Here is a 56417-nt window from a genome sequence, read left to right on the forward strand (position 1 = left end):
CCGGCCCGCAGACGGCGCTGAACCCGTAGCCCGGCTAAGCGCAGCGCGAGCCGGGAAAAAAGCGGAGATGACATTGCGCGCTGCCTCCCGGAGGCGGCGCTTGACGCGCCTGACCCGGGCTACCGGCCCGCAGACGGCGCTGAACCCGTAGCCCGGCTAAGCGCAGCGCGAGCCGGGAGAAAAGCGGAGATGACATTGCGCGCTGCCTCCCGGAGGCGGCGCTTGACGCGCCTTGTCCGGGCTACCGGCCCGCAGACGGCGCTGAACCCGTAGCCCGGCTAAGCGCAGCGCGAGCCGGGGAAAAAAGCGGAGATGACATTGCGCGCTGCTTCCCGGAGGCGGCGCTTGACGCGCCTTGTCCGGGCTACCGTCCCGCAGACGACGGTAAACCCGTAGCCCGGCTAAGCGCAGCGCGAGCCGGGGAAAAAAGCGGAGGTGGCATTGCGGGCTGCTTCCCGGAGGCGGCGCTTGACGCGCCTTGTCCGGGCTACAAAACCTTGACCGCGCCAGCCTGCTCCATGACCACCAAACGCAAATCCTGCGCAAAGCGCTGGTACTGCGCCTCATTAATCGGCTGCGGATAGCTCAACACGATCAGTTCATGATCGGCGATGCCCTGATGATATGTCGGATGGCGATGCGCCCAGGGGTTCGCGCAAAAGCCCATGGTTTCATAAAAGCGCAGGCGCTTATGGGCAACTTCGCTGGTCAGCGGATCGATTTCCAGAACGGTCAGCGGCGCGCGCTGAAGTATTTCAGCTAACAGCCGCTTGCCGTAGCCGCGCGATCGCAAGGTATCGTCGATGGCCAGATGTTCAACGTAGCGATAGTCAGCAAACCGCCAGCAGCCGCTCAGGCCAATAAACTGGCCATCATCGAACCAGGCTTCCAGTTCATAATGCGGATTATCAAGCGCCTGCTGCTTAGCCTCGGCTTCACGCTGCTCGTGCCACGGAAAGGCCCTGCCGTACAGTGCGTCAAGCGGGGGAAAATGCGCGGAATCGGTAGAGGTCACTCTTTCTGAATTCAACATGAACCCTCCTGGCTACAAAAACTATCCGCCCTCACGCGGAGGGCGGATAAACGAGGAGAATAGCCTACTCGGCCGCCTCGGCTTTTTTCGCCAGCTTATCGAGCAGCTTCTGATGAATGCCGCCAAATCCACCGTTGCTCATCACCAGAATGTGGTCGCCAGGATGGGCGGTTTTAACAATCATATCCACCAGCGCATCGACATCGGCGCTCCAGTGCGCAGGCTGTACGCAAGCGTCAGCCACTTCAGCAACCTGCCACGGGATATGCTGCGGCTGCAGCAGGAAGACCTCGTCCGCGCGACCGAGAGACGGCGCCAGGTCGTCTTTGCAAATGCCCATTTTCATGGTGTTAGAACGGGGTTCAAGCACGGCAAGAATACGCGCGGTACCGCCAACTTTGCCGCGTAGCGCCTGCAGGGTCGCCAGAATCGCCGTCGGGTGGTGGGCGAAATCATCGTATACGGTCACGCCGTTGGCTTCGCCGCGCAGCTCCAGACGGCGGCGGGCGTTGATAAAGCTGCCCAGCGCGTTGGCCGCATCGGCAGGCAGCACGCCGACATGCCGGGCGGCGGCGATGGCCATCAGGCCGTTATGCATATTATGCTCGCCGACCAGCGCCCACTTCACTTCGCCGACTTTCTCGCCGTCCAGCCACACTTCCCAGGAGGAAGCATCGGTGGTGAGCTTTTTCGCCTGCCAGTGCCCCTGTTCGCCAACCAGCTCCTGCTCGCTCCAGCAGCCCATCGCCATCGTCTGCTTCAGATTGATGTCGTTCTCCGGCAGGATAATCTTGCCTTTGCCCGGCACAATACGCACCAGATGATGAAATTGCTTCTGGATAGCTTTTAGATCGTCAAAGATGTCCGCGTGGTCGAATTCAAGGTTATTGAGAATCAACGTGCGCGGGCAGTAATGAACAAATTTGGAACGTTTATCGAAGAAAGCGCAGTCGTATTCATCGGCTTCAATCACGAAGAACGGGCTGTCGCCGAGGCGCGCGGAAACATCGAAGTTGCCCGGAACGCCGCCGATAACAAAGCCCGGCTTGTAGCCGCAGGCTTCGAGGATCCAGGTCGCCATGCCGGCAGTGGTGGTTTTCCCGTGCGTTCCGGCAACCGCCAGCACCCAGCGATCGCGCAGCACGAAATCGTGCAGCCACTGGGGACCGGACATGTAAGGGATATTATTTTCCAGCACCGCTTCCACGCACGGGTTTCCGCGCGTCATTGCGTTACCGATGATCACCAGGTCCGGCTGCGGATCCAGCTGGCTGGCATCATATCCTTGAATTAACTCAATTCCCTGGTTTTCCAGCAGGGTACTCATTGGCGGATAGACGTTCGCATCCGACCCCGTTACCTCATGACCGAGGGAACGCGCCAGCATCGCCAGCCCCCCCATAAACGTGCCACAGATTCCTAAAATATGAATGCGCATTCGTCATTTCCTTCTCTTATCTGAAGCACAGTTTACCGGGATGTTGGGGGGGAAAGAAATGCATTTCAGGCGAATCCGTATTTTGCTGGCGCGATTCACCAGTGCGAACTTTTTTTATTCTTTGTTAAGATTGTTATGTTCGTTTTACTTCACATAAACATGCAGGGAACGGGTTATGAAAACGTTAGGTGAATTTATTGTCGAAAAGCAGCACGAGTTCTCTCACGCAACCGGCGAGCTTACTGCTTTGTTGTCGGCGATAAAGTTAGGCGCCAAGATCATCCACCGCGATATCAACAAGGCCGGCCTGGTCGATATCCTGGGTGCCAGCGGTGCTGAAAACGTTCAGGGCGAGGTTCAGCAAAAACTCGACCTGTTTGCCAATGAAAAGTTGAAAGCCGCACTGCGAGCACGCGATATTGTTGCCGGGATCGCCTCTGAAGAAGAAGATGAGATCGTCGTCTTTGAAGGATGCGAACACGCCAAATACGTGGTGCTGATGGACCCGCTGGATGGATCTTCTAACATCGACGTTAACGTCTCTGTTGGTACGATCTTCTCTATTTACCGCCGCGTCACGCCGGTGGGCACCCCCGTTACCGAAGAAGATTTCCTGCAACCGGGCAACCGACAGGTCGCCGCGGGCTATGTGGTGTATGGCTCCTCGACGATGCTGGTTTACACCACCGGCTGCGGCGTGCACGCCTTTACCTATGACCCTTCCCTTGGCGTCTTCTGCCTGTGCCAGGAGCGCATGCGCTTCCCGGAAAAAGGCAACACCTACTCGATTAACGAAGGTAACTACATTAAGTTCCCGATGGGCGTGAAGAAGTACATTAAGCACTGCCAGGAAGAAGATAAAGAGACCCAGCGCCCGTATACCTCACGCTACATCGGCTCCCTGGTGGCGGATTTCCACCGCAACCTGCTTAAAGGCGGCATCTATCTCTATCCGAGCACCGCCAGCCACCCGGACGGTAAACTGCGCCTGCTGTACGAATGCAACCCGATGGCGTTCCTTGCAGAACAGGCGGGCGGTAAGGCCAGCGATGGTAAAGAGCGTATTCTGGATATCATCCCGGAAAGCCTGCATCAGCGCCGTTCTTTCTTCGTCGGCAACAACCATATGGTTGAAGACGTCGAAAACTTTATTAAAGAGTTCCCGGACGCGTAACCCGCCTCTTCCCCTCCCGCCTTACGGGAGGGGAAATCCTTCCGTCAGTGCCCCACCCTTGTCACCGGCGAACTCTGCCGATTCTCCCACAGCACCGTCAGGCCGCGCTGCAGCGCGATAAAGATGAACAGCAGGATACCGATAGCGATCTTGGTCCACCATGAACTCAGCGTACCGTCGAAGTTGATGTAGGTTTGAATCAGCCCCTGAATGGCGACGCCAAACAGCGTGCCGAGAACCGTCCCCACCCCACCGCTTAACAGCGTACCGCCGATAACCACCGATGCAATCGCGTCCAGTTCAACGCCAACGCCCGCCAGCGCATAGCCCGCCTGGGTATAGATGGAGAAAACGATCCCCGCCAGCGTCGCCAGCCCGGTAGAGAGCATATAAATACGGATCGTCGTGCTCCGCGTGGAAATCCCCATCAGGTTCGCCGACGTCGCGTTGCCGCCGATGGCATAAACCTGATTGCCAAAGCGGGTGCGGTGGGCCATAAAAATTCCGCCGATCACCACCAGCAGCATCAACAGCCCCATCGCGCTCAGACGCCCGCCGCCGGGGATGGTCCATGCCAGTCCTGATAGCGCGTCATACACCGGATGATTAATGGGAATCGACTCTTCCGAGACCAGGTAGCTGACGCCGCGCAGAAAAAACATCCCGGCGAGGGTGATGATAAACGCCGGGATCTTCAGCGCATCAATAAGCAGGCCCATAAACGCGCCAAAGGCGCAGCCCATCACCAGCACCAGCGGAAACGCCACCAGCGGCGAAATCCCCCAGAAACCGATCGCTTTAGCGAGAAATACGCCGGTAAAGGCGATCACCGACCCCACCGACAGATCGATCCCGCCGGAGAGGATCACGAAGGTCATGCCAACGGCGATGATCCCAAGAAAGGCATTGTCGGTCAGGATATTGCAGATCACCCGCGTCGAGGCAAAGCCGGGAAACTGGGTCAGGCAGTAAAGGTATCCCAGTACGAAGACCGCGAGGGTAATCATTAACGGTAAATTACGTTTTATCATGGCCGCGCATCCCCTTCAGTATGCTGATAAAGCGCGGCGACTGGACGATCAGTACGCACAGCACCACCACCGCTTTGACTACCTGATTAAGCTCCGGCGGGAATCCTGACAGCAGGATCCCGGTATTCATCCCCTGGATAATCAGCGCCCCGACGACCGAGAGCAGCAGGTTAAAGCGCCCACCCATCAGCGAGCCGCCGCCGATAACCACCGCCAGGATGGCGTCCAGCTCCAGCCATAGCCCGGCATTATTGGCATCCGCACCGCGAATATCCGCCGCAACGATAATGCCGGCAATCGCCGCGCAAACGCCGCTCAGCACGTAGGCCAACATCACGACGATGCGGGTATTTACCCCGGCGTTTTTTGCCGCGCGAATGTTAATCCCCACCGCTTCGATAAACATCCCCAGCGCGGTTTTGCGGGTAAACAGCCAGAACAGCACCAGCGTCACGATGGCGATTATCACCGGCGTCGGGAACAGCAGTAGCGATCCGCTGCCGAGCCACGCCAGATGCGGAGAGTCAAAGGTCACGATCTGCCCGGAGGTGATCAGCTGCGCCACGCCGCGTCCGGCGACCATCAGGATCAGCGTGGCGACGAACGGCTGGATCTTCAGCACCGCCACCAGAATGCCGTTCCACAGCCCGGCCAGTGCGCCGGCCCCCAGCGATGCGAGCAGCACAACCGTCAGGCTGTGCCCCGCCACGGTCATTGACGCCGCCGTTGCGCCGGCAATCGCCATCACCGCCCCGACGGAGAGGTCAATCCCGCCGGTGGCGATAACCAGCGTCATGCCAATCGCCAGCAGCGCCACCGGTGCGGCGCGGTTCAAAATATCTATCGGGCTGCCGAACAGTCGCCCATCCTGGAGCACGATCTGGTAGAAATGCGGGGCGACCAGGCTGTCAACGACCAGTACCAGCAGCAGCGCAATAATTTGCGGCATCCCTTTTGGCCAGTTAAAGCGCCGTTTCGGCTGGCCGGTTTTCGGAACAGATTGAGGCATCATCGGTTACTCCTTATGCCGCAATAGCGTTCATGATCGCCGGCACGGAGAGCTCGCTCAGAGCCAGCTCCGCCACCTGCTGGCGATCGCGCATGATAATCACCCGATCGGCGTAACCCACCAGCTCTTCCAGCTCTGAAGAAATGACCAGCAGCGCCAGACCATCGGCGCACAGGGTTTCAATCAGGCGGATGATTTCAGCGTGGGCGCCAACGTCAATACCGCGAGTCGGTTCATCAAGGATCAAGAACTGCGGCTTCGTCAGCAGCCATCGGGAGAGCAGCACCTTCTGCTGATTACCGCCGGAGAGAAATTCGATCGGCTGTTCAGCGCTGGGGGTACGAATACCCAGTTGACGAATGAAACGTTCAGCAATCTCATTTTGTTCGCGCCGACCAATCGGCCGCAGCCAGCCGCGCTGCGCCTGTAGCGCCAGAACGATATTTTCCCGCACCGAGGCGGCGGCGATAATGCCGTCGGTTTTACGATCTTCCGGACAGAAGCCGATCCCGAGGCAGGATGCCTGATGCGGCGAGCGCAGGGTTTGCGGCTTGCCTTTGATCCACGCTTTGCCGCTGTCGGCGGGTTTAATGCCGAAGATCACCTCCGCCGTTTCCGTACGTCCCGAGCCTAACAGCCCCGCCAGGCCGACGATTTCACCGGGACGGACCTGCAGACTAAACGGTGCGATGGTGCCTTTTTTGCCAAAATCTTCGAAGGCGGCCACCGGCTTATCGCTCAGCAGGGTGCGGCCCGCGCGCTGCAGGGCGTTATGCTCCAGCTCACGGCCCAGCATCATCTTCACCAGTTCAATTTGCGGCAGCTCGCGGGTTTCCCGGCAGCCGACAAAACCGCCGTTACGCAGCACGGTGATGCGATCGCTGACGGCATACACCTGGTCGAGGAAGTGGGTGACGAAAACCAGGCTGACCCCGCTATCGCGCAGCTGGCGCATCAGGGTAAAGAGCATCTCCACCTCCTGGGTATCCAGGCTGGCGGTCGGTTCATCAAGAATTAACACTTTTGCTGACAGGTCGATCGCCCGGCAGATCGCGACAATCTGCTGCATCGCCACCGAAAAGCGGTTCAGCGGTTCACGGACATCAAGAGAAAAACCGTAGGACGCCATCAGCGCGGTGGCGCGCTTTTCCATCTCTTTACGCCGCAGCAGGCCAAAGCGTCTGGGCTCGCGGCCGATAAACAGATTGTCCGCCACCGACATATTAGGCAGCAGGTTCACTTCCTGATAGACGGTGCCGATCCCCAGCTGCTGGGCGTGAGCGGTATTTTTCGGCGCGATCTCCCGCCCTTCCAGCCAGATGGCCCCGCGATCGGCATGATAGACGCCGGTCAGCGCTTTGATCAGGGTGGATTTACCCGCGCCGTTTTCGCCTAACAGAGCCATGATTTCGCCCCGGCGCAGGCTAAAATTAACGTTATCCAGCGCCTTCACGCCGGGGAAAAATTTGCTAAGCCCTTCAGTACGAAGGATTTCCTGATGTAATTCGCCGTTCATGCTCTCCCCCCTCACCTTTGCCCTCTCCCCGATGGGAGGAGAGGGAAATCAGCCGCGCTTTAGCGACCGGGGACATCCCGGAGGCGGCGGTGAACCTGTGATTCGGCTACTCAGTAGCCCATATTTTTCTTCTTCTCTAACTCTTCTTTCGCCGTATCCGGCAGGTAGAGGGTCGATTTGGTGATGGTGACTTTTTCAGGCAGGGTGCCGTCTTTTTTGTATTTCTCCAGCGCATCGAACGCCGGACCGGCCATATTCGGCGTCAGTTCGACGCTGGCATTGGCCTCGCCGGCCATCATCGCTTTATAGATATCCGGCACGCCGTCGATAGAGCCGGTGAGGATATCTTTGCCCGGCTTCAGCCCGGCCTCTTTAATCGCCTGAATGGCGCCAATCACCATGTCGTCGTTATGGGCGTAAACCATGCAGATGTTCTTGCCGTTGTTTTCCGCTTTGATAAAGCTCTCCATGACTTCTTTGCCCTTGCTGCGGGTAAAGTCGCCGGACTGGGAGCGGATAATTTTGATATTAGAGGCTTTAGAAATGGCCTCAGCGAAGCCTTTCTTGCGGTCAATCGCCACGCTGGCCCCCACGGTGCCCTGCAGTTCAACAACGTTACACGGCTTACCGTCGACGGTTTTGACCAGCCACTCGCCGATCAGCTGGCCTTCCAGCACGTTGTTCGCGGTAACGGTGGTCATGTAGAGATCTTTGTCTTTAACATCAATTGAGCGGTCGAGCAGGAATACCGGGATTTTGGCCTCTTTCGCTTCTTTTAGTACCGGCTCCCAGCCGGTCGCTACGACCGGCGCGATGAAGATGGCATCGACGCCCTGAGCGATAAAGGAGCGTACGGCTTTAATCTGGTTTTCCTGTTTTTGTTGCGCGTCGGCAATCTTCAGAGTGATGCCGCGCTTCGCGGCCTCCTCTTTCGCGACGTTAGTTTCGGCCGCGCGCCAGCCGGATTCAGAACCGACCTGCGAAAAACCTACGGTAAGAGGGGCAGCCATGACCATAGACGACATAGCTGCGGAAACTGCTGTGACAAGAAGTAAGCGCTTCCACATAAGAGGATCCTCGTAGGGTTATTGTTGGTTAAAGCCTCACCTGCGGACAAACTATAGACAATCGGAGATGTAACTGAATGCGTTACATCACACTTCAAAAAAGTTAATTAGATGTTAATCAGCGGCCATCTCACCAGCGGAGAGCCGGTGAGGCTTCGCGAGCCGCGCGAGCTTCGCCGTTTATGACGAAATTTTGCACACTTTGAGATATCAAGCATATGCAATGAAAACGGTTACATAATTTTATTCAGTATGCGGCTATGTTTATGGATTTTCAGGCTGTCTTACGCTGAAAAATTCAGACTCCACCCACCCGTTCTGGGGAAAAAGAAGCGAAGACATTCGATGTGAGTTGGCTATAATACCGGGCACTTGTTTGCCATACATTTTAAAGGAAACAGACATGAGCTTACTCAACGTACCTGCGGGCAAAGATCTGCCGGAAGACATCTACGTCGTGATCGAGATCCCGGCGAACGCAGATCCTATCAAATACGAAGTCGACAAAGAGAGCGGTGCACTGTTCGTTGACCGTTTCATGTCCACGGCGATGTTCTATCCGTGCAACTACGGCTACATCAACCACACCCTGTCCCTGGACGGCGACCCGGTTGACGTTCTGGTCCCGACGCCGTACCCGCTGGAGCCAGGTTCAGTCATCCGCTGCCGTCCGGTTGGCGTGCTGAAAATGACCGACGAATCCGGTGAAGATGCGAAACTGGTTGCGGTACCGCACACCAAGCTGAGCAAAGAGTACGATCACATTAAAGATGTGAACGACCTGCCGGAACTGCTGAAAGCGCAGATCACCCACTTCTTCGAGCACTATAAAGACCTCGAAGCGGGCAAATGGGTTAAGGTTGACGGCTGGGACAACGCTGAAGCGGCGAAAGCTGAAATCGTGGCTTCCTTCGAGCGCGCTAAGAAGTAATTCAGCCGCACTCAGGTTCGCAAAAACACCGCCTCCGGGCGGTGTTTTTTTGGCCGTTGATCCATGCCCGAGCGGCGGCTGACGCCTTAGCCGGCGACAGCACCTAACGCCACAAAAAACAACGCCACCCGAAGGTGGCGTTATCGTTATTAATACTGGTCTTTATCCAACCAGTTGCCGCTTTCTATCAGCGTGAAGCCCTCAACGGGGCGCTGATAGACATACATCCAGGCGCTACCGTAGGGCGTCTGGATCAGGTGACGAGCGTACTCGCCGCCTTTGGTACGCAGCGCATCCAATTCAGCCAGCGTCGATGCGTCAATACGATAGACCTCACCATGTACCGTGCCATCGCCGGGCACCGCGCCTGGATAGTGGCCCAGGCTGTACAGTTGATAATCATTGACACTATGATCGCCCAACCACTGAGCGTTGGTCATCCAGTGGCTGTTGCCTTGTTTGCGTCGTAAACTGCCGTAAACAAATATTCGCATTGCTAAAACTCAAACTGATAGAGCAAATCGAGAGCCTGGTCTACGCCAGACACAGCTTCCATATATAGCTTAGGCATCAGGCGATAGCGTAACGTCAACGTCGCCAGGGAGTCAAAGATCCCTACCCCATATTTTACCTGCAGACCCGGCAGTACATAGCCGCTGACCACCACCTGGGAGGAGTCGCCCACTCCCTCGGTATCCAGCGCCAGATTGCTTACGCCAAACGTCTCGCCGATTTTACCCACAACCTGACCACTTTGTGCAACCCCCATACCAATAAGCATTGAAGTCATGGCTGCGCTATCGCTCTGTCCGCTGCCTAAACCCTGCCCGCGTAGCAGGTAAGAGAGCGCTTCCTGCTGCGACATCGCCGGATCGGAGAAAATCTCCGCTTTCGGCTGATCGGCCGAGCCGGTCACGCGAACGCCGGCGATAACGTCGTCCTCGGTGGCGTCCGGATTACGAATGGCTTCGATATTCAGCAGCGGCTGATCCGGCGGACCAGAGAACAGCAGCTCGCCTTTACGCACGATCAGATCCTGGCCGTAGGCATGGAAACGCCCTTCCGGGATGTTGATCTGCCCGTTGAGCCCCAGCCCCTGTTTGTCCTGCGCCACTTTCAAATCGCCGGTCAGACGCGCTTTCAGACCAAAGGCGTCGAGACGAACGTTGTTGCCCACGTGAATCGTCAGATTGCTGTTGATAGGGATACCGGCGCTCTGCTGCTTAATCGGCTGCAGATTTTTATCCAGCATCACTTCGTCAGATGAGACCCCAACGGCGCTTTCCGGCACTTCGTTGACGACGATACGCGCCCAGGGCACATCAACGCTGCCATCCAGGTTAAACAGGCTTGGCGTGGCGGTAAAGACCACGTCCGGCGACACATCCAGGCGCACCATAGGCGGCACGGTTATCCGCACCCGGCTGCCCTTCGCCGCAATCTGCGCGCGCCAGTTGTCAATCTGCGTCCAGTCGGCGTTGCCGCTGAGCGCAATCTGTCCCTGGCGAGTGTTCACCGTCCCCTGCAGGGTCGAACGGGTACCGGTAAAATTCATCGCCAGCTGGCTCGGCTGCATATCAAACGGCATAAAGTTACCGTCAATATCCACGCCGTTCAGCTGCATCTGACCGAAAAGCTGCGGGCTCTGGACGTTACCGCCCAGTGTCAGACGCGCGTTCAGTCTCCCTTCCGCCTTTTCACCGCGCGAGAAGATAGGGTTGATCATCGCCAGCGAGAAGTTGCTGATATTGACGTTACCGCCCAGATTGCGTCGGCCCTGGGGATCGGTGACCTGCACCTGCCCGTCCAGCTGGCCATTGTTGGTCAGGCGAATCAGCCAGCCCAGCTGGGCGCGGTTATTGTGCAGATCGGCCGTGAGGTTCAGGGTATCGAAAGCCACCGGCAGCGGCGCGTCGTTGACCGTCTGCGTCACCTTCACGTTACGCCCGCTCAGGGTGACCTTACCCTGCGGCAGCCCCTCTTTGGTGGTGTCCCAGCTCACATCGGCATTACCGCTAAACACGCCGCTGGCCTGGGTCGCTTCCGGCATAAAGGGCTTGAGCATCGCGAGATCGAAACGGTTGAGGTTCACCACCGCGCGCCCGCTCGCGCCGGCGTCGATGGTCTGCGGTACGCACAGCTCGGCGTTCGGGTTAGTCCAGCAGTGCGGCCCGATGCTGATTTTCTGCTCAAGGTTGCGGTAATCCAGCGCGATATCACGCGTCAGCGCCACCGGCCCCACCGGGGTCTGGAAACGGGTATTGCTCAGCGTGCCTTTCCAGCGCTCCGCTTTGCGGTCAAAGCTCCCCGCCAGCGAGAGCTGCCCGGAGACCGGATCGCCCTGCACCCGCAGCTGCAGGTCGTGCTGCTTCTCATTGCCCTTCGCATTGAGCTGCACCAGGCTGATATTCACGCCCGGCTGGCTAATACGGTCTACGCGTACGTCAAGGTTACCGCCAATCTGGTCGGTGGATTTCACATCGCCCTTCACGTTCACCTGAGCCACCGACAGCTCCTGCCAGCGCAGCGCCCGGGCGGTGATATCCGCCAGCAGCTGCGGCGCGTCGACGGTGCCGCGAACCTTCACCAGCCCTTTCGCCGTCCCGCCCAGGCCCGGCAGGGCGTTATCGAGATGCGGCGCGTCAATGGTGGCGTCAAGGTTAAGGTCTTTGACCCCCAGCTCGCCTTTCACGTCGGCGCTGTTAGGGCCTAAAGCCAGATGCAGGCCGGGGATTTTCCACTGCATATAGCTGTTGCCCTGCAGCGATCCGCTTACATCGACTTTGTTTTGCTTCACGTTACCGGTAATTTTCAGCTCCGGCACCGACATCTGCCAGCTGCCGCCGTACAGGCTGCCCTGGGTCTTAATCAGACCGTTGAGCTTCGACGGCCAGTCCGGGACCTCTTTAGCGGTGTTGATACCGTCAAGCGTCAGTTCGCCGCGCCAGCTGATCGCCTGCTGCCAGTCGAGCAGCGCCTTCAGTTCGGTTTTCCCTTCGAGGGCGGCGACGGTGAGCTTATCGAGATTCACCTGCTGCTCGTTGCCCTTCGCGTTCAGGTTAATCTTCGCTGGCGGCAGCGACTGCCCTTTCACCGCGGTGCTAAAGGCCAGGGTGTAGTCGGTCATCTTGCCGTTAAATTTCAGCAGAAGATCGTCAGCCTGATACGCTTTCTCGCCGGTAAACGGCCAGTAGAGCTGCTTGCTTTTCACCTCCATATCCAGCGGCAGGCCGGCCTCAGCCAGCTGCGTTTCGGCGCGCAGCGTCATCGCGACTGGACCATTCAGATCGATGCCGACCGTGAGCTTTTTACGCACTTCGCCGCCCACTTTTAGCTGCACTTTCTCGCCCTTCAGGGGGTCAATATTCAGCGTACCGTTGAGGGTGATATCGACCGGCCAGTTATCCTGCAACTGCGCGTTACCGGAAGCCGTGACTTTCCCCTGGTCGGAGTCCACGTCCAGCGCGTCCAGCTTCATCTGCCCATCGATGCTGCTGACTTTAAGCAGCAGATTGTAGATGGTTATATCGGTATCGCCGGTGAGACGCAGCTGCTCGCCGCGGAACGCCTGAATATTAAGATTCAACGGCAGATGGACGTCAGTCATTTCCGGCAGCACCGGTTTCGAGAACAGCTCTTTCATCGTCTCGCCGAGCGGCTTTTCTTCCGGCCGCGGGTTGTCAATTTTCGGCTCGACAACCTGCTCCTGAGCCACCTTCGCCACCTTCGGCAGCGCGATGAGCAACCCCTGCAGCGAGGTCGGCGTCAGGGTGAGGTTTTTCTCCTGCCAGTTAAGCCCCGTGGAAAAGTCGCGCACCGAGACGGCGGTATCGTCAATTTTTACGTTGACGTTATGCAGCGCCACCCGGCTCAGGGTGACGGGATAAGGCGTGGAGAGATTCAGCGGCCCGCTCTCTTCTTCTTCAACCGGCGCCGCTGGCGGCATCTTGCTGGTATCGATCGCCACATAGATATCGCGCAGAGAGATATCGTTGACGCACAGGCTGCTGTCCCACAGGCAGCGTAGCTTAACGCCCAGATGGAACTGGCCGGCGGTGACCGCCACGCCCGGCTGCTCAAAGCGCACGTTCTCCAGCGTCAGATCGCGCCAGCCGCCGGTGGCTTTACCGATTTCCAGCCCCGGGACCCAGCGATCGGCGGCTTTGATAACCAGATGCAGGCCGGTCGTCGTCCCCACCAGGAATCCTACCGTCCCCAGCAGCAGCAGCAGAAAAATCAGTACGCCGAGGCTTATCTTCTTCCATAAACTCATAATTCAGGCCCCAGACCGATGTAAAACTGTAAACCGTGCTCTTCTTTGTCGCCGATCGGTCTGGCGATATCCAGCTTGATTGGCCCGACCGGAGACTGCCAGCGCACGCCGAGGCCGGCGCCGGTTTTAAAGTTGCTTTCGCGGATATCGCTTACCGCTTCGCCGCTATCGACGAACACCGCGCCCCACCACTTGCCGCTCACGTTGTACTGATACTCCAGCGAGCCGGTAGCCAGCTTCGAGGCCCCCATCAGTTTGCCGTCGTCATCTTTTGGCGAGATAGATTTGTATTTATAACCGCGAATGCTGCGGTCGCCGCCGGCGAAGAAACGCAGATCCGGCGGGACTTTGCTGAAGTTATCGGCCTCAATCCAGCCGAGGTTGCCGCGCACCACGAAGCGGTGGCGGTCATAAAGGGTGCGGATCCAGACGTCCTGCGCCTGCATCACAATAAAGTTAATATCCGAGCCCCACATGGTGTTGGAGTAGTCCACCGAATAGCGCTGCGAATCGCCCCAGGTCGGCATCAGGCCGCCGCGCGAACGGGTACGGTTCACCGACACGCCGGGATAGATCAGCATGGTGGTGTTGGTGACGTTGGCCTGGGTAAAGTGGTCAAGACTCCAGCGCAGGTTCAGCGCGCGCTGCCAGCCGCTCGACATCTCCCAGTAGCGCGAAACGGCCAGGGTGGTGGAGTCAGATTTGGTATCGTTGAGATCCGTACGTTTAAAGCCGCCCTGCATCAGGTAGTACTGCTCCAGGGGGCTTTTTAACAGCGGTACTTTGTAGCTGAAATCAAGCTGCTGTTCAGGGGCGGAAAGGCTGAGGCTGGAAGTGAGGCTGTGGCCGTAGGAGTTCATCCACGGCTTTCTCCAGGTGCCTTTGACGCGCGGCCCGACGTCGGTTGAGTAGCCAACCCCGGTTTCCACGGTGTTCTCTTTACGCGGAGAGACCACGCCCTGCAAAGGCAGCACTTTCGTCTGACGGGACTTGTCAAACTGCGGCGCCACCACGACGGAGCTAAACCAGCCGGTTGCCGCCAGGCGGCGGTTAAGTTCGGCTAAATCCTGCGAGGTGTAGTAGTCGCCCTGCTTAAACGGCACCAGGTTTTGCAGATATTCGTCGCGAATTTGCGAGCCTTCAAAAGTGACCGGGCCAAAGCGGTAGCGCTCGCCGCTGTTGTAGTCGATATCCCAGAAGGCCTGATGCCGGTCGAGGGAAACGCCAAGCTGGCTTTTATTAAACTCGCTGTCAAAGTAGCCCTTACGCAGCGCAACCCGGGTCAGAGAGCTTTTAAAACTGTCATAATCACCGTGATTGAGGACCGTGCCGATCGCCGGGCGCGTGTTTAGCAAATCCAGATAGTCGCGATCGGTTCGGGCGCCGCCGCGTAAAATCACGTCAGTGCCGCCAATGCGCACCGGTTCGCCGGGCGTGACTTTGGCGATCAGCACCTGACGCCCCCTCGCCGGCGGCGGACGTAAATCAAAATCAATCGTGGGCTCGTAGTAGCCCAGCGCTTTCAGTCCTTCGCGGATAGCATCATCAACGCGCGCGCGAAAGCGCCGGTCCGGCGTGACTTCATCGCTCTGGATCGTAGAGAGTTGGGCGCGGACGTTTTTTTCCAGTTCCCCGGATAGTCCCTCAACCTGCAAACGCACGCTCGCTGCGCTGGCGACCCCGCTGACCAGCAAAACGCTGGCGATACATAACTGGCGGATTTGTAGCACTTTTTCTCCTGAATATCCTTGTTTCCCCCCGAAGGAAACGAAAGTGCCGCTCCACGGCTTAACAAAACCCTAACAACTAAGGGTTGAAAAATAGACGTTATCCCAAATAATTCTTATGTTTAAATCTAGACGTATTAAGCGCGTTTATTGTGTTCAAAGACACGCTTGGTTACAACCTTAACCACATTTTCTGTTTTGAGAGGCCCACCGTGAGTCTATTTGATAAAACGCATCTTGTCGCCCAAGCGGACGCGCTGCCGGGACGCAACACGCCGATGCCGGTGGCTACGCTCCACGCCGTCAATGGTCACTCGATGACCAACGTTCCCGCAGGAATGGAAGTCGCCCTGTTCGCCATGGGCTGCTTCTGGGGCGTTGAACGCCTGTTCTGGCAGCTGCCCGGCGTTTATAGCACCGCCGCTGGCTATACCGGCGGCTATACGCCCAACCCGACCTACCGCGAAGTCTGCAGCGGCGAGACTGGCCATGCTGAAGCCGTGCGCGTGGTCTACGATCCGCAGGTTATCAGCTATGAGCAGCTGCTCCAGGTATTCTGGGAAAATCACGACCCGGCGCAGGGCATGCAGCAGGGTAACGACCGCGGAACGCAGTATCGCTCCGCGATTTATCCGCTAACGCCTGAGCAGAGCGAGGCGGCGAAGGCCAGCCTGGCGCGTTTCCAGGCGGCAATGAATGAAGCCAACGACCCGCGCACTATCACCACCGAGATCGCGACGGCGAAGCCGTTCTACTATGCGGAAGACGATCATCAGCAGTATCTGCATAAAAATCCCTACGGATACTGCGGCATTGGCGGAATTGGGGTTTGTTTGCCGCCGCAGGCCTGATGCGGCTGCACCGTAGGGCAGGCCGCCGGATTGAATAATTTACGCTCTGGCGGCTTTACAGTACCTTACGCTATACTACGCCGTGCTATCGCCGGTCCAGAGCCTTCGGACCGGCTTTTTGTGAATTCCACTTAGCGTTATCCACTTCCCTTCCGAGGATCTGATCTCAACGGTCAGATAAGATATGTTAAACAGTATTTTAGTAATACTTTGTCTGATAGCCGTCAGTGCGTTCTTTTCGATATCGGAAATCTCGCTGGCCGCATCACGTAAAATCAAACTCAAGCTGCTGGCCGATGACGGCAACATCAACGCTCAACGCGTGCTGAAGATGCAGGAAAACCCCGGGATGTTCTTTACCGTGGTGCAAATCGGCCTCAACGCGGTAGCGATTCTCGGCGGTATCGTCGGCGATGCGGCATTTTCGCCGGCGTTTAATAGCCTCTTTAGCCGCTATATGTCCCCGGAGCTCTCCGAGCAGCTGAGCTTTATTATCTCCTTTACCCTGGTCACCAGCCTGTTCATTCTGTTTGCTGACCTGACTCCGAAACGCATCGGTATGATCGCGCCTGAAGCCGTCGCTTTACGCATCATCAACCCGATGCGCTTCTGCCTGTTTCTCTTCCGCCCGCTGGTGTGGTTGTTTAACGGCATGGCCAACAATATCTTCCGCCTGTTCAAAATTCCGATGGTGCGTAAAGACGACATTACCTCCGATGATATTTACGCCGTGGTGGAAGCCGGCGCGCTGGCAGGGGTGCTGCGTAAGCAGGAGCATGAGCTGATTGAGAACGTGTTCGAACTGGAATCGCGCACCGTGCCTTCATCGATGACCTCGCGTGAAAACGTCATCTGGTTCGATCTTCACGAAGATGAACAGAGCCTGAAGAATAAGGTCGCGGAGCATCCGCACTCCAAGTTCCTGGTCTGTAATGAAGATATCGACCACATCATCGGCTACGTTGATTCCAAAGACCTGCTGAACCGCGTGCTGGCAAACCAGAGTCTGGTGCTGACCGGCGGCGTGCAGATTCGCAATACGCTGATTGTCCCGGATACCCTGACGCTGTCTGAAGCGCTGGAAAGCTTTAAAACCGCCGGTGAAGACTTCGCCGTGATCATGAACGAATATGCGCTGGTGGTCGGGATTATCACCCTGAACGACGTGATGACCACCCTGATGGGCGACCTCGTCGGCCAGGGGCTGGAAGAGCAGATCGTCGCGCGCGATGAAAACTCCTGGCTCATTGACGGCGGAACGCCGATCGACGACGTGATGCGGGTGCTGGATATCGATGATTTCCCGCAGTCCGGCAATTACGAGACCATCGGCGGCTTTATGATGTTTATGCTGCGTAAAATTCCCAAGCGCACCGACGCGGTGAAATTCTCCGGCTATAAGTTCGAAGTGGTGGATATCGACAACTACCGCATCGATCAGCTGCTGGTGACCCGTATCGACAATAAGCCGACGGTGCTGGTGCCCAAGCTGCCGGATGCGGCCAACAGCGATAAAGAGTCAGCGTAAAACCGTTGACGAACCGACAAGGCGGATGAAAATCCGCCTTTTTTATTGCCCGAATGTGAGGCTGCTCACGCCCCTCGGGCAATAGCAGATTTTTACTGCTCCACAGCGAAACGTTCATGACTCCCCTCTGCGCAAAAAGGTAACTTTGCTCGCGTCTACACGATCATATTCCTGAATAAAGGAAGCGAGGGTTACCATGATAGAATCAAATAAAAACTACTATATAAGCTGTCTGTTCTTCCTGTTCTTCTTTATTGGCTGGGGATGCTGCTATCCTTATTTATCATTGTGGTTAACGGAAACCATCGGCATTAATTACACTGACGTCGGTCTGGTTTATTCCTTTACCGCGATTATTGCCGTTTGCGTTCAACCACTATTCGGTTTTATATCCGACAGGCTGGTCTATCGTAAAAACCTGATGTGGCTGCTGGCCATCATTATTACCCTCTTTGCCCCCTACTGGATCTACGTCTTTGCGCCATTATTAAAAGTTAACGTTTTTCTCGGGGCGCTGGCGGGCGGCATCTATATTGGCATGGCCTACGGCGCAGGCTGCGGTATTTGCGAAGCTTACATTGATAAAGTCAGCCGCGCTTCCGGTTTTGAGTTTGGTCGCGCCAGAATGTTTGGCGGCATTGGCGCGGCTATCGGCACCTTCGCGGCAGGCAAGCTCTACGGGATCGACCAGAACATGATTTTCTGGCTGGCCAGCGGTGCCGGCGTATGCCTGCTGGTCATTGTCTGGAAAATGCAGATTAGCGCGAATAAACAAGGCGCGATACACAGTAGTAAAGCCTCGTCGGTCACCCTGAGCGACGCCACCTCGCTGCTGAAAATGAAGAAATTCTGGTTCTTCGCGATCTACACGATCGGCGTCGGCGCGGTATATGAAACCTACGACCAGCAGTTCGCCATCTATTACAGCCACTTCTTTGAGAGCAAAGCGCGCGGCGCGGAAGTCTTCGGCTATTTAACCACAGGTCAGATTTTCCTTGATGCGGTAGTGATGTTTTTCGCCCCATGGTTCGTGAATAAAATCGGCCCGAAAAATGCTCTGCTGTACTGCGGAATGATTATGAGTCTGCGCATTATCGGCTCGGCCTGGGCTATCGGTCCGGTGTCCATTAGCCTGATTAAACTGCTGCACGGTTTTGAGAGCTCGGTATTACTCGTCGCCGCGCTGAAATATATTACTGCCAACTTCAACCCGCTGCTTTCGGCCACGGTTTATTTAATCGGCTTCCAGTTTTCGAAAAGCTTTAGCTCTATTTTCCTTTCTACCGGCATCGGTCACATGTACCAGAGCATGGGCTTTACCAGCAGCTATATCGTGCTCGGCGGTATCGCCCTGTGCTTTACCCTGATTTCATTTATTACGCTGGACAAAGCGCGCGCTTTTGCCCCGCAGCCGGCGCCCGCGCATTAATTTAAGGAGGTAACCTGTATGTCTGATTTATTTTATGGCGTGGCCTATTACGATGAATATATGCCGGAAGATCGGCTGGCGAAAGATATCGCCTTAATGCAGGAAACGGGCATTAACGTGGTGCGGATTGCCGAATCGACCTGGAGTACGCTGGAGCCCCGGGAGGGCGAATATAACTTCTACCATATCGACCGGGTGCTGAATGCCATGCATAAAGCGGGGATCGCGGTGATTATCGGCACGCCAACCTACGCCGTCCCGGCCTGGCTGGCGGCGAAGCACCCGGATATTCTGGTCACTACCGTCAACGGGCAGCAAAAATATGGCCCGCGCCAGATTATGGATATCGTCAACCCGACCTTTCGCCGCTATGCCGAAAAGATTATCCGTACGCTAATGGCGCACGTGCAGCACCATCCGGCGATTATTGGCTGGCAGCTGGATAACGAAACCAAGCATTACGATAATATCGGCCGCCATATGCAGGAGGGTTTTGTACGCAGCCTGCAGGAAAAATACCCCGACCTTGACCAGTTGAATAACGATTTTGGTCTGGACTACTGGAGCAACCGCATCGATAGCTGGCAGGATTTTCCGCCGGTCGAAAACACTATCAACGCCAGCCTCGCCTGCGCGTTCTCCCGCTACCAGCGCCAGCAGGTGACGGAGTATCTCGCCTGGCAGGCGGAGATCGTGCGCGAATATGCCCAGCCGCATCAGTTCGTCACCCACAACTTCGATTTTGAATGGCGCGGCTACTCCTACGGCGTGCAGCCGCGAGTTGACCATTTTGCGGCGGCGCAGACGCTGGATATTGCCGGAGTCGATATCTATCATCCGAGCCAGAAACACCTGACCGGGCGAGAAATCGCGTTTGGCGGCGCCATTACGCGTTCGCTAAAGCAGGGTAAGAATTACTTCGTGCTGGAAACCCAGGCGCAGGGCTTTGCCCAGTGGACACCTTATCCGGGCCAGCTGCGCCTGCAGGCTTTTAGCCACGTGGCCTCGGGGGCGGCAATGGTCTCTTACTGGCACTGGCATTCGATTCATAACGCGTTCGAGACCTACTGGAAGGGGCTGTTAAGCCACGACTTCTCGCGCAACGCGACCTGGCAGGAGGCCACCACTATCGGGGCTGACTTTGCCCGCCTGTCGCCGCAGCTGGCGGAGCTGAAGGCAGAAAACGACGTCGCGCTGCTGATAAGCAATGAGGCGATGGACGCCCTTAACCAGTTCCGTCCCGGCGACGCGCAGGGCAATATTTATAACGATATTTTCCGCCGCTTCCACGATGCGCTGTACGACCACAATATCAGCCTCGATATTATCCACGACGTTAACGAGGAAACCGCGCGCTACCGCGCGCTGATCGTACCCGGACTCTACGCCGCCGATGATGGCCTGCTGACGCGCATCAACCGCTATATCGAGCAGGGCGGCAGAGCGCTGATCGGCTTTAAATCAGGCTTTAGCGATGAAAACGTGAAGGTGCGCAGCGGCGCGCAGCCGGGAATTTTGCGCGAGAGCTGCGGCGTGAGCTACAGTCAATTCACCCTGCCGGAAGAAACCACGGTACGCGCCTGCAGCGCGGACATTGATTGCCGTCAAGACAATCAGGCCGAGCTGTGGATGGAGCTGCTGACGCCGGACGCCGGTACCCGTACGCTACTGCGCTATCAGCATCCGGCATGGGGCGACTATGCCGCCGCCACCGAGGCGGATTACGCTCAGGGTCGGGCGATTTACGTTGGCTTCCTGCCGCAGAAAACGTTGATTAGCCAGCTGTTCGATCGGCTGACCGCAGGACTGGATCTGCGTTCACGTACATCAGCCTACCGCTATCCGCTGGTGGTCAAAAAGATGCGCAACCGCGACGGCAACAGCATCCACTTCCTGTTCAACTACTCCGGCGAACCGCAGGCGTTTATCAGCGAGACATCGGGCAACGCGCTGTTGAGCGGGGAAAAAGTTAGCTGCGGCCAGCCGTTGCGCCTCAAAGCATGGGAATTTACTATCATCGAAAGTTAAGCGGGCGGCGGCGCTCGGGCGGGAGAAACGATGGAACTGGATATCAATGAGCTACTGAACTTCTCGCCATTGATGAAGACCTTTACCTTCAACGCCTGGGTCGTCGCCGGCTTTACCCCCATCACCCGCGGCTCAAAGCTGGACTACTACATAAACCGCCCGCAGGGGATGAAAGGTTACATCATCAATCTGACGCTTCGCGGCCAGGCGCGCGCGAAAGCGGGAGACGGCTCCCTTCTGTGTCGTGAAAACGATCTGCTGCTCTTCCCGCCCGGCGTTCCGCACCATTACGGACGGGACGAACACAGCGAATACTGGGATCATTTATGGATCTACTTCATCCCCCGGCCCTACTGGATAGACTGGCTAAAATGGGATCAAACGACCCACGGCATTGGTAAAACCACGGTCAACGATCCTGAGCAGCTGCAGAGTCTGCGCGATCTGTTCTATGAAGTTATCCGCCACCACTCCGCTTCCGCCCCGCTGTCGGAGGCGCTGGCGATGAATGCGCTGGAGCGCCTGATCCTGAACTGCTTTCAGCGACAGCCGATCAGCAACCGCCACGCCCACGACCCGCGGATTAACGCGGTGTGCGACTATCTTAACGAACATATTGCCCAGGAGATGAAGATCGAGACCCTGGCGGCGATGGTTTTTCTCTCCCCTTCGCGGCTGGCGCATTTGTTCAAAAATGAGCTGGGGCAAACGGTTTACGCCTGGCGCGAGGCGCAGCGCATCAACCGCGCGAGGTGGCTGATCCAGAGCACCTCCCTGCCGCTTAACAAAATCGCCCTGTCGGTAGGTTACGGAGACCCGGTCTATTTCACGCGCATTTTCCGTAAACATAACGGCATTCCCCCGGGCGAGTACCGTAAACGCTATGCGGAAATGAAGGGATAGGTCCAGAAACATCAACGGCTCCCTTAGGGAGCCGCCTTTTTACCGTGTAGTCATACCTCTTTTCAGGTTATGCCATCTCTGTTTGCAGACGGCTCACCTGGCGGTTGACTTCAGACATCACTGACAAATGCAGCTTGTCCTTAACCTTCGGGATAAGGATTTTGCCCTTATCAAACTCAAAAGCGCCAACGTCCTTGATATACAAACGTCCACGGAACAGGATCTTCACGTACTTCGCTACTTGTAGCGGGTTGTAGCGTTGGAAAATTTTCATTGTTGTCTCCTGCCAGGGTTACGCTCCTGTGGTGCCACAGTTAGCCCACGTACCGGAATCGCAAATTTTAATGCCCTGAAACTATAGTCCAGAATCTGAGTGATACCCAGTTTGTATAAGTTTATTTACCTTATGATGACAATAATTCAGAGTTTTCGTTTCAGGCATCCGATGAAGGTAGTATAAGTCGCCGATTTTAGACGGAATTGTGCGTCAACACGCAAACTGGCACCATCATTGCGGGTAATGCCCATAAATCGCACTTATGATTAAAGCAGACCAAGTGGTCGGATCACCTGCACAGATAATAAAAGGAAACACCATGACCCTACGTAGATTACTGGCCGTTTCATGTCTCCTGTTCCCGCTGATGGCGTCGGCGCATAACTTTGTCGATGGCCAGCGCGTTGCGCCGGTCGGCGTCGCGGATCGGGGGGAGCTGGTACTGAACAACGATAAGTTTAGCTATAAAAGCTGGAATAGCGCGCAGCTGGTGGGGAAAGTGCGCGTCGTGCAGCATATTGCCGGGCGCTCGTCGGCAAAAGAAAAAAACGCGACCCTGATTGAAGCGATTAAAAGCGCGAAGCTCCCGCACGATCGCTATCAAACCACCACAATCGTCAATACCGATGACGCTATCCCGGGTTCAGGCATGTTTGTCCGCAGCAGTATTGAGAGCAACAAGCAGCTCTACCCCTGGTCGCAGTTTATCGTCGACAGCAACGGTGTGGTCCGCAAAGCGTGGCAGCTTAATGAAGAGAGTTCGGCCATCGTGGTGCTGGATAAAGATGGCCGCGTACAGTGGGCTAAAGACGGCGCGCTTAGCCAGGAAGAGGTGCAGCAGGTGGTTGCCCTGCTGCACAAGCTGCTCAATAAATAGAGACCCGGAAGCCGGGGTTGAGGAACGATTCACGCGGCGTGTAATCAAGGGTACGCCCCTGCCAGTCGTGAACGTGCGCCCCGGCGGCGCTGGCGACCGCATGACCGGCCGCGGTGTCCCAGGTGGAGGTCGGCCCGAAGCGCGGATAAAGCTGGGCCTGCCCTTCGGCGACCAGACAGAACTTCAGCGATGAACCGATTGAGGTGGTCTGGTGTTCGCCAAGCTGCTCCAGATACTCCTGCAGCTCCGGGTCATTGCCGTGGGAGCGGCTAATCACCACCAGCGGCGGACGCGCATCGCGGACCTGAATCTGCTTGCGAACGCCGCACTCCTCTTTCCACGCTTTGCCCTTTTCCGCGCTGTACATCACCTTCATCACCGGCGCGTAGACCACGCCAAGGATCGGCTTCCCGTTTTCAATCAAGGCGATATTGACGGTAAACTCGCCGTTGCGCTTGATAAATTCTTTGGTGCCGTCCAGCGGGTCCACCAGCCAGTAGCGCTGCCAGTGCTGGCGCACCTCCCAGGCCGGCGGGTCCTCTTCCGACAGAACCGGAATATCGGGCGTCAGCGCCAGCAGGCCGCTGATAATCACCTTGTGCGCCGCAATATCCGCGGCCGTGACCGGAGAATCGTCCTTCTTGCTGGCAACGTCCATCGGCTGTTTTCCATCGTAAACTTCCATGATGGCATCGCCCGCGTTCCGTGCTAGCTGACATACTTGTTCTAACATTCTCCACCTCGTCTGGTTACAGTGGCGTTAACTCGTTGTTTTATTTATATCGCATCATTGTGAGTTCCGCTATCTGTGATAACGATGGCGGTTTCTTTCACCGCTTTTCTGGCATGATTCACATTTCTGTAAGCAACAGAATGTAAATACATTTTCTTCTGTGCCATTGCTCATAAAAAAGGACGCCACTGATGATTAAGTTTAGCGCAACGCTGCTGGCCACGCTGATCGCCGCCAGCGTAAATGCGGCGACGGTCGATTTGCGGATCATGGAAACCACCGATCTGCACAGTAATATGATGGACTTTGACTATTACAAAGACAGCGCCACGGAAAAATTTGGCCTGGTGCGCACCGCAACCCTGATTGAGAAAGCGCGCCAGGAAGCCAAAAACAGCGTGCTGGTCGATAACGGCGACGTTATTCAGGGCAGCCCGCTGGGCGACTATATGGCGGCGAAGGGACTGAAAGAAGGCGATGTTCACCCGGTCTACAAGGCGATGAATACCCTGGATTATGTCGTAGGTAACCTCGGCAACCACGAGTTTAACTACGGGCTCGACTTCCTGCACAAAGCGCTGGCCGGGGCAAAATTCCCCTACGTGAACGCCAATATTATTGACGCCAAAACCGGCCAACCGATGTTTACGCCTTATCTGATTCAGGATACCCAGGTACAGGATAGCGATGGCAAAACTCAGACCCTGCGCATTGGCTATATCGGCTTCGTACCGCCGCAGATTATGACCTGGGATAAAGCCAATCTCAGCGGCAAAGTCACCGTCAATGACATTACCGCCACCGCGCGCAAGTTTGTCCCGGAAATGCGTGAGAAAGGTGCGGACGTGGTGGTGGTCATTGCCCACTCCGGCCTTTCCGCCGACCCGTATCAGGCGATGGCGGAGAACTCCGTTTACTATTTAAGCCAGGTGCCTGGGGTCGATGCCATTATGTTCGGCCACGCGCACGCCGTCTTCCCGAGCAAAGATTTTGCCGGTATCAAAGGCGCAGATATCGCGAAAGGTACGCTGAACGGCGTACCGGCAGTGATGCCGGGCATGTGGGGCGATCACCTTGGGGTGGTCGATCTGGTTCTGAACAACGACAGCGGTAAATGGCAGGTCAGCGCAGCGAAAGCCGAAGCGCGGCCGATCTACGATGCGGTGGCGAAGAAATCGCTGGCGGCAGAAGACAGCAACATGGTGGCGGTACTAAAAGCCGACCATGACGCCACTCGCGAGTTTGTCGGCAAACCGATTGGTCAATCCTCGGACAATATGTACAGCTATCTGGCGCTGGTGCAGGACGATCCGACCGTACAGGTGGTCAATATGGCCCAGAAGGCCTACGTTGAGCACTATATTCAGGGCGACCCGGATCTGGCGAAACTACCGGTACTCTCCGCCGCCGCGCCGTTTAAAGTCGGCGGACGCAAAAATGACCCCGCCAGCTTTGTTGAAGTGGAAAAAGGGCAGCTCACCTTCCGCAACGCCGCCGACCTCTACCTGTATCCCAACACCCTGGTGGTAATGAAAGTCAGCGGTAAAGAGGTTAAAGAGTGGCTGGAGTGCTCCGCCGGGCAGTTCAATCAGATTGACCCCGGCAGCAGCAAGCCGCAGTCGCTGATTAACTGGGACGGCTTTCGCACCTACAACTTCGATGTCATCGATGGCGTGAACTACCAGATCGATATCACCCAGCCGGCGCGCTATGACGGCGAATGTCAGCCCGTTAATCCGCAGGCCGAGCGAATTAAAAACCTGACCTTTAACGGCAAGCCAATCGATCCGAACGCCACTTTCCTCATCGCGACCAATAACTACCGCGCTTACGGCGGTAAATTCCAGGGCACCGGCGAGGATCATATCGCGTTCGCCTCGCCGGATGAAAACCGCTCGGTGCTGGCGGCGTGGATTGGCGCGGAGTCGAAGAAAAACGGCGAGATCCATCCGGCGGCGGATAACAACTGGCGCCTGGCGCCGATCCACAGCACCGTACCGCTGGATATTCGCTTTGAAACCTCACCAGGCGATAAGGCCGCGGCGTTTATCAAAGAGAAAGCGCAATACCCGATGCGCCAGGTGGCTACCGACGATATCGGCTTTGCCATTTATCAGCTGGGTTTGAGTAAATAATTGCCGGTTCCCCGGTTGTGCTGCGCTTACCGGGGCTATCCTGACATCATCCTCAGGCTACCTGTTCGTGGTTCGCCAGAACCGCGGGCAGGTTCAGCTCAATCCAGTCCGCCAGCGCCGCCACCTTCTCGCTCACCTGCTCACCGAGCGGAGTCAGACTATATTCAACGTGCGGCGGTACCACCGGGTACGACACGCGGTTAAGAAAGCCATCCTGCTCCAGCGCCTGGAGCGACTGGGCCAGCATCTTTTCGCTGACGCCGCCGATCTTACGCCGCAGATCGCTAAACCGATGGGTGCCATCGCGCAGGGACACCAAAATCAGTACGCCCCAGCGGCTGGTCACGTGCTTGAGCACTTCCCGCGAGGGGCACTGTTCGGCAAACAGGTTGCCGTTGCGTAGCTGCTCGCTCAGCGTCAGATTCGCCATATTCACACTTACCTTTTTGTACGTACTTACTAAAAGTTAGTTAAGGTGTTAGCTTACCACAACTGCCAATGAACACGAAGGAGAAGACCTATGATCGCAATTACCGGCGCAACCGGCCAGCTTGGCCAGCACGTCCTGGAAAATCTGTTAACTACCGTCCCCGCAGGCCAGGTTGTGGCTATCGTGCGCAACCCGGCGAAGGCCGAATCGCTGAGCCAAAAGGGCGTAGTGGTTCGTCAGGCCGACTACAGCGATGAAGCCGCGCTGACCGCCGCCCTGCAGGGCGTGGACAAACTGCTGCTGATCTCGTCCAGCGAAGTCGGCCAGCGCGCCGTCCAGCACCGCAACGTGATTAACGCGGCGAAAGCCGCCGGCGTGAAATTTATCGCCTACACCAGCCTGCTGCACGCCGATACCTCCCCGCTGGGGCTGGCGGATGAGCATATCGCCACCGAGAAAATGCTCGCCGACTCCGGCATTGCGTATGCCCTGCTGCGCAACGGCTGGTACACCGAAAACTACCTTGCCAGCGCGCCGCCGTCGATTGAACATGGCGTATTTATCGGCGCGGCCGGTAACGGCAAAATCGCCTCCGCCACCCGCGCGGACTACGCCGCCGCCGCCGCTCGCGTTATCGCCGAAGAGGGCCATGCCGGAAAAGTGTACGAGCTGGCGGGCGATGAAGCGTGGACCCTCAGCGAACTAGCCGCTGAGCTGAGCAAACAAAGCGGTAAAAACGTGGTGTATCAAAACCTCAGCGAAGCCGACTTCGCCGCCGCGCTGAAGGGCGTAGGCCTGCCCGCTGGCCTGGCTGACATGCTGGCGGATTCTGATACCGGCGCGTCCAAAGGCGGTCTGTTCGACGATAGCCGCACCCTGAGTAAGCTCATCGGTCGCCCAACCACGACGCTGGCAGAGAGCGTCAAAGGCATTCTGTAACTGTTACATAGTGGTTAATTTTTGTAGCATCCCGGCGGGCCATCCTCAATAATGCACGGATGTCCGTCGGGAGTTATCGCATGCAAGGCGTACCAGAACAGTTCAGTGATGAAAGAGACAGCGCGCGCTTTCGCCATCTGGCGCAGCTGCCCGGCGTTGAGCTGTACCATGCCCATATCTCCCGCTACGCCTTTGAACCGCACACCCATGAAGCTTTTGGTATCGGCGCGATAGAGCTTGGCGCCGAGCGTTTTCGCTATCGCGGCAGCCAGCACGTGGCTTCGGTTAACTCGATCGTCACCATGAACCCCGATGAGCTGCACACCGGCGAGGCGGAGACCGCCGACGGCTGGCGCTATCGGATGATTTATCTCGACCCGGATACGCTGGAAGAGGTGACCGGCGTGCGCCACTGGTGGTTCAGCGAGGTGGTGCGTCAGGATCCCCTGCGCTCCCGGCAAATCGGCAATCTCATCTACGGCCTGTGGCATACTGACGATCCGCTGGCGCAGCAGGGGCTGCTGCTGGATTTGATCGATACCTTCCGCCCGTTTGCCCATCACGCCGCTGCGCTGCCCGAAGCCCGCCACCGCTTCGAGCGGGTGCGCGACTATCTGCACGATAACTATATGCGTACGGTGACCCTTGATGAGCTGGCGCAGGTGGCGGCGCTGAGCCCATACCATTTCCAGCGCCAGTTCAAAGCGCACTTCCACGTTACGCCGCACCAGATGCTGATGGCGATTCGCCTGTGGCGCGCTAAAGCGTTTCTCACCCACGGCATGCCCGCCGCCGACGTCGCTCTCGCCGCCGGGCTGACCGACCAGTCGCACCTGACCCGCGCGTTCACCCGCCGCTACGGCATTACGCCGGTGCGTTATCAAAAGCAGGTTCTCCCGCGCTAATGCGCAACCTCATACAATATTCCCGCTTTTGCCTCGCCTACACTGTCGCCAACGAAAAGAGTAATGGAAGGCGTGATGATTAGTGGTGTGCTGTACGCCCTGCTGGCAGGGCTGATGTGGGGATTGATATTCGTGGGTCCTTTACTGGTGCCGGAATACCCGGCGGTTTTACAGTCGATGGGGCGCTATCTGGCGCTGGGGCTGATCGCCCTGCCGCTGGCCTGGCTGGGCCGCGCGCGGCTGCGCCAGCTCACCGGGAAAGACTGGTGGACGGCGCTGGGGCTGACCATGATGGGCAACTTAATCTATTACGTCTGCCTGGCCAGCGCGATTCAGCGTACCGGCGCGCCGGTATCGACGATGATCATCGGCACCCTGCCGGTCGTGCTGCCGGTTTTCGCCAACCTGCTCTATAGCCAGCGCGACGGCAAGCTGCCGTGGCGACGCCTGTTCCCGGCGCTGGTCTGTATTGCCCTCGGCCTGGCGTGCGTCAATATCGCCGAGCTGCATCAGGGCTTACCCGATTTCAGCCCGTGGCGCTACGGCTCCGGTATCGCGCTGGCGCTGATCTCGGTGGTATGCTGGGCCTGGTACGCGCTGCGCAACGCCCGCTGGCTGCGGGAAAATCCGGATAAACCGCCGATGATGTGGGCCACCGCGCAGGCGCTGGTGACCCTGCCGGTATCCCTGGCCGGATACCTTATCGCCTGCGGGTGGCTGCACGGCCAGCACGCGGACTTTCCGCTCCCCTTCGGCCCGCGTCCGGCGATGTTTGTCACCCTGATGCTGGCGATCGCTATCTTCTGTTCATGGGTCGGCGCGTGGTGCTGGAACGTTGCCAGCCAGCGTCTGCCAACGGTGATCCTCGGGCCGCTGATCGTCTTCGAAACCCTTGCCGGACTGCTGTATACCTTTATTCTGCGCCAGAGCCTGCCCCCGCTTCTCACCTTCAGCGGTATCCTGCTGCTGGTGCTCGGCGTGGTGTCCGCCGTGCGTGCCCGCCCGGAAAAGCCCGCGCTGCAGGAGCTGGTCAGCGAGAAAAAATAGCCTGGTATCCTAAAGGGGTATTCCCAGGTACATAAGATGCATTTAAAATACAACTTATATTCTTGATGACGAGGTAACTGCTATGGCTTTCCGTGACCAACCTTTAGGCGAGCTGGCGCTGACGATTCCGCGCGCCTCCGCGCTGTTCCGTCAATACGATATGGACTACTGCTGCGGCGGCAAACAGACGCTGGAGCGCGCGGCGTCGCGCAAAGAGCTGGACGTCGCGGTGATTGAAGCCGAGCTGGCCAAACTGGCGGAAGTGCCGGTAGAGCGCGACTGGCGGGCTGCGCCCTATGCGGAAATCATCGATCACATTATCGTTCGCTATCACGACCGGCATCGCGAGCAGCTGCCGGAGCTGATTTTACAGGCCACTAAAGTCGAGCGCGTTCACGCCGACAAGCCCAACGTTCCGAAAGGCTTAACCAAGTATCTGACCATACTGCACCAGGAGCTTTCCAGCCATATGATGAAAGAGGAGCAGATTCTGTTCCCGATGATCAAACAGGGCATGGGAACGCAGGCCGGCGGTCCTATCAGCGTCATGGAAAGCGAGCATGATGAAGCGGGCGAGCTGCTGGAGGTGATTAAGCACATCACGCAGAACGTGACGCCGCCGGCGGAAGCCTGCACTACCTGGAAAGCGATGTACAACGGCATCAACGAGCTGATTGATGACCTGATGGAGCACATCAGCCTTGAAAATAACGTACTGTTCCCGCGTGCCCTCGCCGGAAAGTAAATAAAAAGGCGCCCGCAGGCGCCCTCGACATTGTCAGTCTTATTGGCCACCCCGGGTGGCCTTTTTTATGACGGACCGTTGCAAGCAACGTTAAAAACCGCTGCCGAAGATTTTTTATTTCGCCAGGCGCTTCTTGCCGGCAAACAGCCAGCCCGCGCCGAGCAGCACAAACCACAGCGGGGTCACCATCAGCGCTTCGCGGGTATCGGCTTCCAGCGTCAGCAGGACCAGCACAAAGACGAAGAATGCCATGCACACCCAGCACATCAGTTTGCCCAGCGGCATCTTATATTTGGACTGCTCATGCAGCTGCGGACGCTTTCTGCGATAGGCCAGATACGAGCACAGGATAATCGTCCAGACGAACATAAACAGGATCGCCGACACCGTGGTAATCATGGTAAACGCCGCGATCACGCTTGGATTGACCATCAGCATGACTACGCCGCCCAGCAGACACATACAGGAGAAGGTCAGGCCTTTCGCCGGTACCGCGCGCTTCGACAGCTTGGCGAACATTTTCGGCGCCTGTCCGTCCTGCGCCAGACCGAACAGCATACGGCTGGTGGAAAACACGCCGCTGTTAGCGGAAGAGGCCGCCGAGGTCAGCACCACGAAGTTGATCAGGCTTGCCGCCGCCGGCAGCCCGACCAGCACAAACAGCTCAACGAACGGGCTCTTTGACGGCACGACGGAGCTCCACGGCGTCACTGACATAATCACGATCAGCGCAAAGACGTAGAACATAATGATGCGGATTGGAATCGAGTTAATCGCCCGCGGCAGGGATTTCTCAGGATCTTTGGTTTCCGCCGCCGTGGTTCCCACCAGTTCGATGCCCACAAAGGCGAATACCGCTATCTGGAAGCCGGCAAAGAATCCGCTGATGCCTTTCGGGAACCAGCCGCCGTCATTCCACAGATGGGCGAAAGAGGCCTCTACGCCGGTCGGTGACTGGAAGTGCATCATCACCATCACCAGGCCGACGACAATCAGCGCCACGATAGCGACAATTTTGATCATCGCAAACCAGAACTCCATCTCGCCGAACATCTTCACGGTGGCGAGGTTAAGGCCCAGCAGCAGCAGGATGACCGCCAGCGAGGCGACCCAGTCGGAGAGTCCCGGGAACCAGAACTGCGCATAGGCGGTGATCGCCACCACGTCCGCCATCCCGGTTACCACCCAGCAGAACCAGTAGGTCCAGCCGGTAAAATAGCCTGCCCAGGGGCCCAGCAGGTCGGCGGCAAAATCGCTGAACGACTTGTATTCGAGATTCGACAGCAGCAGTTCGCCCATGGCGCGCATGACGAAAAACAGCATAAAGCCGATGATCATATAAACAAAAATAATTGACGGCCCGGCAAGGCTGATGGTTTTGCCTGAGCCCATAAACAGCCCGGTGCCAATCGCACCACCGATAGCAATAAGCTGAATATGCCGGTTAGTGAGATTTCGCCGCAGCGATTGTTCAGTCGGAGCCTGTTCGTCGGCAGCGACTTTTACCTGATCTACCATGTGATTTTTTCCTGTTGTACCTGTCTGTGTTGTTCGGGCTCTACTGGCCCTTCATTCGTATTAACCCCGGAACGAGGGTTTATCGATATTAGGTAAGAATCGGAGGGATGAATACTATGATTTAGATATAATGTTAATTTTATGTTTAAAGTGAGTGTTATATCACTCCGGTTACGCGAAACAGCTCACAAAAATACACCCATTAAGCAGATATGCAATATAAAGCTCCACCAAACGCTCAACTTAAGGGTTTTACACTATTTAAAGCGGCTCCCTCCCCCATACGGGAGAGGAAGCACCTGCTGTTTAGATAATATCCAGCAGTTCAACTTCAAAAATCAGGGTGCTGAACGGAGGAATGGATGCGCCCGCGCCGCGCTCGCCGTAGGCCAGGCTGTGCGGAATCGTCAGTTCCCATTTGGAACCCACCGGCATCAGCGTCAGCGCTTCAATCCAGCCGCCGATCACCCCGGTCACCGGGAATTCAGCCGGTTCGCCGCGCGCAACGGAGCTATCGAAGACGGTGCCGTCGATCAGCTTGCCGGTGTAGTGAACGCGAACGCGGTCAGTACGCGCCGGGATCGGGCCTTCGCCCTGGGTCAGAACGCGGAACTGCAGGCCAGACTCGGTGCTGTTCACGCCTTCGCGCTCGCGGTTTTCTTCCAGGTATTTCTCGCCATCCGCGGCCATTTCCTGGAAACGCTCGCGACGCACGGCGTCAGCGCGTTCGTGGATTTCGCGCAGCGCGCGGTGAACGGCTTCCACCGGCACCTGCGGCTGTTGACCTTCCAGCGCGTCAGCAATACCCGCGACCAGCGCTTCCGGCAGCAGCCCCTGCAGGCCAGATTCGCTCAGCTGTTGTCCAACCTGCAAGCCGATACCGTAACTTGCCTGTGCTTCGATCGTGTCAAAAGTTGGGGTTGCCATCTTTGTTCCTTTTTTGGTGGGGATTCTCATGCTCCCGGGCCTTCAAATTGCGAAAGGCGGCGAGCGGAGAAAAGAGGTGGGAAGCATATCAGCCATAGCACGACGGGTAAAACTTTGTCGCCTGGATGATGACAAATCTAAGGGAAACAGAAACAATAGAGAGATAAGGTTAACCTCACGAAACATAGCTTTGTCTCGTCCTTCAGGAAGTTAGCCATCTATACCCGTCATACTTTAAGTTGCAGGAGCGTTGGTTTCGCCAGCGCGCCCCAGTCACATAGTTATCTATGCTCCTGGGAACTTACTGGCTTGCCGCGTTACTCTGCCTGCGGCCTCGCCCCTACGGGGCCAGCGCAAGCGCTGTTCAAGGCAAACCTTGTCCTGCGACTTAAATTATTTAGGGTATATACTTTATTTACAGGATAAAAATATGCGGAGCAGGAGGAAAGCCATGCCCGGGCGCTTTGAACTGACATCTACCCTGGCGAAGATCTGGCACGCCCCGGATCATTTTCGCCTCATGGATCCGCTACCGCCGATGCACCGCCGCGGCATCATTGCCGGGGCGCTGCTGGTAATTATCGGCGTTCTGCTCCCTTCCGAGGATAACAGCAGCCCGGTTCAGGCCAGCCGCGAGGCGAATCTCAACCTGCAATCCCAGTCGCAGCCCTCTTCCGGCAATCAGGCGGTCCCGCTGCCGCCCATCACCAACACGCCGCCGGTCAACGATGCCGATCAGGTGGCGCCGGTCGCACCGGAGCCGATTCAGGATGAGCAGCCGGATCAGCCGCAGACCGCATCTCAGCCTTATCAGGAGCCGCAGTCGACTCCCGGCATCGAGCAGCAGTGGCGGACCTACCGTATTGAATCGGGGAAAACTCTCGCGCAGCTGTTCCGCGACCACAACCTGCCGCCGACCGACGTTTACGCCATGGCCCAGGTGGAAGGCGCCGGTAAACCGCTAAGCTCACTGCAGACCGGGCAGACGGTCCAGATCCGTCAGAACGCCAGCGGCGTGGTCACCGGGCTGACTATCGATACCGGCGGCGGCCAGCAGGTGCTGTTTACCCGCCAGTCGAACGGCAGCTTTATTCGCGTCCGTTAAGGCCTCACGGCCGGGTAGCTTACCCGGCCTGCTGTGGCGATTTCCCGGATGTTGTCCCCGGCTTATTCACCCACCAGATCCCGGCGCACACCAGCGCCAGCGCAACCGCATATTTCAGTTCAAGAATATTCTCGCCGAGGAAGATGGCCGACAGTACGGTGCCGGCGACCGGGACCACAAAGTTGAACGGCGCAATCATGCTCACCCGGTTATGCTTGAGCAGCACGCTCCATAGCGCAAAGGCGATGGAAGAGAGCAGCGTCAAATAAGCCAGAACCAGCGCAGCAGCGGCGCTGTGAACCTCAAGGGTGCCGCCGGTCAGATAGCCGCCGCCGACCAGTACCAGGCCGCCAAACGCCAGCTGCCAGCCGGTCATCACCGTCGGGTCAACCGTCTGCGAAATGCGCTTCCCGTACAGCGTCGCCGCCGACAGGATAAACGCCGCCAGCACCACAAAGCCGTCACCCTGCCAGACAAAGCTAAAATCGCTCAATGAACGATTAACGTTGACCAGCATCACGCCGGCAAAGCCGACAATACAGCCGATGGCTTTGTTGTAGCTCAGCCTGTCATTCTGATAGATAAAGTGCGCCAGCAGAACGCTGAAGAAGGTACCGGTGGCGTTCATAATCGATCCCTTCACGCCGGTGGTAAACGCCAGGCCAACGTAGAAGAAAACGTACTGGATAGAGGTTTGCGTGACGCCCAGTATCGCCAGCTGCCCGCACTGACGGGGATTCAAGCGGGCAATCGGCTTACGCTGCACCAGCGCGAAGAGCAGCAGCAGCGCGCCGGCAAACAGAAAGCGATAGCCAGCAAAGACGATTTTAGACGGCACATCATCAGTGGCAATCTGAAACAGTTCATAGCCGCTTTTAATCGCCGGATAGGAGCTTCCCCACAGCAGACAGCAGAGGGTTGCGCAGGCATAAGCCACTTTCTTGCGGGAAAAAATCGAGGGTGCGTCCATTCACTTCACCAGAAATAAAATAGTGTTTTATTTTATTATCCAGAAAGTTGCTAAGAATAGCCACCATACCAGGAAAAGATTCGACAAAGACAGAAAAGCAAAACGCCGGCACAAGGCCGGCGTCTCGACGTGAGTTGAGTAAAAAATTACTCAGCTACAACGTTAACAACCAGTTTAGCGAAAACTTCGCTGTGAACCTGGAAGTCCACTTCGTGCTCACCGGTGGTGCGCAGAACGCCGTTCGGCAGACGAACTTCGCTCTTAGCAACGGCAACGCCAGCTGCAGTTACAGCGTCAGCGATGTCGCGAGTACCGATGGAACCGAACAGTTTACCTTCGTCGCCAGATTTAGACGCGATGGTAACGGTGCCCAGTGCGTTGATTGCTTCAGCACGTGCGTTAGCAGCGCCCAGAACTTCAGCCAGTTTGGCTTCCAGTTCAGCACGGCGTGCTTCGAAGAATTCAACGTTTTTCTTGGTAGCAGGAACAGCTTTACCCTGTGGTACCAGGAAGTTACGAGCATAGCCCGCTTTAACGTTAACCTGATCACCCAGGCTACCCAGGTTTGCTACTTTATCAAGCAGAATAACTTGCATTACCTTATCCTCTCAAAGTCGTATTAATGGACCGTGACCGATTACTGATGACGATCAGTGTACGGCAGCAGGGACAGGTAGCGAGCGCGTTTGATAGCGCGTGCCAGCTGACGCTGATATTTTGCACGGGTACCGGTGATACGGCTCGGGACAATCTTACCGCTTTCGGTGATGTAGTTTTTCAGCGTAGCGATATCTTTATAGTCGATCTCTTGAACGCCTTCCGCGGTGAAACGGCAGAACTTGCGACGACGGAAATAACGTGCCATATGGCTAGTCTCCAGAATCTATCAATTCAATCTGCTCGGCATGCAGAACCATTTTGCTCAAGCCGTTCTTTGCCTTGTGGCAAGAGATGAACCCTCGAACGATTACTGCGCTACCGACCGTTATACTGTGAGTAATGGCCTGGTTCTGGTGTCCGCTGATTATCACGGGCATCTGGCACCATGCCTGCCGGTGAAAACCGGCTTCCTCCTGCACCGAACGATGCTCAAGCACGAACTGGCAGTGTGGAATTCCTGACGGGCTGACCTTACGAAGTGGAGTCCTGCATACAATGCCGGACAGCTCCAGACGGTTGGTCATCAGGATTACTCTTCAGAATCCCCAGCTTCAGAATCATCTGCGGTTTCGTTGGCGAAATCTTCGCGACGCTCACGGCGCTCGTCTTTCGCTTTAACCATCGGAGATGCTTCGGTAACAGCGTGCTTAGTACGCATTACCATGCTGCGGATAACGGCGTCGTTGAAGCGGAAGTTAGTTTCCAGCTCATCGATCGCTTCCTGCGGCGCTTCAACGTTCAGCAGAACGTAGTGAGCTTTGTGCAGTTTGTTGATCGGATAAGCCAGCTGACGGCGGCCCCAGTCTTCCAGACGGTGGATCGTACCTTCTGCTGCAGTGATTGCACCAGTGTAACGTTCGATCATGCCCGGAACCTGTTCGCTCTGGTCAGGATGGACCATAAAAACGATTTCGTAATGACGCATCGAATTGCTCCTTACGGATTATTCAGCCTCCTGTCTGGGTCAGCCGCGGCCCATGGAGGCAAGGAACGTGTTAAAGGGCGGCTGAAAAATTGACGCGTCATAATACGGGCGAGCGGGGTTTAAGACAAGTGAATTGTGCAAATAATTCGCACTAAGCGCGAAGTGACCTTAAGCCAGTGATTTAAAATTAATCAACGACGGAAGCGACAATTTTTTGAACAACTGCATCAGAAATGGTCGCGATACGCCAGACAGGCAGAGATTACACTTAGATCAGAAGCAATCCATACCCCAGGGAAGCGGGTGAACGTCAGGAGCGTCATAAGGAGGTAGGTGATGAAATACATCCTCATAACCATGATGGCAGCGCTTTTGTTGAGCGCCAACGCGCTGGCTGCTATTAAAATCGATGCCCGCCAGGCCCGCAACATGGACGATGTGCAGAGCCTCGGCGTTATCTATATCAACCACAACATCGCCACCGAGCAGGAAGCCGACCAGGCGCTTAGCCAGCAGAGCGATGCTCAGGGAGCGAAGTACTTCCAGCCGATCCTCATTCATGAACCGGGAAGCGACGGCGCCATTCACGCCAGTGCCGCCATTTACCGCTAGTTTTCCCGGATCGTTGGCTTCTTCCCGTTGCAGGGGGAAGCCAGCGATGGCATTGCCCGGCGGTCATACCCGCACAATCGCGCCTTAATGCAATTGAGAATTATTTTTTCTCGTGACTTATCAGCGCCAGCGTAACCTGATTTAATCACTCTTTAACCGCATGATTATCCGGAGTGCTTCATGGTTCCGCGTTTTGCCACGCTAAGCCGTATCCCAAAAGGGGTTTGGGTTCTTGGCGGCGTTAGCCTGCTGATGGATGTTTCCTCGGAAATGATCCACAGCCTGCTCCCTCTATTTATGGCCACCACGCTGGGAGCCAGCGTCATTATTATCGGCATTATCGAAGGCGTCGCGGAAGCCACCGCGCTGATACTGAAGGTGTTTTCCGGCGTCATCAGCGATTATGTCGGCAAGCGTAAAGGGCTGGCGCTGCTCGGCTATGGCCTGGGTGCGCTGAGCAAGCCTCTTTTCGCCATCGCGCCCACCTCAGGCGTGGTGTTTAGCGCCCGGATGATCGACCGCGTGGGCAAAGGGATACGCGGCGCGCCGCGGGATGCGCTGGTCGCCGACGTCACCCCACCGGAAATTCGCGGAGCCGCCTACGGGCTGCGCCAGTCGCTGGATACCATCGGCGCTTTTCTGGGGCCGCTGCTTGCCGTCGCGCTGATGTTTCTCTGGGATAACGATTTCCAGTCTATTTTTTGGGTCGCGGCGATCCCCGCCGTTCTCTCTATCGCTTTACTGGGCTTTGGATTAAAAGAGCCCAGGACGGCGGTCGTCCAGAAACGCACTAACCCCCTGCGCCGCGAGAATCTCAAGAAGCTTTCCGCCGCCTACTGGTGGGTGGTGGCTATCGGCTCGATTTTTACCCTTGCCCGCTTCAGCGAAGCCTTTCTGGTCCTGCGCGCCCAGCAGATGGCGATCCCGCTGTTCGCTATTCCGCTGGTGATGGTCGCCATGAATCTGGTTTACAGCCTGACCGCCTATCCATTCGGGAAACTATCGGACAGCATGAGCCACAGCAAAATGCTGCAGTGGGGCCTGCTGGTGCTGATCGCCGCCGATATCGTGCTGGCGCTCAGCAGCCACTGGAGCACGCTTTTAGCCGGCGTCGCGCTGTGGGGTATTCATATGGGCATGACGCAGGGTCTGCTGGCGGCGATGGTGGCGCACACCGCCCCGCCTGAACTGCGCGGAACAGCGTTCGGGATGTTCAACCTGATGAGCGGCATCGCCCTGCTGCTGGCCAGCGCCGGTGCGGGCGTGCTGTGGGAAGTTCTGGGCGCCGCCTCGACGTTTTACGCCGGCGCGATAATCTGCGTTGTGACGCTGGTTGGCATGCGCTGCATGCCGTCGGCTTATCAGCAAAACTAAAAATGGCTCCGGAGCAGACCGGTTGATTCATCATAAAGATGAAATGCTCCGGAGCACCTGTTTCACTTTTGCCCGTAATAGGCATCTGGCCCGTGCTTGCGCATAAAATGCTTGTCCATCAGCCAGCTATCGATGGGCTTCAGCTGCGGGTTGATCGCGCGAGCAATCCACGCCATCCGCGCCACCTCTTCCATCACCACCGCGTTATGCACCGCATCGTGCGCATCCTTGCCCCAGGCAAAAGGCCCGTGCTGATAGACCACGATGCCCGGCGTATGCAGCGGCTCAACGTCACCCAGCGTTTCGATAATCACGTGGCCCGTGTTCAGCTCATAAGCCTCCGCCACTTCCTGCGCGCTTAACGCCCGGGTGCAGGGAATGTCGCCAAAGAAGTAGTCCGCGTGGGTCGTCCCCAGAGCGGGAATAGCCAGACCCGCCTGCGCCCAGGCCGTCGCGTGCGCCGAGTGGGTATGCACCACGCCGCCAAGGCTCGGATAGCGGCGATACAGCGCCAGATGCGTGGCGGTATCGGAAGAAGGACGATAGCGTCCTTCCACCACGTTCCCTTCGAGATCCACGACCACCATATCGTCCGCTTTCATGGTCTCGTAGGCGACGCCGCTGGGCTTAATCGCCACCAGCCCGCGTTCGCGGTCGATAGCGCTGACGTTACCCCAGGTAAAAGTGACCAGGCCGTAGCGCGGTAAATCCATGTTGGCGTCGAAAACCTGCCGTTTTAGCGTTTGCATTATGCCACCTCCAGCAGACCGGCGCTGGCCATCCGCGCCTTCACCCAATCGCGCGCTTTCGCGACCTCGGCGGCGGGATCGTCGGTCGTTTCGCTCCACATTTCAATTAGATACGGACCGCAGTAGCCCGTCTGCTTGAGCGTTTCGAAACAACGTTCAAAATCGACGACGCCTTCGCCGAACGGCACGTTTTTAAATACGCCGGGTTTCGTGTCTTTTATGTGCACCGCCACGATATGCCCCATCCCGGCCTGAAGCTCCATCTGTACGTCGTTATCCCAGGCGGAAAGGTTGCCGATGTCCGGATAGAGCTGGAACCACGGATTATTCAGGTAGTGGGCGTAGCCCAGCGCCTTGCTGATCGAGTTCATCAGCGGGTAGTCCATAATTTCCATCGCCAGCGTTACCTGCGCGCGGCTGGCCATTTCAACGCTCTCTTTTAGCCCATCGCGGAAACGACGACGCGTCTCGTTATTGGCTTCCTGGTAGTAGACGTCGTAGCCCGCCAGCTGGATTACGCGAATCCCCACATCCTGCGCCAGCCGAATCGCTTTGCGCATAATCTCCAGGCCCTGCGCCCGTACCGCGTCGTCTTCGCTACCGAGCGGGAAGCGCCGATGGGCGCTCAGGCACATTGAGGGCACGCGCACCCCGGTTTCCGCAATCGCGTTAACCAGCGCGAAGCGCTGCTCCCGGCTCCAGTCGAGCCGGGCCAGGCGGTCATCAGTTTCATCGACCGACATTTCGACGAAATCAAAACCGAGCGCCTTAGCCAGCCGCAGACGTTCCAGCCAGCACTCCCCGGCGGGGAGCGCTTTTTCATAGATGCCGAGCGGAATAGGTTTCGACAGCATAGCCGCTCCTTAGCCCCACAGCTGGGCGATCGAACGTTTAAACTGCCGCGCGGCTTCCACCGGGGAAGCGGCGTCGCGAATGCTGCGACCGGCGATAAAGACGTGGATCGGAATCCCCTGGAACAGCGGCAAATCCTCCAGCGCCAGGCCGCCGGTGACGGTGACTTTAAAGCCCATCCCGGCCAGGCGTTTGATCGCGCTGATATCCGCCTCGCCCCACGCTACGCCGGCGGCCTGGGCATCGCGGCTGCGGTGATAAACCACCTGCTGAACGCCCGCTTCACGCCACTCCTGCGCCTGCTCCCAGGTCCAGTAGCCGGTCAGTTCGATCTGGACGTCGCCGTTGAACTCTTTCGCTACGTCCAGCGCGCCTTTGGTGGTGTTGATGTCCGCGCAGCAGATCACGGTGACCCAGTCGGCGTTGGCTTCAAAGCACATGCGGGAGAGAATTTTACCGGCATCGGCGATTTTGGCATCCGCCAGCACGATTTTGTTGGGATAGAGCGCCTTCAGGTCGCGAACGGCGCGTACGCCCTCAGCCACGCAGAGAATCGTACCGACTTCAATAATGTCCACTTCATCGGCAATCAGGCGCGTCGTTTCATACGCGGAAGACATAGATTGGTTATCGAGCGCAACCTGCAACATAGGTAATGACATTTTGGTGTTCCTTTTAAACGGCCGCTGCCGTAGCGTTATCAATTAATTCCAGAACTTCCTGCGCGGAGCGGCAGGCGCGTAAACGGTCAAAATTGGCTTCATCTTCAAACAGGTTGACGATCTGCATGATGCCGACTTCCTGATGGGTATTGGCATCCACGGCCGCCATGGTGATCAGGATGTCGACCGGGTCGTTATCCTCATGATTGAAAACCAGCGGCGTTTTCAGCGTAACCAGCGCAAAGCCCGTTTTCTTCACCCCCTCTTCCGGCCGACCGTGCGGCATCGCCAGACCGGGAGCAATCACAAAATAAGGGCCGTGCTGAGCAACGCCATCCAGAATGGCCTGGTAGTAGCGCGGCTCCACGACATCCGCCTTCACCAGTAAATCAACGCTCAGCTTGACGGCTTCCTGCCAGGTGCTGGCGTCAGCCTGTAAAAGGATGGAGTTGTTCTCCACCAGCGAATCACGTAATTTCATTTGGCGTCCTTACTTCACATCCTGCGGGAAGTGCGCTTTGATCACCTCCAGCAGTTTTGGGCCAAAATCCGCAGGCGAGAGCATGTTGCGCACGCCAACCACGTATTTGTTGCCGGAGACGCTAATCTCACCGGCGATATGGGTGGAGGCGATGATAATGTCCGCGCCGTTGAGTTCACTTTTGTATTCCCCCACCGCGCAGCTGTTTACCGTGTGATCGATATTTGACTGGGTCAAAAACTGGTCCACCTTCATCTTCATGATCATGGAACTGCCTTGCCCGTTGCCACATACAGCCAGAATACGTACGGTCATAGTCAAAACTCCTTATTGAGCAGAAGCATCTGCCAGTTGTTTTTCCGCGTCCTCTTCAGCGCGCAGCGAGCGCCCTGCGAAGAACATATAAGCCAGTGCGATAATGATAATGACGGCCATAAACGCGATACCGATGGAGGCGAAGCCCTGCATCATCGGCGGCGCCAGAATTGACCAGTCCGCCATGCCCATCCAGGCGCTCATGCCGGTCAGCTTCACCGCCCAGACGCAGCCAAAGATTTCGATCATGCCCATCACCAGACAAATCTTGAGCGCCGCGCGCCAGCCGCCAAAGTGGTTAGCAAAGACGCCGATGGTGGCGTTCGAGAAAAACATCGGGATAAAGCCCGGAATAATCAGAATGGAAGAGCCGAAGCCGACCAGAATACCGACTGCGATCAGCTGACCGATGGTACCCCACATAAAGCCCCAGACAACGGCGTTTGGCGCAAAGCTATAGATCGCCGCACAGTCAATGGCCAGTACGGCGCCGGGAATCAGGCGCTGGGAGATACCGTTGAACGCCTCGGAAAGTTCGGCGACGAACATGCGCACGCCCTGGGTGATAATGAAAATAGCGACGGCGAACGAGAAGCCCGTTTGCAGGATATAGACCGTCCAGTGGGTGTTACCCGCCATCGCCTGTACGGTGTCGATGCCGAAGGAGAGCAGAATCGCGCCGAAGAAAATGGTCATCACGATGGCCGTGGAGACGATGTTGTCGTGAAAGATGTTCAGCCAGCCCGGCAGCTTAAGATCCTCAACGCTCTCCTCTTTTTTGCCCAGATACGGGGCGACCTTGTAAGCAATCCATGAAGCGAACTGCTGCTGGTGTCCGATGGAGAAGCCGCAGCCGTCGGTCACTTCCTGAGTCGGCTTATACATCATGTTCGAGGTAATGCCCCAATAGAGCGACACCAGTACCGCCGTACAGATGATGGTCGTCCACATCGGGTAACCGAAGATGTAAAAAGAGACGGCAATCAGCCCCGCCTGCTGGAACATGATGTGCCCGGTCAGCATGATGGTGCGAATACCGGTAATACGCCGCAGCAGGACATAACAGATATTCAGCGCCAGGGCTAACAGCACGGCATAGCCCACCCAGCTGTAGGCGTCGCCCATGCGTTCGATCGTGGCCATCATTGACGCGTAGGTATCGGAGATAGCGCCGTTAATGCCGTAAACCTCAGACATTTTCGCCACGACCGGCTTAAACGTGCTGGTCAGAATGCCGGAGCCGGCCTGCAGCAGCATAAAACCGATAATGGTTTTAATCGTCCCTTTAACAATAACGCTGGCGCTTTTGCGCAGCAGGATATAGCCCAGGCAGGTCACAATACCCAGCAGCAGCGGGGCGTTGGTCATAACCTGGTTAAAGAACACGGTAAAGATGTGGTAGAGAATCTCCATAACACACTCCAGAAGGTGGACGCTCTGAACGCACGCTACGCCCAGGTTGGTTGTTGCGATCACTCTAATAATCAAAAATAATCACAACAAGATTATATTTGATTAAATGTGACGGACGCCGCAAATAATCACACAATCCGCCATCGTATTAATTCTCATTTCTACAAAATGTAAAATAGTATATTTAAATCAATGAAATAAAACATAACTCATGTCATAACGTCAGCCTACCCCTCTTTTTACCCTCCACGATTCCCCTCATGAAGGGCAAATTTCAGGATTGCAATCCTGAACAAACGGTGCCAGTATTCGTCAAAACAAATCACATCGTGATTACTTCTGATAATATGTGAGGGAAAAACAAATGAGTAAAGTACAAACCATCACCCGCGAATCATGGATCCTGAACACTTTTCCGGAGTGGGGTAGCTGGCTGAACGAAGAAATTGAACAAGAGCAGGTTGCGCCGGGCACCTTTGCCATGTGGTGGTTGGGTTGTACGGGCATCTGGCTGAAATCCGAAGGCGGAGCCAATATCTGCGTCGATTTCTGGTGCGGTACCGGCAAGCAAAGCCACGGGAACCTGCTGATGAAAACGGGCCACCAGATGCAGCGTATGGCCGGCGTGAAGAAGCTCCAGCCAAACCTGCGCACCACTCCGTTTGTTCTCGATCCGTTCGCTATTCGCCAGATCGACGCCGTACTGTCCACTCACGATCATAACGATCATATTGATGTGAACGTGGCCGCCGCGGTCATGCAGAACTGCGCCGAGGACGTGCCGTTCATCGGCCCGCAAACCTGCGTCGACCTGTGGATGGGCTGGGGCGTTCCAAAAGAGCGCTGTATCGTGATGAAACCAGGGGATGTGGTTAAAATAAAGGATGTTGAAATCCACGCGCTTGACGCTTTTGACCGTACGGCCCTCATCACCTTACCCGCGGATCAAAAAGCCGCAGGCGTCCTGCCGGACGGAATGGATCAGCGCGCGGTGAACTACCTGTTCAAAACGCCGGGCGGCAACCTGTATCACAGCGGCGATTCCCACTACTCCAACTACTACGCGAAGCACGGTAACGAACACCAGATCGACGTGGCGCTGGGCTCCTATGGCGAGAACCCGCGCGGTATCACCGACAAAATGACCAGCGCCGATATCCTGCGCATGGCCGAGTCGCTGAATGCTAAAGTGGTAATCCCGTTCCATCACGATATCTGGTCAAACTTCCAGGCCGATCCGCAGGAAATCCGCGTTTTGTGGGAGATGAAAAAAGATCGTCTGCAGTATGGCTTTAAGCCTTTCATCTGGCAGGTGGGCGGAAAATTCACCTGGCCGCTGGATAAAGACAACTTCGAATACCATTATCCGCGCGGATTCGACGATTGCTTCACGATGGAACCGGACCTGCCCTTTAAGTCGTTCCTGTAAGGCTTCTCCGGCGGGACCGCCCGCCGGAAATTATCCCCGTCAGCATTAGTATTTTCACCTGATTTCAAATATCATCTTTGCTTATCACTTTTAATCGGATTTGCTCATGACGGAAGCGCAAAGACATCAAATTTTACTGGATTTGCTGGCACAAACGGGATTTGTCACCGTGGAGCAGGTGATTTCCCGGCTGGGAATTTCTCCGGCGACGGCACGACGCGATATCAACAAACTCGACGAAAGCGGCAGGCTAAAAAAAGTCCGCAACGGCGCGGAAGCCATCAGCGAGCAGCGCCCGCGCTGGTCGCCAATGAATATTCACCAGGCGCAAAACCACGATGAGAAGGTACGGATTGCGCGTGCGGCTTCGCAGCTGGTCAACCCTGGCGAAAGCATCGTCATTAACTGCGGCTCTACCGCATTCCTGCTTGGGCAGGAGCTGTGCGGCAAACCGGTACAGATCATCACCAACTATTTGCCGCTGGCCAACTATCTGATCGATCAGGAACACGACAGCGTCATCATTATGGGCGGGCAGTATAACCGCAGCCACTCTATCACCCTGAGCCCGCAGGGCAGCGAAAACAGCCTGTATGCCGGGCACTGGATGTTCACCAGCGGCAAAGGGTTGACCGCCGAAGGGCTGTATAAAACCGATATGCTGACGGCGATGGCGGAGCAAAAAATGCTTAACGTCGTCGGCAAACTCGCGGTCCTGGTCGACAGCAGCAAAGTCGGCGAACGCGCCGGAATGCTCTTTAGCCAGGCCGGGCAAATCGACCTGGTGATTACCGGTAAACAGGCGGATGAGGCGATCCTCAAGCAGCTTGAGGATCAGGGCGTGCAGGTGATTCGCGTTTAAAGGTGACGTTGAAAAAAGTCCACCGTCGCGGCTAACGCTTCCGGCGTAATGCGGTGGCGGACGCCTTTCTGCCAGAGGCAGGTTAAATTGTCGGCCAGCGCGTTTTGCTGCAGCGCCTGCTGCAGGCGGAAGGTTTCCCCCGGCGGCACGACATCATCTTCATCGCCGTGCCAGAGCAGCAGCGGACGGCTGGCCAGGGTCGCCAGCTGCTGGCTGACGTCCCACGCCACCAGCTGTTCTGCATCGAACGAAGGCGAAGGGAAAAGCGCCTGCGAGAGCGAACTGAAATAGCCTGACCCCATCAGGCAGGCTACGCTTTTCAGCTCCGGGTGGTGGGTCATAATTCCTAATGCCGTCATTCCGCCCATCGATGCGCCTGCCACCGCCAGCCTGTCGACAGCAAGCCATCCCCGATCCCGAATCGCCTCCTGTAGTGCCGGAAATTCAATAAAATTGTTCATCAGAATCGGCCAGAAGCGCTGCATCCGCCCCTGCTCGTCTCCCCGGTAGCGCGCGCCGTGTTCCGCTGCATCAGGCATAATCACCCGAAACCCCGCCTCTGCAAGCGCAACGGCAAAATAGCTGTAGACCAGCTTAGAAGAGGTAAAACCATGATAAAAGACAATGCAAGGCAGCGCCGTATCTGCGGCGCCCTGCGGGTATGCATGGAGAACCTCCCCACCCGCAAGGTTACGCATTTCTAATGCAATCATTTACCGTCTCCTTTCTCTCAAGTGATGTTATGTTATTACTCAAGTCGCTCGTTCGCACATGATTCATAATCTTGAGAACCAGATTACGCTTTCACGATATTTTCATTCGAAAATCGCGTACGGGATAACAATTTGGGAACATTCCCCGGAAATGACATTCAGGCTACCACTACACTATGACTAACAGGAAACGAGATATGGTTATGCGTAGGTTTGCACCGTGGTTAATGGCAATCGCTTTAACCGGCTGTAGCGCCCTACAGGGGACGCCAAAGGCGCCGCCGCCGGCAACCGACCATCCACAAGAGATCCAGCGTAATCAGACGGCGGGTCTGCAGAAGATGGGGACGGTGAGCGTATTAATGTACGGCTCACCGATGGATGTCGAGGCTGCGCTAAAGGTCAAAGCTGAGGCAGCTAAAGCGGATTACTACGTCATCATAATGATTGATGACACCATGGTTCCGGGCCAGTGGTATTCGCAGGCAATTTTGTACCGTAAATAACGGTCAACCTTTAAGCCAGCTTTACACTGCTTTGCATCCATTCACGTTCTCCTGTGCATAATAACGTTCGGCCAGCTGTAACCTGGCAGAACGTTAGCAACGGACTGCCCTCAGGACTATGTGAAATGGAGCTGACGATGAAACGAACTTTTACCCTACCCAGCCTGATGTTGACCACCGTCACGGCCAATACTTCCGCGCAGTCAGCGGAGTTTGCCAGCGCTGACTGCGTAACGGGCCTGAACGAAATTGGCCTGATTTGCGTTAACAACATCTCGGGCAGCCAGCAGGATGTTGAACACGCTATCGCCGTGCAGGCCGATGAGCAGGGCGCCTCCTGGTATCGCATCGTCCAGATGTACGAGGAGCAGCAGCCGGACAACTGGCGGGTACAGGCCATTCTTTATGCCTGAGGCGCCTGTCGTCCACGCCCCGTTGCCCGTAACAGTAAGTCATCCAGCGTCTGCTCATCCAGCCGCATGCCGCCGCGCGCGTCGAGCATCATACGGCACCAGGCCTCTGCCAGCGGCGGTGACGCGAAGCGTAATAGCTGCGCCCCAACGCCCAGCATATAGACCAGCCGGGTAATCTCCCGCCCCTGCTCTTCCAGAGGCCGCCGTAGCCACTGCTGCAGCTGCCGCCACGTCCGATCGAAATGACGATTTTGCCCTTTCACTTCCGCGCACTCCGCCGCCAGAAGTTCGAGCGCCGCCGGCTGCTTCATCAGAACCCGCATCACGTCCAGACACATAATATTACCGGAACCTTCCCAGATGCTGTTTACCGGCATTTCACGGTACAAACGCGGTAATTCACTCTCTTCACAATAGCCTGAGCCGCCCAGTACCTCCATCGCCTCGGCGACGAACGCGATCCCGGATTTGCAGACAGCAAATTTCGCGGCGGGCGTGAACAGCCTTGCCCATAGCGCTTCCTGCACATCGTCGCGCCTGTCCCAGGCCCTCGCCAGGCGGAACAGAAAGGCGGTTTGTCCTTCCAGCCGCAGCGCCATCTGCCCCAGAACCTGACGCATTATCGGCTGATCGACCAGATTTTTACCAAATGCCTGACGCTGCAGAGCATGGTATAAGGCTACCGAATAGGCCCGGCGCATCAGCGCATGGCTACCCAGCGCGCAGTCAAAACGGGTCAGGCCGCCCATTTTGAGAATTTGCCGGACGCCATCGCCCTCTTCTCCGACCAGCCAGCCGCAGGCATTGAAAAACTCGACTTCGCTGCTGGCGTTCGCGCGGTTACCTAATTTATCTTTCAGCCTTTCCAGATGTACACCGTTACGCTGGCCATCCGGCAACAGGCGCGGAACAAAAAAGCAGGAGAGGCCCGCCGGCGCCTGAGCCAGCACCAGATGAGCATCGCTCTGCGGTACCGAGAAAAACCATTTATGTCCGATCAGATGATAAAAGCCTTCTGCGCTTTTCTCCGCTCGCGTCGTGTTGCTCAGGACATCGGACCCGCCCTGCTTTTCCGTCATCCCCATCCCGATAAGCAGCCCGCGTTTCTGATTACCCGGCACAAGGTGCGGATCGTAGCGATCGCTTAATAGCGGCGATAGCCAGTCGCTAAAAGTCTCGGGTAAGGAGCGCTGCAGCAATGGAATCGCGGCAAAGGTCATGGTGGTGGGACACAGGGTGCCCGCCTCGACCTGCGCATGCAGCATAAAGCGGGCAGCGCGGGCAACGAAGGCGCCTTCACGAGCCTCTTCCTGCCAGGCAAGATTATGTACCCGGTTAGCGCACAGCCCCTGCATCAGTAAATGCCAGGCGGGGTGGAAACGAACATCGTCAAGACGCGATCCCGTTGCGTCATAGCGCAGCAGTTCCGGCGGATTGCTGTTGGCCAGGCGCCCCAGCTCCAGCGATTCGGCCGTCCCCAGCTGTTGGCCAATGCTCGCCAGCAGATCGCCATCCCAGCCCGCGCCTTCGCGGACGACGGCTTCACGCAGGGCGGTATCGGACAGGAATAAGTTACTGTTACATAGCGGCGAGGGTTGATTAAATACGGTATGAGTTTGCCAGTGCATTATGTTTCCCTCCTTCAATGGCTCTATCCATAAGTATGGACAACGGCGCACTTTCCGTCAGAGAACTCTGTTATAAAGTTCTCTCACAATCAGAAAGGGAATTTCATGATTCATTTAATTATTGAAGATCGGCAAAATGCGCCGAACTATATTCCGCTTATCCACCGCCATCTTCCTCATCTCGCGATGAGCGCTATCAAACAGAACCTGAACGCTTCCGGTTACGTCACCTCATTTGATGAAAACAAAATCTGCGATGACATTCTGGAAGAGCAGAATCCTATTGGAAATTTTCTTAATCTCATCAAAGTATTAAAGAATCGAGGCGCGCAGCTTAAATTCCTCGAGCAAACGGGAGATGAACCGGGAGAGGAATTACCCTTGAGCCAGGTCCTGAACTATGTTGAAAGAGGTCTCGACATTGCCCGTCGGATAGAGCGAGAAGGCGGTCAGAACTGAAGAAGATAAGCCATTCCAGAGAATGGCTTATTTGGAAAGAAGAGATTAGCTGCGCTGGCGTACCGCTTCAAACAGGCAAATACCGGTGGCGACCGATACGTTCAGCGACGACACGCTACCGGCCATCGGGATGCTGATCAACTCGTCGCAGTGCTCCCGGGTCAGGCGGCGCATGCCTTCGCCTTCCGCCCCCATGACCAGCGCCAGCGATCCGGTCATTTTGCTCTGGAACAGCGTATGATCGGCCTCGCCGGCGGTACCGACGATCCAGACGTTCTCTTCCTGCAGCAGACGCATGGTACGCGCCAGGTTGGTGACGCGGATCAGCGGGACGTTTTCCGCCGCGCCGCAGGCCACTTTTTTCGCCGTGGCATTCAGCTGCGCAGAACGGTCTTTGGGGACAATCACCGCATGCACGCCAGCGGCGTCAGCGCTACGTAAACAGGCGCCGAGGTTGTGCGGATCGGTCACGCCGTCAAGGATCAAAAAGAACGGCTGATCGAGAGAGGCGATCAGATCCGGCAGATCGTTCTCCTGATACTGACGTCCGGGCTTCACGCGGGCAATAATTCCCTGATGAACGGCGCCTTCGCTTTTCTCATCCAGAAACTGGCGGCTGGCGACCTGAATCACCACGCCCTGCGCTTCCAGGGCATGGATCAGCGGCATAAGGCGCTTATCCTCACGGCCTTTCAGAATAAAGACTTCCTGAAAACGTTCAGGAGCGCGCTCCAGCAGTGCCTGCACCGCGTGGATGCCGTAAATCATTTCACTCATTTATCTACTCGTTTAGGTTCTGTTATCCGTTCCCTTCCCCCCGCCCCGCCACGATGTCGGGAGGCGCGGGGGTAAAGGGAATCGCACTACTCAGCGATATTCTTTTTCTTCGCCGCGCGCTTGGCTTTGGTCGCTGCGGCTATCTTCTGGGTTTTCTCCGACGGCTTCTTCGCTTTCTTCTCGCCTTTTGGCTGAGCGGCTTTCGGCTGAGACTGACCTTTCTGTTTGCGGAATGCGCTATCCGGCTCGAAGTTTACCTGCTTGCCCGCCTGACGGCGACGTCCGGAAGATTTACCTGCGCCGCCCTTCTTCGCTTTTTCACGCTCGGTCTTACCGACGTTGCGCGGCGCGCGCTCGCTGGAGATAAGCGAGAAGTCAATTTTACGCTCGTCCATGTTGACCGCTTCAACGCGCACTTCCACGCGATCGCCCAGTCGATAGGTCTGGCCGCCGGATTCACCAATCAGACGCTGTCCGACCTGATCGAAGCGGTAGTAGTCGTTATCGAGGGAAGAGACGTGCACCAGACCATCAATAAACAGCTCATCCAGACGGACGAAGAAACCAAAGCCGGTCACGCTGGCAATCACGCCCTTAAAGACGTTACCCACCTGATCCAGCATGAAATCACACTTCAGCCAGTCCGAAACATCGCGCGTCGCTTCATCAGCACGACGCTCGGTCATCGAACAGTGCGCCCCCAGCTGCAGCATCTCGTCCATGCTGTAGTGCCAGCCGCCGGTCTCGGTGCTATTGCCTTTATGTCCCTGCTCTTTCGCCAGTAAATACTTGATCGCGCGATGCAGCGAAAGGTCAGGATAGCGGCGAATCGGCGAGGTGAAGTGGGCATAGGATTGCAGCGCCAGACCAAAGTGGCCGCGGTTTTCCGGGTCGTATATCGCCTGTTTCATCGACCGCAGCAGCATGGTTTGCAGCATCTCTGCATCCGGACGATCGGCGATAGAGGTCAGTAATTCCGCATAGTCGCGCGGCTCCGGCTTGTTGCCGCCAGGCAGCTCAAGCCCCAGCTCCGCGAGCACCGAACGGAATGCGGTAATCGCTTCCGTACTCGGTTTGTCATGGATACGGAACAGCGCCGGTTCCTCGGCCTTCTCAACGAAGCGCGCAGCGGAGATGTTCGCCAGGATCATGCACTCTTCAATCAGCTTGTGCGCGTCGTTACGCTGAGTCTGCTCAATACGTTCAATGCGGCGTTCAGCATTAAAGATGAATTTAGCTTCTTCACTCTCAAATGAGATACCGCCGCGCTCTTCACGCGCGCCGTCCAGCACTTTGTAGAGGTTATGCAGCTCTTCAATATGCTTAACCAGCGGCGCGTACTGCTCACGCAGATCCTGGTCGCCCTGCAGCATATGCCAGACTTTGGTATAGGTCAGACGGGCATAGGAGCTCATCACCGCTTCGTAGAATTTGAAGCCGGTCAGACGCCCCTTGGCCGAAATCGTCATTTCACAAACCATACAGAGCCTGTCGACCTGAGGATTCAGTGAACACAGGCCGTTAGAGAGCACTTCAGGCAGCATCGGAACCACCTGAGACGGGAAGTAGACCGACGTGCCGCGGCTGCGCGCTTCGCCATCCAGCGGCGTACCCGGACGCACGTAGTAGCTCACATCGGCGATCGCCACCCACAGACGCCAGCCACCGCCGCGTTTCTTCTCGCAGTACACGGCATCATCAAAGTCACGGGCGTCTTCGCCATCAATGGTGACCAGCGGCAGGCTACGTAAATCAACGCGCCCTTGTTTCGCCTCTTCCGGTACCTGTTCTTTCAGGCCGGCGACCTGTTTTTCGACCGCTGGCGGCCAGACGTAGGGAATTTCATGGGTGCGCAGGGCCATATCGACCGCCATGCCGGTACCCATATTGTCGCCGAGGACCTCAACGATCTTGCCGACCGCTTTGGTGCGGCGGGTTGGGCGCTGGGTCAGCTCAACCACCACCACAAACCCCATCCGCGCGCCCATGATCTGTTCCGGGGGAATCAGGATATCGAAGCTCAGGCGGCTGTCATCCGGCACCACGAAGCCAACGCCCGCATCGGTAAAGTAGCGGCCCACAATCTGGCCCGTTTTTGGCACCAGTACGCGGACAATACGCGCTTCGCGACGGCCTTTACGGTCGGCGCCCAGCGGCTGCGCCAGCACCTGATCGCCGTGAATACAGGTTTTCATCTGCTCGGACGACAGATACAGGTCATCTTTACGGCCTTCAACGCGCAGGAAGCCATAACCATCGCGATGACCGATAACGGTCCCTTTCAGCAGGTCAAGACGTTCCGGCAGCGCATAGCACTGACGACGCGTAAAGACCAGCTGACCATCGCGTTCCATTGCGCGCAGTCTGCGGCGCAATGCTTCTTGTTGTTCTTCGCCTTCAATATTCAGCTCTATTGCCAGCTCATCTCGGCTAGCCGGTTTTTCGCGTTTTGCTAAATGATCGAGGATAAATTCCCGGCTCGGGATTGGATTAGCGTATTTTTCAGATTCGCGGTCCAGGAAAGGATCTTGTGACATGTCGGTTCCTCCGTTGTCATCTCCAGTGAAGTTTACGTCACTCCACCAGCAATAATTTATAAAGCGGTTGATTCTTTTCAACCAAATCGGCCAGCGTGTAGTTATCCAGTTCCTTGAGAAAACTTTGCGCGGCTTCAGCAAGCGCCTGTTTCAGACGACAGGCGGGCGTAATATGGCAAAATTCGCTGCTGCAGTTGACCAACGAGAGCGGCTCCAGATCGCGAACAACATCACCCACGCGAATCATATTTGCCGGTTTCCCCAGACGAATTCCCCCGTTTTTTCCCCGTACCGCCGTCACGTACCCCACGCGACTTAGCTGATTGATTATTTTAACCATATGATTACGGGAAACGCCGTAAACCTCCGTCACTTCGGAGATGCTGGTCATTCTTCCATCCGGTAGCGACGCCATATAAATCAGCGCGCGTAATCCGTAATCAGTGAAACTCGTTAACTGCACAATCAACCTCAGGGAAAAGAAAAACAGAGTGCGTCGGTAGACAATTACTATTGATGATAAACCAGCCAGCGCTCAGGCCGCTAATTTATTTAAATGGGGCGGGCGAACAGCAAAAACAAGAGGCGCCTTAACGGCGCCCCTGGAGATCGTTATGCGTCGAACGGATCGCGCAAAATCATCGTCTCGGTACGGTCAGGACCGGTAGAGATAATATCAACCGGTACGCCGGTCAGCTCTTCAATGCGTGCGATGTAGTTCAGCGCTGCCTGCGGCAGACCGCTGCGCTCTTTCACGCCAAAGGTGGTTTCAGACCAGCCCGGCATGGTTTCGTAAATCGGCTCGATGCCTTCCCAGTTGTCAGCAGCCAGCGGAGTGGTCGTCACTTCGCGGCCATCCGGCATCCGGTAGGCTATGCAGATTTTAACTTCTTTCAGGCCGTCCAGGACGTCCAGCTTAGTCAGGCAGAAACCGGACAGGGAGTTAATCTGCACCGCGCGGCGCACCGCTACGGCATCCAGCCAGCCGGTACGACGACGACGGCCGGTGGTTGCGCCAAACTCGTTACCCTGCTTGCACAGGAACTCGCCGGTTTCATCAAACAGCTCAGTCGGGAACGGACCCGCACCTACGCGAGTGGAGTACGCTTTGATGATACCCAGAACGTAGTCTACATAACGCGGACCCAGACCGGAGCCGGTCGCCACGCCACCTGCGGTGGTGTTGGAAGAGGTTACGTACGGATAGGTACCGTGATCGATATCGAGCAGCGTACCCTGTGCGCCTTCAAACATGACGAAATCGCCACGCTTGCGCGCCTGGTCAAGCAGATCGGAAACGTCAACAACCATCGCGGTCAGGATGTCGGCAATCGCCATGACGTCATCGAGAACTTTCTGGTAATCAACCGCTTCAGCTTTGTAGAAATTCACCAGCTGGAAGTTGTGATATTCCATCACTTCTTTCAGTTTCTCAGCGAAGGTGGCTTTATCAAACAGATCGCCAACGCGCAGACCGCGGCGAGCCACTTTATCTTCGTAAGCCGGGCCGATACCGCGACCGGTCGTACCGATAGCTTTCGCGCCGCGCGCTTTTTCACGCGCGACATCCAGCGCAACGTGATATTCGAGGATAAGCGGGCACGCTTCAGAAAGCAGCAGACGCTCGCGGACAGGGATACCACGGTCTTCCAGACCTTTCATCTCTTTCATCAGCGCAGCCGGAGAAAGCACGACACCGTTACCGATGATGCTGGTGACATTCTCGCGAAGAATACCTGATGGAATGAGATGGAGGACGGTTTTTTCACCGTTGATTACGAGAGTATGGCCGGCGTTGTGACCGCCCTGATAGCGCACAACATATTTAGCCCGTTCAGTCAGGAGATCGACGATCTTCCCTTTACCTTCGTCACCCCATTGGGTGCCCAGTACGACGACGTTGTTACCCATTTTTCAAAATCACCGTTTGCTTAAAAATGGATTCTACCATCGCTTTTTCAGAGTTACAGCACTTTTTGCACTCAAAAGGCGGGAAATTAGTCTACTTTACGCTCAGCCAATCGTTTTCCTCAACATGTAGTAGATGACGATACCGGCAACCACAAGACCTCCGCCAAACCGGCGTAATAAATTATCCGGTAATTGGCTCATCGTGGCGACCATTCGACGCCACGCGCGCGGATAAAGCAACGGCCCAAGCCCTTCAAGTACTAAAACCAGCGCCAGTGCCAGCCAAATTGTAGAGTTCATTATTCACCTTTATTTAAGTACAGCCACCGTCGCTCACCCCTGTGAGTCGTTGCTCAATTCATATTCTCCGGTATTTCATCATTGTTATGAACCGGCTTTATGAAACAAAATACATAACCCATTGGCGAACCCAAATCCGCTGCGAACATTGTAAAAAAGGCGCCTCAACGGGCGCCTTTTTGCTTACTCATTGCTTATCAGCGGGTCGCTGACGTGGGTGATTTCATATAGCGGAAGAAATCGCTGTCCGGGCTGAGAACCATCACATCCTGATTGCTCTGGAAGCTGTTCTCATACGCACGCAGGCTACGGATAAAGGCATAGAAGCCTGGATCCTGGCTGAATGCATCAGCAAACAGTTTCGCCGATTCAGCATCGCCTTCACCGCGCAGAATACGACCCTGACGCTCGGCTTCCGCCAGCGTTTTGGTCACTTCATAATCCGCGGTCGCGCGCAGTTTTTCAGCTTCTTCCTGACCCTGTGAACGGTGACGACGCGCTACCGCTTCACGCTCGGCGCGCATACGGTTGTAGATCGCTTCAGACACTTCGGCAGGCAGGTTGATCTGTTTAATACGCACGTCGACGACTTCAATACCCAGCGCCGCCATACTGTTCGGGTTGATCACCTGAACCTTACCGTTTGTTTCTGCTTCAACACGCTCCGCCGCTTTAGCAATCGCGTCATCGGCAGCCGGCGTACTGACTTCATCTTCTGTGCCCGCAGAACCTGAGTTCAGCGCATCGCGGACTTCCAGGGTCAGACGGCCGCGGGAGTCGGTCACGATGTCTTTCACATCCAGACGGCCAATTTCAGAACGTAGACGGTCAGAGAATTTACGCTTCAGCAGCACCTCGGCCTGGGAAACGTCACCGCCGCCGGTTGCCAGGTAGTAACGGCTAAAGTCGCTGATGCGCCACTTGATGTAAGAGTCAACAATCAGGTCCTTCTTCTCTTTGGTAACAAAGCGGTCGGCCTGGTTGTCCATCGTCTGGATACGCGCATCAAGCATCTTCACGGATTCAATAAAAGGAATCTTGAAGTGAAGGCCAGGCGCGTACACCAGCGGTTTGTTTTCATCGTCGCGCAGAACTTTACCAAAACGCAGCGTGATGCCGCGCTCGCCCTCTTTGACCACAAAGATGGACATGTAGAGCACCACCAGCACGATGACAATTATCGCGATAACAGATTTACGCATCGTTATTCCCCCTGACGCTGGTAGTCGTTACGCTGCGCGTTGGCGCGGCGTTGGTCCATAATGGTGCCTCCCGTAGAGGTAGAAGCGTTACTGGCGCTGTTTGAGCTGGATGCAGGCGGCAGACGCAGCAGATCGCTTGCGCCACTGCTATCGCTCTTTGCCGCCGGCGCGCCGGCGCCTTTCAGCATCTGATCCAGAGGCAGAACCATCAGGTTGCTCCCCTTATCGTTAACCAGCACTTTGCGCGTATGGCTCAGCACTTTTTCCATGGTTTCGATATACAGACGCTCGCGGGTAATTTCCGGAGCCGCTTTATACTCAGGCAGAATTTTTGCAAAACGAGCCACTTCACCCTGCGCTTCAAGAACGGTCTGGGTCTTATAGGCGCGAGCCTCTTCAAGGATACGCTGCGCCTGACCGTTAGCCCGCGGCTGGACTTCGTTGGTGTAAGCTTCCGCTTCACGAATGTACTGCTGTTCGTTTTCACGCGCGGCAATCGCATCATCAAACGCGGCTTTTACTTCCTCCGGCGGACGCGCCGTCTGGAAGTTGACGTCGAGCAGGGTGATACCCATGTTGTACGGACGAATGGTCTCTTCCAGCTCGCGCTGGGTATCGCTACGAATGACGGTACGTCCTTCGGTCAGGATACGGTCCATGGTGTATTTACCGATCACGCCACGCAGGGCGCTGTCGGTGGCCTGACGCAGGCTGTCGTCCGCGCTGGTGACGCTAAACAGATAGCGTTCCGGATCGGTCACGCGGTACTGCACGTTCATCTCAACGCGCACGACGTTTTCGTCAGACGTCAGCATGACGCCGGAAGCCGCCAGTTCGCGGACCGACTCAACGTTAACCGCCTGAACGTTATCAATGAAAGTAGGTTTCCAGTTAAGGCCAGGCTCAACCAGATGGCTAAATTTACCAAAGCGAGTGACGACGCCACGTTCAGCTTCTTTAATGGTATAGAAACCGCTGGCTGCCCAGATAATAACCGCAGCGGCGGCAACGATGCCGACGATACGTCCGCCCATTGGCCCGCGAGGTCCCTGAGAGCCGCTACCGCCGCCCAGTCCACCTTTTCCGCCACC

55 protein-coding genes (1 of these 55 running past the window's edge) are annotated in these 56417 nt (G+C 56.5%); 21 read left to right on the forward strand and 34 right to left on the reverse strand.

What is annotated here, in order from left to right:
* Nucleotides 1-487: 487 nt before the first annotated feature.
* Entirely contained in the window at nucleotides 488-1033 is a 546-nt protein-coding gene (locus ABLU67_RS24320) for a GNAT family N-acetyltransferase (RefSeq protein WP_049083188.1), read from the reverse strand.
* 64 nt (nucleotides 1034-1097) lie between these two features.
* Nucleotides 1098-2471 carry a UDP-N-acetylmuramate:L-alanyl-gamma-D-glutamyl-meso-diaminopimelate ligase gene (mpl, locus tag ABLU67_RS24325; RefSeq protein WP_004098056.1) on the reverse strand — a complete coding sequence of 458 codons (1374 nt, stop codon included), beginning with the start codon at nucleotides 2469-2471 and terminating at the stop codon, nucleotides 1098-1100.
* A 175-nt stretch (nucleotides 2472-2646) separates the two neighbouring features.
* Here mpl and fbp point away from each other — a divergent pair, with 175 nt between their 5' ends.
* Nucleotides 2647-3645, forward strand: coding sequence for a class 1 fructose-bisphosphatase (fbp, locus tag ABLU67_RS24330; protein ID WP_004098053.1), 999 nt, complete (start codon nucleotides 2647-2649; stop codon nucleotides 3643-3645).
* A 44-nt stretch (nucleotides 3646-3689) separates the two neighbouring features.
* Here the strand turns inward: fbp and yjfF are convergent, their stop codons facing one another.
* From yjfF to ytfQ, 4 genes are all read right to left on the reverse strand, one after another.
* Nucleotides 3690-4676: a galactofuranose ABC transporter, permease protein YjfF gene (yjfF, locus tag ABLU67_RS24335; protein ID WP_004098052.1), complete on the reverse strand. Its 987-nt coding sequence runs from the start codon at nucleotides 4674-4676 to the stop codon at nucleotides 3690-3692.
* The gene (gene ytfT / locus ABLU67_RS24340; RefSeq protein ID WP_014227645.1) at nucleotides 4663-5688 is read right to left on the reverse strand and encodes a galactofuranose ABC transporter, ATP-binding protein YtfT; all 1026 of its coding nucleotides are present in this window, start codon (nucleotides 5686-5688) and stop codon (nucleotides 4663-4665) included. Before ytfT ends, yjfF begins: the two co-directional genes overlap by 14 nt.
* A 10-nt stretch (nucleotides 5689-5698) precedes the next feature.
* Complete coding sequence (ytfR, locus tag ABLU67_RS24345; protein WP_325934640.1) at nucleotides 5699-7201, reverse strand: galactofuranose ABC transporter, ATP-binding protein YtfR; 1503 nt, start codon at nucleotides 7199-7201, stop codon at nucleotides 5699-5701.
* Between the two features lie 110 nt (nucleotides 7202-7311).
* Complete coding sequence (ytfQ, locus tag ABLU67_RS24350) at nucleotides 7312-8268, reverse strand: galactofuranose ABC transporter, galactofuranose-binding protein YtfQ (protein ID WP_004098043.1); 957 nt, start codon at nucleotides 8266-8268, stop codon at nucleotides 7312-7314.
* Between the two features lie 403 nt (nucleotides 8269-8671).
* Here ytfQ and ppa point away from each other — a divergent pair, with 403 nt between their 5' ends.
* Nucleotides 8672-9199, forward strand: coding sequence for an inorganic diphosphatase (gene ppa / locus ABLU67_RS24355; protein WP_004098041.1), 528 nt, complete (start codon nucleotides 8672-8674; stop codon nucleotides 9197-9199).
* 149 nt (nucleotides 9200-9348) lie between these two features.
* Here ppa and ABLU67_RS24360 read toward each other — a convergent pair whose 3' ends face one another.
* The 3 genes from ABLU67_RS24360 to tamA are packed head-to-tail and all read right to left on the reverse strand — an operon-like array spanning nucleotide 9349 to nucleotide 15202.
* Nucleotides 9349-9693 (reverse strand): gamma-glutamylcyclotransferase, encoded by a 345-nt coding sequence (locus ABLU67_RS24360; RefSeq protein ID WP_004098039.1) that lies wholly within the window; start codon nucleotides 9691-9693, stop codon nucleotides 9349-9351.
* 2 nt (nucleotides 9694-9695) lie between these two features.
* Nucleotides 9696-13472, reverse strand: a complete 3777-nt coding sequence (gene tamB, locus ABLU67_RS24365) for an autotransporter assembly complex protein TamB (protein WP_134898990.1) — start codon at nucleotides 13470-13472, stop codon at nucleotides 9696-9698.
* A complete protein-coding gene (tamA, locus tag ABLU67_RS24370; RefSeq protein ID WP_014227642.1) occupies nucleotides 13469-15202 on the reverse strand; it encodes an autotransporter assembly complex protein TamA in 1734 nt (577 codons plus the stop codon). The genes tamB and tamA overlap by 4 nt, the downstream gene beginning before the upstream one ends.
* A gap of 209 nt (nucleotides 15203-15411) precedes the next feature.
* On the opposite strand from tamA, the gene msrA reads away from it, so the two are divergent.
* The 5 genes from msrA to araC all read left to right on the forward strand — a co-directional run bounded on the left by msrA (nucleotide 15412) and on the right by araC (nucleotide 21938).
* Nucleotides 15412-16050, forward strand: coding sequence for a peptide-methionine (S)-S-oxide reductase MsrA (gene msrA / locus ABLU67_RS24375; RefSeq protein WP_014227641.1), 639 nt, complete (start codon nucleotides 15412-15414; stop codon nucleotides 16048-16050).
* A 184-nt stretch (nucleotides 16051-16234) separates the two neighbouring features.
* On the forward strand, nucleotides 16235-17578 hold the full coding sequence (locus tag ABLU67_RS24380) for a hemolysin family protein (RefSeq protein WP_025107621.1): 1344 nt from the start codon (nucleotides 16235-16237) through the stop codon (nucleotides 17576-17578).
* A gap of 196 nt (nucleotides 17579-17774) precedes the next feature.
* Nucleotides 17775-19007 (forward strand): oligosaccharide MFS transporter, encoded by a 1233-nt coding sequence (locus ABLU67_RS24385; RefSeq protein WP_202019325.1) that lies wholly within the window; start codon nucleotides 17775-17777, stop codon nucleotides 19005-19007.
* Nucleotides 19008-19025: 18 nt separating this feature from the next.
* The gene (locus tag ABLU67_RS24390; RefSeq protein WP_221842348.1) at nucleotides 19026-21035 is read left to right on the forward strand and encodes a beta-galactosidase; all 2010 of its coding nucleotides are present in this window, start codon (nucleotides 19026-19028) and stop codon (nucleotides 21033-21035) included.
* A gap of 30 nt (nucleotides 21036-21065) precedes the next feature.
* Complete coding sequence (araC, locus tag ABLU67_RS24395) at nucleotides 21066-21938, forward strand: arabinose operon transcriptional regulator AraC (protein WP_004098024.1); 873 nt, start codon at nucleotides 21066-21068, stop codon at nucleotides 21936-21938.
* Between the two features lie 67 nt (nucleotides 21939-22005).
* Here the strand turns inward: araC and ABLU67_RS24400 are convergent, their stop codons facing one another.
* Nucleotides 22006-22212, reverse strand: coding sequence for a DUF1107 domain-containing protein (locus ABLU67_RS24400; protein WP_004098023.1), 207 nt, complete (start codon nucleotides 22210-22212; stop codon nucleotides 22006-22008).
* A 322-nt stretch (nucleotides 22213-22534) separates the two neighbouring features.
* On the opposite strand from ABLU67_RS24400, the gene ABLU67_RS24405 reads away from it, so the two are divergent.
* Nucleotides 22535-23092: a YtfJ family protein gene (locus ABLU67_RS24405; RefSeq protein WP_032747643.1), complete on the forward strand. Its 558-nt coding sequence runs from the start codon at nucleotides 22535-22537 to the stop codon at nucleotides 23090-23092.
* Here the strand turns inward: ABLU67_RS24405 and cysQ are convergent.
* Nucleotides 23082-23825 (reverse strand): 3'(2'),5'-bisphosphate nucleotidase CysQ, encoded by a 744-nt coding sequence (cysQ, locus tag ABLU67_RS24410; protein ID WP_004098019.1) that lies wholly within the window; start codon nucleotides 23823-23825, stop codon nucleotides 23082-23084. The two genes, ABLU67_RS24405 and cysQ, sit on opposite strands and share 11 nt — an antisense overlap.
* Nucleotides 23826-24016: 191 nt before the next feature.
* On the opposite strand from cysQ, the gene ABLU67_RS24415 reads away from it, so the two are divergent.
* Nucleotides 24017-25960, forward strand: coding sequence for a bifunctional 2',3'-cyclic-nucleotide 2'-phosphodiesterase/3'-nucleotidase (locus tag ABLU67_RS24415; RefSeq protein ID WP_201993738.1), 1944 nt, complete (start codon nucleotides 24017-24019; stop codon nucleotides 25958-25960).
* A 52-nt stretch (nucleotides 25961-26012) separates the two neighbouring features.
* Here ABLU67_RS24415 and ABLU67_RS24420 read toward each other — a convergent pair whose 3' ends face one another.
* Nucleotides 26013-26390 (reverse strand): helix-turn-helix domain-containing protein, encoded by a 378-nt coding sequence (locus ABLU67_RS24420; protein WP_004098015.1) that lies wholly within the window; start codon nucleotides 26388-26390, stop codon nucleotides 26013-26015.
* Nucleotides 26391-26480: 90 nt separating this feature from the next.
* Here ABLU67_RS24420 and ABLU67_RS24425 point away from each other — a divergent pair, with 90 nt between their 5' ends.
* From ABLU67_RS24425 to ytfE, 4 genes are all read left to right on the forward strand, one after another.
* Nucleotides 26481-27329: an SDR family oxidoreductase gene (locus ABLU67_RS24425; RefSeq protein ID WP_014227633.1), complete on the forward strand. Its 849-nt coding sequence runs from the start codon at nucleotides 26481-26483 to the stop codon at nucleotides 27327-27329.
* An 80-nt stretch (nucleotides 27330-27409) separates the two neighbouring features.
* A complete protein-coding gene (locus tag ABLU67_RS24430; RefSeq protein ID WP_004098011.1) occupies nucleotides 27410-28234 on the forward strand; it encodes an AraC family transcriptional regulator in 825 nt (274 codons plus the stop codon).
* Nucleotides 28235-28309: 75 nt separating this feature from the next.
* On the forward strand, nucleotides 28310-29281 hold the full coding sequence (locus ABLU67_RS24435; RefSeq protein ID WP_064405995.1) for a DMT family transporter: 972 nt from the start codon (nucleotides 28310-28312) through the stop codon (nucleotides 29279-29281).
* Between the two features lie 82 nt (nucleotides 29282-29363).
* Nucleotides 29364-30026 (forward strand): iron-sulfur cluster repair protein YtfE, encoded by a 663-nt coding sequence (gene ytfE, locus ABLU67_RS24440; protein WP_201993737.1) that lies wholly within the window; start codon nucleotides 29364-29366, stop codon nucleotides 30024-30026.
* Nucleotides 30027-30140: 114 nt separating this feature from the next.
* On the opposite strand, the gene cycA is transcribed toward ytfE, so the two are convergent.
* Together cycA and fklB are read right to left on the reverse strand one after the other, a co-directional pair.
* Nucleotides 30141-31544 carry a D-serine/D-alanine/glycine transporter gene (gene cycA / locus ABLU67_RS24445; protein WP_004128150.1) on the reverse strand — a complete coding sequence of 468 codons (1404 nt, stop codon included), beginning with the start codon at nucleotides 31542-31544 and terminating at the stop codon, nucleotides 30141-30143.
* A gap of 306 nt (nucleotides 31545-31850) precedes the next feature.
* Nucleotides 31851-32471 carry an FKBP-type peptidyl-prolyl cis-trans isomerase gene (fklB, locus tag ABLU67_RS24450; protein ID WP_004871077.1) on the reverse strand — a complete coding sequence of 207 codons (621 nt, stop codon included), beginning with the start codon at nucleotides 32469-32471 and terminating at the stop codon, nucleotides 31851-31853.
* Between the two features lie 451 nt (nucleotides 32472-32922).
* On the opposite strand from fklB, the gene ABLU67_RS24455 reads away from it, so the two are divergent.
* Nucleotides 32923-33576 carry a LysM-like peptidoglycan-binding domain-containing protein gene (locus ABLU67_RS24455; protein WP_134897203.1) on the forward strand — a complete coding sequence of 218 codons (654 nt, stop codon included), beginning with the start codon at nucleotides 32923-32925 and terminating at the stop codon, nucleotides 33574-33576.
* A 19-nt stretch (nucleotides 33577-33595) separates the two neighbouring features.
* Here ABLU67_RS24455 and ABLU67_RS24460 read toward each other — a convergent pair whose 3' ends face one another.
* The 5 genes from ABLU67_RS24460 to rpsF form a co-directional block, all read right to left on the reverse strand.
* On the reverse strand, nucleotides 33596-34546 hold the full coding sequence (locus ABLU67_RS24460) for a DMT family transporter (RefSeq protein WP_046876859.1): 951 nt from the start codon (nucleotides 34544-34546) through the stop codon (nucleotides 33596-33598).
* A gap of 146 nt (nucleotides 34547-34692) precedes the next feature.
* Nucleotides 34693-35142, reverse strand: a complete 450-nt coding sequence (rplI, locus tag ABLU67_RS24465) for a 50S ribosomal protein L9 (protein ID WP_004098003.1) — start codon at nucleotides 35140-35142, stop codon at nucleotides 34693-34695.
* A gap of 41 nt (nucleotides 35143-35183) precedes the next feature.
* Nucleotides 35184-35411 carry a 30S ribosomal protein S18 gene (gene rpsR, locus ABLU67_RS24470; RefSeq protein WP_000135199.1) on the reverse strand — a complete coding sequence of 76 codons (228 nt, stop codon included), beginning with the start codon at nucleotides 35409-35411 and terminating at the stop codon, nucleotides 35184-35186.
* Nucleotides 35412-35415: 4 nt separating this feature from the next.
* Entirely contained in the window at nucleotides 35416-35730 is a 315-nt protein-coding gene (gene priB, locus ABLU67_RS24475) for a primosomal replication protein N (RefSeq protein ID WP_004098002.1), read from the reverse strand.
* A gap of 5 nt (nucleotides 35731-35735) precedes the next feature.
* On the reverse strand, nucleotides 35736-36131 hold the full coding sequence (gene rpsF / locus ABLU67_RS24480; RefSeq protein WP_004098001.1) for a 30S ribosomal protein S6: 396 nt from the start codon (nucleotides 36129-36131) through the stop codon (nucleotides 35736-35738).
* 336 nt (nucleotides 36132-36467) lie between these two features.
* Here rpsF and ABLU67_RS24485 point away from each other — a divergent pair, with 336 nt between their 5' ends.
* Complete coding sequence (locus ABLU67_RS24485; protein WP_004098000.1) at nucleotides 36468-36743, forward strand: DUF1471 domain-containing protein; 276 nt, start codon at nucleotides 36468-36470, stop codon at nucleotides 36741-36743.
* A gap of 180 nt (nucleotides 36744-36923) precedes the next feature.
* Entirely contained in the window at nucleotides 36924-38117 is a 1194-nt protein-coding gene (locus ABLU67_RS24490) for an MFS transporter (RefSeq protein WP_064375664.1), read from the forward strand.
* A gap of 62 nt (nucleotides 38118-38179) precedes the next feature.
* Here the strand turns inward: ABLU67_RS24490 and ABLU67_RS24495 are convergent, their stop codons facing one another.
* Genes ABLU67_RS24495 through ulaA form a run of 6 tightly spaced genes read right to left on the reverse strand, consistent with a single transcriptional unit; the run spans nucleotide 38180 to nucleotide 42589 of the window.
* Nucleotides 38180-38866, reverse strand: coding sequence for an L-ribulose-5-phosphate 4-epimerase (locus ABLU67_RS24495; protein WP_186006395.1), 687 nt, complete (start codon nucleotides 38864-38866; stop codon nucleotides 38180-38182).
* Nucleotides 38866-39720, reverse strand: a complete 855-nt coding sequence (locus ABLU67_RS24500) for an L-ribulose-5-phosphate 3-epimerase (RefSeq protein WP_014227628.1) — start codon at nucleotides 39718-39720, stop codon at nucleotides 38866-38868. The genes ABLU67_RS24495 and ABLU67_RS24500 overlap by 1 nt, the downstream gene beginning before the upstream one ends.
* Nucleotides 39721-39729: 9 nt before the next feature.
* Nucleotides 39730-40380 carry a 3-keto-L-gulonate-6-phosphate decarboxylase UlaD gene (locus ABLU67_RS24505; protein WP_049083195.1) on the reverse strand — a complete coding sequence of 217 codons (651 nt, stop codon included), beginning with the start codon at nucleotides 40378-40380 and terminating at the stop codon, nucleotides 39730-39732.
* 13 nt (nucleotides 40381-40393) lie between these two features.
* Nucleotides 40394-40861, reverse strand: coding sequence for a PTS ascorbate transporter subunit IIA (gene ulaC, locus ABLU67_RS24510; RefSeq protein ID WP_004097995.1), 468 nt, complete (start codon nucleotides 40859-40861; stop codon nucleotides 40394-40396).
* Nucleotides 40862-40870: 9 nt separating this feature from the next.
* Complete coding sequence (ulaB, locus tag ABLU67_RS24515) at nucleotides 40871-41176, reverse strand: PTS ascorbate transporter subunit IIB (RefSeq protein ID WP_004109091.1); 306 nt, start codon at nucleotides 41174-41176, stop codon at nucleotides 40871-40873.
* 12 nt (nucleotides 41177-41188) lie between these two features.
* Nucleotides 41189-42589 (reverse strand): PTS ascorbate transporter subunit IIC, encoded by a 1401-nt coding sequence (gene ulaA, locus ABLU67_RS24520; protein WP_064358228.1) that lies wholly within the window; start codon nucleotides 42587-42589, stop codon nucleotides 41189-41191.
* Between the two features lie 364 nt (nucleotides 42590-42953).
* Here ulaA and ulaG point away from each other — a divergent pair, with 364 nt between their 5' ends.
* Both ulaG and ulaR read left to right on the forward strand, forming a co-directional pair.
* Nucleotides 42954-44018, forward strand: coding sequence for an L-ascorbate 6-phosphate lactonase (ulaG, locus tag ABLU67_RS24525; protein WP_221842354.1), 1065 nt, complete (start codon nucleotides 42954-42956; stop codon nucleotides 44016-44018).
* Nucleotides 44019-44124: 106 nt separating this feature from the next.
* Nucleotides 44125-44880, forward strand: coding sequence for an HTH-type transcriptional regulator UlaR (ulaR, locus tag ABLU67_RS24530; RefSeq protein WP_004097990.1), 756 nt, complete (start codon nucleotides 44125-44127; stop codon nucleotides 44878-44880).
* Here ulaR and yjfP read toward each other — a convergent pair.
* A complete protein-coding gene (yjfP, locus tag ABLU67_RS24535; protein WP_348852571.1) occupies nucleotides 44877-45593 on the reverse strand; it encodes an esterase in 717 nt (238 codons plus the stop codon). The genes ulaR and yjfP overlap by 4 nt on opposite strands.
* A 197-nt stretch (nucleotides 45594-45790) precedes the next feature.
* On the opposite strand from yjfP, the gene bsmA reads away from it, so the two are divergent.
* Nucleotides 45791-46099 (forward strand): biofilm peroxide resistance protein BsmA, encoded by a 309-nt coding sequence (gene bsmA / locus ABLU67_RS24540; RefSeq protein WP_004097988.1) that lies wholly within the window; start codon nucleotides 45791-45793, stop codon nucleotides 46097-46099.
* 137 nt (nucleotides 46100-46236) lie between these two features.
* Complete coding sequence (gene yjfN, locus ABLU67_RS24545) at nucleotides 46237-46512, forward strand: DUF1471 family protease activator YjfN (RefSeq protein ID WP_014227626.1); 276 nt, start codon at nucleotides 46237-46239, stop codon at nucleotides 46510-46512.
* Here the strand turns inward: yjfN and ABLU67_RS24550 are convergent.
* Nucleotides 46503-48140, reverse strand: coding sequence for an isovaleryl-CoA dehydrogenase (locus ABLU67_RS24550; protein ID WP_049069023.1), 1638 nt, complete (start codon nucleotides 48138-48140; stop codon nucleotides 46503-46505). The two genes, yjfN and ABLU67_RS24550, sit on opposite strands and share 10 nt — an antisense overlap.
* A 105-nt stretch (nucleotides 48141-48245) precedes the next feature.
* On the opposite strand from ABLU67_RS24550, the gene ABLU67_RS24555 reads away from it, so the two are divergent.
* Complete coding sequence (locus tag ABLU67_RS24555) at nucleotides 48246-48599, forward strand: hypothetical protein (protein WP_122116888.1); 354 nt, start codon at nucleotides 48246-48248, stop codon at nucleotides 48597-48599.
* A 45-nt stretch (nucleotides 48600-48644) separates the two neighbouring features.
* Here the strand turns inward: ABLU67_RS24555 and rlmB are convergent, their stop codons facing one another.
* The 7 genes from rlmB to hflK all read right to left on the reverse strand — a co-directional run.
* On the reverse strand, nucleotides 48645-49376 hold the full coding sequence (gene rlmB, locus ABLU67_RS24560) for a 23S rRNA (guanosine(2251)-2'-O)-methyltransferase RlmB (protein WP_004109129.1): 732 nt from the start codon (nucleotides 49374-49376) through the stop codon (nucleotides 48645-48647).
* Between the two features lie 86 nt (nucleotides 49377-49462).
* Nucleotides 49463-51913: a ribonuclease R gene (gene rnr, locus ABLU67_RS24565; protein WP_348852572.1), complete on the reverse strand. Its 2451-nt coding sequence runs from the start codon at nucleotides 51911-51913 to the stop codon at nucleotides 49463-49465.
* A gap of 37 nt (nucleotides 51914-51950) precedes the next feature.
* Nucleotides 51951-52376: a nitric oxide-sensing transcriptional repressor NsrR gene (gene nsrR / locus ABLU67_RS24570; RefSeq protein WP_004097980.1), complete on the reverse strand. Its 426-nt coding sequence runs from the start codon at nucleotides 52374-52376 to the stop codon at nucleotides 51951-51953.
* Nucleotides 52377-52525: 149 nt separating this feature from the next.
* Nucleotides 52526-53824 (reverse strand): adenylosuccinate synthase, encoded by a 1299-nt coding sequence (locus ABLU67_RS24575; RefSeq protein WP_221842356.1) that lies wholly within the window; start codon nucleotides 53822-53824, stop codon nucleotides 52526-52528.
* A 102-nt stretch (nucleotides 53825-53926) separates the two neighbouring features.
* Nucleotides 53927-54124 (reverse strand): DUF2065 domain-containing protein, encoded by a 198-nt coding sequence (locus ABLU67_RS24580; RefSeq protein ID WP_004097978.1) that lies wholly within the window; start codon nucleotides 54122-54124, stop codon nucleotides 53927-53929.
* Nucleotides 54125-54321: 197 nt separating this feature from the next.
* Nucleotides 54322-55326, reverse strand: coding sequence for a protease modulator HflC (hflC, locus tag ABLU67_RS24585; RefSeq protein WP_004097977.1), 1005 nt, complete (start codon nucleotides 55324-55326; stop codon nucleotides 54322-54324).
* 2 nt (nucleotides 55327-55328) lie between these two features.
* Nucleotides 55329-56417, reverse strand: the 3' portion of a protein-coding gene (gene hflK, locus ABLU67_RS24590; protein ID WP_004097974.1) for an FtsH protease activity modulator HflK. It continues 168 nt past the right edge of the window; the window shows 1089 of its 1257 coding nt (coding positions 169-1257); the start codon falls outside the window, past its right edge; it ends in the stop codon at nucleotides 55329-55331.

The organism is Klebsiella sp. GN_Kp190, assembly GCF_040061795.1.
Taxonomy (GTDB): domain Bacteria; phylum Pseudomonadota; class Gammaproteobacteria; order Enterobacterales; family Enterobacteriaceae; genus Klebsiella; species Klebsiella michiganensis.

Excerpts from the sequence above, each read along its gene's own strand:
- ABLU67_RS24320 (WP_049083188.1), bottom strand. The coding sequence starts at position 1,033 with ATGTTGAATTCAGAAAGAGTGACCTCTACCGATTCCGCGCATTTTCCC.
- mpl (WP_004098056.1), bottom strand. The coding sequence starts at position 2,471 with ATGCGCATTCATATTTTAGGAATCTGTGGCACGTTTATGGGGGGGCTG.
- fbp (WP_004098053.1), top strand. The coding sequence starts at position 2,647 with ATGAAAACGTTAGGTGAATTTATTGTCGAAAAGCAGCACGAGTTCTCT.
- yjfF (WP_004098052.1), bottom strand. The coding sequence starts at position 4,676 with ATGATAAAACGTAATTTACCGTTAATGATTACCCTCGCGGTCTTCGTA.
- ytfT (WP_014227645.1), bottom strand. The coding sequence starts at position 5,688 with ATGATGCCTCAATCTGTTCCGAAAACCGGCCAGCCGAAACGGCGCTTT.
- ytfR (WP_325934640.1), bottom strand. The coding sequence starts at position 7,201 with ATGAACGGCGAATTACATCAGGAAATCCTTCGTACTGAAGGGCTTAGC.
- ytfQ (WP_004098043.1), bottom strand. The coding sequence starts at position 8,268 with ATGTGGAAGCGCTTACTTCTTGTCACAGCAGTTTCCGCAGCTATGTCG.
- ppa (WP_004098041.1), top strand. The coding sequence starts at position 8,672 with ATGAGCTTACTCAACGTACCTGCGGGCAAAGATCTGCCGGAAGACATC.
- ABLU67_RS24360 (WP_004098039.1), bottom strand. The coding sequence starts at position 9,693 with ATGCGAATATTTGTTTACGGCAGTTTACGACGCAAACAAGGCAACAGC.
- tamB (WP_134898990.1), bottom strand. The coding sequence starts at position 13,472 with ATGAGTTTATGGAAGAAGATAAGCCTCGGCGTACTGATTTTTCTGCTG.
- ABLU67_RS24380 (WP_025107621.1), top strand. The coding sequence starts at position 16,235 with ATGTTAAACAGTATTTTAGTAATACTTTGTCTGATAGCCGTCAGTGCG.
- ABLU67_RS24385 (WP_202019325.1), top strand. The coding sequence starts at position 17,775 with ATGATAGAATCAAATAAAAACTACTATATAAGCTGTCTGTTCTTCCTG.
- ABLU67_RS24390 (WP_221842348.1), top strand. The coding sequence starts at position 19,026 with ATGTCTGATTTATTTTATGGCGTGGCCTATTACGATGAATATATGCCG.
- araC (WP_004098024.1), top strand. The coding sequence starts at position 21,066 with ATGGAACTGGATATCAATGAGCTACTGAACTTCTCGCCATTGATGAAG.
- ABLU67_RS24400 (WP_004098023.1), bottom strand. The coding sequence starts at position 22,212 with ATGAAAATTTTCCAACGCTACAACCCGCTACAAGTAGCGAAGTACGTG.
- ABLU67_RS24405 (WP_032747643.1), top strand. The coding sequence starts at position 22,535 with ATGACCCTACGTAGATTACTGGCCGTTTCATGTCTCCTGTTCCCGCTG.
- cysQ (WP_004098019.1), bottom strand. The coding sequence starts at position 23,825 with ATGTTAGAACAAGTATGTCAGCTAGCACGGAACGCGGGCGATGCCATC.
- ABLU67_RS24415 (WP_201993738.1), top strand. The coding sequence starts at position 24,017 with ATGATTAAGTTTAGCGCAACGCTGCTGGCCACGCTGATCGCCGCCAGC.
- ABLU67_RS24420 (WP_004098015.1), bottom strand. The coding sequence starts at position 26,390 with ATGGCGAATCTGACGCTGAGCGAGCAGCTACGCAACGGCAACCTGTTT.
- ABLU67_RS24425 (WP_014227633.1), top strand. The coding sequence starts at position 26,481 with ATGATCGCAATTACCGGCGCAACCGGCCAGCTTGGCCAGCACGTCCTG.
- ABLU67_RS24430 (WP_004098011.1), top strand. The coding sequence starts at position 27,410 with ATGCAAGGCGTACCAGAACAGTTCAGTGATGAAAGAGACAGCGCGCGC.
- ABLU67_RS24435 (WP_064405995.1), top strand. The coding sequence starts at position 28,310 with ATGATTAGTGGTGTGCTGTACGCCCTGCTGGCAGGGCTGATGTGGGGA.
- ytfE (WP_201993737.1), top strand. The coding sequence starts at position 29,364 with ATGGCTTTCCGTGACCAACCTTTAGGCGAGCTGGCGCTGACGATTCCG.
- cycA (WP_004128150.1), bottom strand. The coding sequence starts at position 31,544 with ATGGTAGATCAGGTAAAAGTCGCTGCCGACGAACAGGCTCCGACTGAA.
- fklB (WP_004871077.1), bottom strand. The coding sequence starts at position 32,471 with ATGGCAACCCCAACTTTTGACACGATCGAAGCACAGGCAAGTTACGGT.
- ABLU67_RS24455 (WP_134897203.1), top strand. The coding sequence starts at position 32,923 with ATGCCCGGGCGCTTTGAACTGACATCTACCCTGGCGAAGATCTGGCAC.
- ABLU67_RS24460 (WP_046876859.1), bottom strand. The coding sequence starts at position 34,546 with ATGGACGCACCCTCGATTTTTTCCCGCAAGAAAGTGGCTTATGCCTGC.
- rplI (WP_004098003.1), bottom strand. The coding sequence starts at position 35,142 with ATGCAAGTTATTCTGCTTGATAAAGTAGCAAACCTGGGTAGCCTGGGT.
- rpsR (WP_000135199.1), bottom strand. The coding sequence starts at position 35,411 with ATGGCACGTTATTTCCGTCGTCGCAAGTTCTGCCGTTTCACCGCGGAA.
- priB (WP_004098002.1), bottom strand. The coding sequence starts at position 35,730 with ATGACCAACCGTCTGGAGCTGTCCGGCATTGTATGCAGGACTCCACTT.
- rpsF (WP_004098001.1), bottom strand. The coding sequence starts at position 36,131 with ATGCGTCATTACGAAATCGTTTTTATGGTCCATCCTGACCAGAGCGAA.
- ABLU67_RS24485 (WP_004098000.1), top strand. The coding sequence starts at position 36,468 with ATGAAATACATCCTCATAACCATGATGGCAGCGCTTTTGTTGAGCGCC.
- ABLU67_RS24490 (WP_064375664.1), top strand. The coding sequence starts at position 36,924 with ATGGTTCCGCGTTTTGCCACGCTAAGCCGTATCCCAAAAGGGGTTTGG.
- ABLU67_RS24495 (WP_186006395.1), bottom strand. The coding sequence starts at position 38,866 with ATGCAAACGCTAAAACGGCAGGTTTTCGACGCCAACATGGATTTACCG.
- ABLU67_RS24500 (WP_014227628.1), bottom strand. The coding sequence starts at position 39,720 with ATGCTGTCGAAACCTATTCCGCTCGGCATCTATGAAAAAGCGCTCCCC.
- ABLU67_RS24505 (WP_049083195.1), bottom strand. The coding sequence starts at position 40,380 with ATGTCATTACCTATGTTGCAGGTTGCGCTCGATAACCAATCTATGTCT.
- ulaC (WP_004097995.1), bottom strand. The coding sequence starts at position 40,861 with ATGAAATTACGTGATTCGCTGGTGGAGAACAACTCCATCCTTTTACAG.
- ulaB (WP_004109091.1), bottom strand. The coding sequence starts at position 41,176 with ATGACCGTACGTATTCTGGCTGTATGTGGCAACGGGCAAGGCAGTTCC.
- ulaA (WP_064358228.1), bottom strand. The coding sequence starts at position 42,589 with ATGGAGATTCTCTACCACATCTTTACCGTGTTCTTTAACCAGGTTATG.
- ulaG (WP_221842354.1), top strand. The coding sequence starts at position 42,954 with ATGAGTAAAGTACAAACCATCACCCGCGAATCATGGATCCTGAACACT.
- ulaR (WP_004097990.1), top strand. The coding sequence starts at position 44,125 with ATGACGGAAGCGCAAAGACATCAAATTTTACTGGATTTGCTGGCACAA.
- yjfP (WP_348852571.1), bottom strand. The coding sequence starts at position 45,593 with ATGATTGCATTAGAAATGCGTAACCTTGCGGGTGGGGAGGTTCTCCAT.
- bsmA (WP_004097988.1), top strand. The coding sequence starts at position 45,791 with ATGGTTATGCGTAGGTTTGCACCGTGGTTAATGGCAATCGCTTTAACC.
- yjfN (WP_014227626.1), top strand. The coding sequence starts at position 46,237 with ATGAAACGAACTTTTACCCTACCCAGCCTGATGTTGACCACCGTCACG.
- ABLU67_RS24550 (WP_049069023.1), bottom strand. The coding sequence starts at position 48,140 with ATGCACTGGCAAACTCATACCGTATTTAATCAACCCTCGCCGCTATGT.
- ABLU67_RS24555 (WP_122116888.1), top strand. The coding sequence starts at position 48,246 with ATGATTCATTTAATTATTGAAGATCGGCAAAATGCGCCGAACTATATT.
- rlmB (WP_004109129.1), bottom strand. The coding sequence starts at position 49,376 with ATGAGTGAAATGATTTACGGCATCCACGCGGTGCAGGCACTGCTGGAG.
- rnr (WP_348852572.1), bottom strand. The coding sequence starts at position 51,913 with ATGTCACAAGATCCTTTCCTGGACCGCGAATCTGAAAAATACGCTAAT.
- ABLU67_RS24575 (WP_221842356.1), bottom strand. The coding sequence starts at position 53,824 with ATGGGTAACAACGTCGTCGTACTGGGCACCCAATGGGGTGACGAAGGT.
- ABLU67_RS24580 (WP_004097978.1), bottom strand. The coding sequence starts at position 54,124 with ATGAACTCTACAATTTGGCTGGCACTGGCGCTGGTTTTAGTACTTGAA.
- hflC (WP_004097977.1), bottom strand. The coding sequence starts at position 55,326 with ATGCGTAAATCTGTTATCGCGATAATTGTCATCGTGCTGGTGGTGCTC.